The sequence below is a fragment of the Paenibacillus koleovorans NBRC 103111 genome (assembly GCF_004000845.1).
Lineage (GTDB): Bacteria > Bacillota > Bacilli > Paenibacillales > NBRC-103111 > Paenibacillus_AA > Paenibacillus_AA koleovorans.
Map to the genome: position 1 here is coordinate 1 of NZ_BIMA01000053.1, position 44,663 is coordinate 44,663.

The 44,663-nt window shown below is 57.3% G+C and carries 39 protein-coding genes and 1 pseudogene; 19 read left to right on the forward strand and 21 right to left on the reverse strand.

Going from position 1 to position 44,663, the window contains the following annotated elements; translation table 11 throughout:
- Positions 1-92: 92 nt before the first annotated feature.
- The 4 genes from PKO02S_RS17895 to PKO02S_RS17910 form a co-directional block, all read right to left on the reverse strand.
- Positions 93-863, reverse strand: coding sequence for an ATP-binding cassette domain-containing protein (locus PKO02S_RS17895; RefSeq protein ID WP_127585211.1), 771 nt, complete (start codon positions 861-863; stop codon positions 93-95).
- A gap of 18 nt (positions 864-881) precedes the next feature.
- Positions 882-1,664 carry an aliphatic sulfonate ABC transporter permease SsuC gene (ssuC, locus tag PKO02S_RS17900; protein ID WP_127585212.1) on the reverse strand — a complete coding sequence of 261 codons (783 nt, stop codon included), beginning with the start codon at positions 1,662-1,664 and terminating at the stop codon, positions 882-884.
- A complete protein-coding gene (gene ssuD / locus PKO02S_RS17905) occupies positions 1,636-2,823 on the reverse strand; it encodes an FMNH2-dependent alkanesulfonate monooxygenase (RefSeq protein ID WP_127585213.1) in 1,188 nt (395 codons plus the stop codon). The genes ssuC and ssuD overlap by 29 nt, the downstream gene beginning before the upstream one ends.
- Before the next feature lie 72 nt (positions 2,824-2,895).
- A complete protein-coding gene (locus PKO02S_RS17910) occupies positions 2,896-3,948 on the reverse strand; it encodes a sulfonate ABC transporter substrate-binding protein (RefSeq protein ID WP_246067109.1) in 1,053 nt (350 codons plus the stop codon).
- Between the two features lie 288 nt (positions 3,949-4,236).
- On the opposite strand from PKO02S_RS17910, the gene PKO02S_RS17915 reads away from it, so the two are divergent.
- Positions 4,237-5,445: a helix-turn-helix domain-containing protein gene (locus tag PKO02S_RS17915; RefSeq protein WP_127585214.1), complete on the forward strand. Its 1,209-nt coding sequence runs from the start codon at positions 4,237-4,239 to the stop codon at positions 5,443-5,445.
- A gap of 618 nt (positions 5,446-6,063) precedes the next feature.
- On the opposite strand, the gene murQ is transcribed toward PKO02S_RS17915, so the two are convergent.
- Entirely contained in the window at positions 6,064-6,978 is a 915-nt protein-coding gene (murQ, locus tag PKO02S_RS17920; RefSeq protein WP_127585215.1) for an N-acetylmuramic acid 6-phosphate etherase, read from the reverse strand.
- Between the two features lie 6 nt (positions 6,979-6,984).
- Complete coding sequence (locus PKO02S_RS17925) at positions 6,985-7,977, reverse strand: BadF/BadG/BcrA/BcrD ATPase family protein (protein ID WP_127585216.1); 993 nt, start codon at positions 7,975-7,977, stop codon at positions 6,985-6,987.
- 358 nt (positions 7,978-8,335) lie between these two features.
- On the opposite strand from PKO02S_RS17925, the gene PKO02S_RS17930 reads away from it, so the two are divergent.
- From PKO02S_RS17930 to PKO02S_RS33900, 11 genes and pseudogenes are all read left to right on the forward strand, one after another.
- Positions 8,336-9,718 (forward strand): ABC transporter substrate-binding protein, encoded by a 1,383-nt coding sequence (locus tag PKO02S_RS17930; RefSeq protein ID WP_127585217.1) that lies wholly within the window; start codon positions 8,336-8,338, stop codon positions 9,716-9,718.
- A gap of 152 nt (positions 9,719-9,870) precedes the next feature.
- The gene (locus tag PKO02S_RS17935) at positions 9,871-10,788 is read left to right on the forward strand and encodes a carbohydrate ABC transporter permease (protein ID WP_127585218.1); all 918 of its coding nucleotides are present in this window, start codon (positions 9,871-9,873) and stop codon (positions 10,786-10,788) included.
- 13 nt (positions 10,789-10,801) lie between these two features.
- On the forward strand, positions 10,802-11,635 hold the full coding sequence (locus tag PKO02S_RS17940) for a carbohydrate ABC transporter permease (protein ID WP_127585219.1): 834 nt from the start codon (positions 10,802-10,804) through the stop codon (positions 11,633-11,635).
- Between the two features lie 54 nt (positions 11,636-11,689).
- On the forward strand, positions 11,690-12,796 hold the full coding sequence (locus PKO02S_RS17945; RefSeq protein ID WP_127585220.1) for an ABC transporter ATP-binding protein: 1,107 nt from the start codon (positions 11,690-11,692) through the stop codon (positions 12,794-12,796).
- A gap of 96 nt (positions 12,797-12,892) precedes the next feature.
- A complete protein-coding gene (locus PKO02S_RS17950; protein ID WP_127585221.1) occupies positions 12,893-13,618 on the forward strand; it encodes a hypothetical protein in 726 nt (241 codons plus the stop codon).
- Between the two features lie 282 nt (positions 13,619-13,900).
- Positions 13,901-15,124 carry an exo-beta-N-acetylmuramidase NamZ family protein gene (locus PKO02S_RS17955; RefSeq protein WP_174819922.1) on the forward strand — a complete coding sequence of 408 codons (1,224 nt, stop codon included), beginning with the start codon at positions 13,901-13,903 and terminating at the stop codon, positions 15,122-15,124.
- Positions 15,124-16,833 (forward strand): beta-N-acetylhexosaminidase, encoded by a 1,710-nt coding sequence (gene nagZ / locus PKO02S_RS17960; RefSeq protein ID WP_127585222.1) that lies wholly within the window; start codon positions 15,124-15,126, stop codon positions 16,831-16,833. The genes PKO02S_RS17955 and nagZ overlap by 1 nt, the downstream gene beginning before the upstream one ends.
- Positions 16,834-16,846: 13 nt before the next feature.
- Positions 16,847-18,037 (forward strand): anhydro-N-acetylmuramic acid kinase, encoded by a 1,191-nt coding sequence (locus PKO02S_RS17965; RefSeq protein ID WP_127585249.1) that lies wholly within the window; start codon positions 16,847-16,849, stop codon positions 18,035-18,037.
- A gap of 251 nt (positions 18,038-18,288) precedes the next feature.
- Positions 18,289-19,245, forward strand: coding sequence for a GNAT family N-acetyltransferase (locus PKO02S_RS17970; RefSeq protein ID WP_127585223.1), 957 nt, complete (start codon positions 18,289-18,291; stop codon positions 19,243-19,245).
- A 13-nt stretch (positions 19,246-19,258) separates the two neighbouring features.
- Positions 19,259-19,969 (forward strand): PIG-L deacetylase family protein, encoded by a 711-nt coding sequence (locus PKO02S_RS17975; RefSeq protein ID WP_127585224.1) that lies wholly within the window; start codon positions 19,259-19,261, stop codon positions 19,967-19,969.
- Between the two features lie 143 nt (positions 19,970-20,112).
- Positions 20,113-20,274: pseudogene (locus tag PKO02S_RS33900) on the forward strand (helix-turn-helix transcriptional regulator); the annotation flags it as partial.
- A 21-nt stretch (positions 20,275-20,295) separates the two neighbouring features.
- On the opposite strand, the gene PKO02S_RS17985 reads toward PKO02S_RS33900, so the two are convergent.
- From PKO02S_RS17985 to PKO02S_RS18010, 6 genes are all read right to left on the reverse strand, one after another.
- Positions 20,296-20,850, reverse strand: coding sequence for a superoxide dismutase family protein (locus PKO02S_RS17985; RefSeq protein ID WP_127585225.1), 555 nt, complete (start codon positions 20,848-20,850; stop codon positions 20,296-20,298).
- A gap of 78 nt (positions 20,851-20,928) precedes the next feature.
- Entirely contained in the window at positions 20,929-22,389 is a 1,461-nt protein-coding gene (locus PKO02S_RS17990; RefSeq protein WP_127585226.1) for an amidase family protein, read from the reverse strand.
- Positions 22,390-22,499: 110 nt separating this feature from the next.
- On the reverse strand, positions 22,500-23,060 hold the full coding sequence (locus tag PKO02S_RS17995) for a hypothetical protein (protein ID WP_127585227.1): 561 nt from the start codon (positions 23,058-23,060) through the stop codon (positions 22,500-22,502).
- Between the two features lie 82 nt (positions 23,061-23,142).
- On the reverse strand, positions 23,143-24,324 hold the full coding sequence (gene nagA / locus PKO02S_RS18000; protein ID WP_127585228.1) for an N-acetylglucosamine-6-phosphate deacetylase: 1,182 nt from the start codon (positions 24,322-24,324) through the stop codon (positions 23,143-23,145).
- A gap of 3 nt (positions 24,325-24,327) precedes the next feature.
- Positions 24,328-25,053, reverse strand: a complete 726-nt coding sequence (gene nagB, locus PKO02S_RS18005; protein ID WP_127585229.1) for a glucosamine-6-phosphate deaminase — start codon at positions 25,051-25,053, stop codon at positions 24,328-24,330.
- 5 nt (positions 25,054-25,058) lie between these two features.
- Entirely contained in the window at positions 25,059-25,916 is an 858-nt protein-coding gene (locus tag PKO02S_RS18010) for a MurR/RpiR family transcriptional regulator (RefSeq protein ID WP_127585230.1), read from the reverse strand.
- A 249-nt stretch (positions 25,917-26,165) separates the two neighbouring features.
- Here PKO02S_RS18010 and PKO02S_RS18015 point away from each other — a divergent pair, with 249 nt between their 5' ends.
- The 4 genes from PKO02S_RS18015 to PKO02S_RS18030 all read left to right on the forward strand — a co-directional run bounded on the left by PKO02S_RS18015 (position 26,166) and on the right by PKO02S_RS18030 (position 29,738).
- Positions 26,166-26,843 carry an HAD family hydrolase gene (locus PKO02S_RS18015; protein ID WP_127585231.1) on the forward strand — a complete coding sequence of 226 codons (678 nt, stop codon included), beginning with the start codon at positions 26,166-26,168 and terminating at the stop codon, positions 26,841-26,843.
- 3 nt (positions 26,844-26,846) lie between these two features.
- Positions 26,847-27,371, forward strand: a complete 525-nt coding sequence (locus tag PKO02S_RS18020; protein ID WP_127585232.1) for an ADP-heptose synthase — start codon at positions 26,847-26,849, stop codon at positions 27,369-27,371.
- A 280-nt stretch (positions 27,372-27,651) separates the two neighbouring features.
- Positions 27,652-28,359, forward strand: a complete 708-nt coding sequence (locus tag PKO02S_RS18025; protein WP_127585233.1) for an ABC transporter ATP-binding protein — start codon at positions 27,652-27,654, stop codon at positions 28,357-28,359.
- Entirely contained in the window at positions 28,356-29,738 is a 1,383-nt protein-coding gene (locus tag PKO02S_RS18030) for an ABC transporter permease (protein WP_127585234.1), read from the forward strand. The genes PKO02S_RS18025 and PKO02S_RS18030 overlap by 4 nt, the downstream gene beginning before the upstream one ends.
- Before the next feature lie 104 nt (positions 29,739-29,842).
- On the opposite strand, the gene PKO02S_RS18035 is transcribed toward PKO02S_RS18030, so the two are convergent.
- Genes PKO02S_RS18035 through PKO02S_RS18055 form a run of 5 tightly spaced genes read right to left on the reverse strand, consistent with a single transcriptional unit; the run spans position 29,843 to position 36,193 of the window.
- A complete protein-coding gene (locus PKO02S_RS18035) occupies positions 29,843-31,120 on the reverse strand; it encodes a YheC/YheD family endospore coat-associated protein (RefSeq protein WP_127585235.1) in 1,278 nt (425 codons plus the stop codon).
- Between the two features lie 46 nt (positions 31,121-31,166).
- Positions 31,167-32,324 carry a YheC/YheD family endospore coat-associated protein gene (locus PKO02S_RS18040; protein WP_127585236.1) on the reverse strand — a complete coding sequence of 386 codons (1,158 nt, stop codon included), beginning with the start codon at positions 32,322-32,324 and terminating at the stop codon, positions 31,167-31,169.
- Entirely contained in the window at positions 32,325-33,689 is a 1,365-nt protein-coding gene (locus PKO02S_RS18045; protein WP_127585237.1) for a YheC/YheD family endospore coat-associated protein, read from the reverse strand.
- Positions 33,686-34,816: a YheC/YheD family endospore coat-associated protein gene (locus PKO02S_RS18050; RefSeq protein ID WP_164821527.1), complete on the reverse strand. Its 1,131-nt coding sequence runs from the start codon at positions 34,814-34,816 to the stop codon at positions 33,686-33,688. Before PKO02S_RS18050 ends, PKO02S_RS18045 begins: the two co-directional genes overlap by 4 nt.
- 9 nt (positions 34,817-34,825) lie before the next feature.
- Positions 34,826-36,193, reverse strand: coding sequence for a YheC/YheD family endospore coat-associated protein (locus tag PKO02S_RS18055; protein WP_127585239.1), 1,368 nt, complete (start codon positions 36,191-36,193; stop codon positions 34,826-34,828).
- Positions 36,194-36,388: 195 nt separating this feature from the next.
- Between PKO02S_RS18055 and PKO02S_RS18060 the strand changes: the two genes are divergently transcribed.
- Positions 36,389-36,667, forward strand: coding sequence for a hypothetical protein (locus PKO02S_RS18060; protein ID WP_246067110.1), 279 nt, complete (start codon positions 36,389-36,391; stop codon positions 36,665-36,667).
- A gap of 1,655 nt (positions 36,668-38,322) precedes the next feature.
- On the opposite strand, the gene PKO02S_RS18065 is transcribed toward PKO02S_RS18060, so the two are convergent.
- The 3 genes from PKO02S_RS18065 to PKO02S_RS18075 all read right to left on the reverse strand — a co-directional run bounded on the left by PKO02S_RS18065 (position 38,323) and on the right by PKO02S_RS18075 (position 39,336).
- The gene (locus PKO02S_RS18065; RefSeq protein WP_127585241.1) at positions 38,323-38,550 is read right to left on the reverse strand and encodes a hypothetical protein; all 228 of its coding nucleotides are present in this window, start codon (positions 38,548-38,550) and stop codon (positions 38,323-38,325) included.
- A complete protein-coding gene (locus tag PKO02S_RS18070) occupies positions 38,547-38,753 on the reverse strand; it encodes a hypothetical protein (RefSeq protein WP_127585242.1) in 207 nt (68 codons plus the stop codon). The genes PKO02S_RS18065 and PKO02S_RS18070 overlap by 4 nt, the downstream gene beginning before the upstream one ends.
- A gap of 220 nt (positions 38,754-38,973) precedes the next feature.
- A complete protein-coding gene (locus tag PKO02S_RS18075; RefSeq protein ID WP_127585243.1) occupies positions 38,974-39,336 on the reverse strand; it encodes a LytTR family DNA-binding domain-containing protein in 363 nt (120 codons plus the stop codon).
- 240 nt (positions 39,337-39,576) lie between these two features.
- On the opposite strand from PKO02S_RS18075, the gene PKO02S_RS18080 reads away from it, so the two are divergent.
- Positions 39,577-40,908 (forward strand): DRTGG domain-containing protein, encoded by a 1,332-nt coding sequence (locus PKO02S_RS18080; protein WP_127585244.1) that lies wholly within the window; start codon positions 39,577-39,579, stop codon positions 40,906-40,908.
- A 31-nt stretch (positions 40,909-40,939) separates the two neighbouring features.
- Here the strand turns inward: PKO02S_RS18080 and PKO02S_RS18085 are convergent, their stop codons facing one another.
- Complete coding sequence (locus PKO02S_RS18085) at positions 40,940-41,245, reverse strand: YtpI family protein (protein WP_127585245.1); 306 nt, start codon at positions 41,243-41,245, stop codon at positions 40,940-40,942.
- 92 nt (positions 41,246-41,337) lie between these two features.
- On the opposite strand from PKO02S_RS18085, the gene PKO02S_RS18090 reads away from it, so the two are divergent.
- A partial coding sequence (locus PKO02S_RS18090; RefSeq protein ID WP_127585246.1) for a DNA polymerase III subunit alpha occupies positions 41,338-44,663 on the forward strand: 3,326 nt, incomplete at its 3' end.

Genomic DNA, 44,663 nt, shown 5'->3' on the forward strand with positions numbered 1-44,663 from the left:
TCTAACGTAACCACCAAGGATCTCTGGAGTGCTCTTCTCCAGAGGATTTTTTAAAAATTTTGAATCCTTTAGCTTGCTATATTTCAGCTTCACTAAATGTGATAGACCAGCTTCTTCCCCTGTTGCGGTCCTAGGGCTTCACGCTCGAGAATACGATCCAGAATCAGCTTCTCGAAATGGATGAAGCCGCTGTCGCGTTCGCGGGGACGAGCGAGCGTAATGTCTACATCCAGCGTAATTTGCCCGTTCTCGATCAAGATGACGCGGTCCGCCAAGGCGACCGCCTCGCCCACGTCATGCGTGACCAGTACGGCGGTAAATTGCTGCTCCTCCCACAGCCGCTCAATCAACTGCTGCATCTCGATGCGAGTGAGCGCGTCGAGCGCGCCTAGCGGCTCGTCGAGCAGCAGCAAGCGCGGTTCGCCGGCCAGCGCACGGGCCAAGGCGACCCGCTGGCGCTGGCCACCGGACAGAACGCCGGGCCATTCGTCGGCGCGGTCGGCCAGGCCGACTTGCCCCAGCGCTTGCAGCGCCAGCTCGCGGCTTCTCGACTTCACGCCGACCTGCACATTGGCGACGGCCTTTCGCCACGGCAGCAGCCGGGCGTCCTGGAACAGCATGCGCGTATCCTCGCGAATGCCGCGAATCGGCTGGCCGTCGATCTCGAGCGTTCCGCCGCTCGGCGCCTCCAGCCCGGCAATCAGCCGCAGCAGGGTGCTTTTGCCGCAGCCGCTCCTCCCTACGATTGCGACGAACTGTCCGGCGGGGATATCCAGATCGACGCCGCGCAGCACCTGTTTATCGCCGAAGGCTTTGGCGGCCGTGCGTACATGGAGCCCGGCTCCCGGTCGAATGTCGCTCATATTAGTGGTCTCCTCTCGTTATGGTTTGTTGGCATAGTTCGGGTTCCACTTCAACAGACGGCGTTCCAGCAGCTTGGCTGCCGAATCGGACAGCTTCCCGAGCAGCGCATAGAGGAGGATGGCGAACACGACCACGTCCAGCCGCATGAACTCGCGAGCGTTCATCGCCATGTAGCCGATGCCGGAATTGGCCGAGATCGTCTCGGCGACGATGAGTGTCAGCCACATGAACCCCAACGCGTAGCGAAGGCCGACGAGGATAGAGGAGAGCGCCCCGGGTAAAATCACTTCCCGGTAGAAAGCGAAGCCGCTCAGTCCATATACTTTGGCCATCTCGATAACGCCGGGGTCGATGGAACGGATGCCGTGCAGCGTATTCATGTAAATGGGGAAAAACACCCCTAGCGCAACAAGGAAAATTTTCGCGCTTTCGTCGATGCCGAACCATAAAATCACCAGCGGAATGAGCGCCAGATGAGGCACGTTGCGAACCATCTGCAGCGTGCTGTCCAGCAAGCGGTTGGCGGTGGGAGACAAGCCGTTCAGCAGGCCGAGTACAAAGCCGATCCCGCCGCCGATGCCGAGCCCGATAAAAGCCCTCCGCGTACTATCGAGAATATAAATGAAAATTTCACCCGATCGAATAAGCGAAATGCCGGCCGCCGCTACTTTGAGCGGGGTCGGCAGCGTCCGGGTCGATATATAGCCGAACTGTCCAAGCACTTGCCAGACTACAAGCACGAGAATCGGGACATATGCCGGGGAAAACCGGCTATGGAGCCATTTGCCGAGCAGTTTCATGTGCGCTTCCTCCAGCGTGCGGTCCGGTGCGGTTGCCCGGACGTTTGTTATATGCGACCAATTCGCCCGATGCTTCAATCGTACTGAGAGCCGCCTGCGTCGCCTGCGTCTTCAGAGGCAGCAGCGGAAACAAGAGCTCCGCGGCCCGGTACGCCTCCTCCAGGTGAGGGTAGCCGGACAAAATAAACGTCTCGATCCCCAGCTCGCCGTACTCCTTGATTCGGGCAGCTACCGATTCGGGATCGCCGACCAGCGCGGTGCCGGCTCCGCCGCGGACCAGCCCGATGCCGGCCCACAGATTCGGGCCGATGACGAGAGAAGACTTATCGCCCTTATGCAGATCGGCCATGCGCTTTTGTCCCACCGAATCGTAGCGGGTCAGAATCGTTTGCGCCTCCTCGATCGTCGCCTCGTCCACATACCGGATCAGCTGGTCGGCAGCCGCCCAAGCTTCCTCGCTCGTCTCCCGGACGATCACGTGCAGGCGGATGCCGAATCGTACCTTCCGGCCGTTTGCCTCGGCGAGCGACCGGACCTCCGCGATTTTCTTCGCTACATCGGCCGGAGGTTCGCCCCAGGTCAAATAAAAATCGACGTGAGCTGCAGCGATCTGCTGCGCCGCCGGCGAGGAGCCGCCAAAATAAATCGGCGGATACGGCTGCTGAATCGGCGGAAACAGCAGCTCGCTTTCTTCCACCCGCAGATGTTTGCCCTGATACGACACCTTCTCGTTTTGCATCAGCTTGCGCCAAACCGTCATAAATTCGTCGGTCTGCTCGTAGCGGTCGCCGTGGGAGAGGAAGATGCCGTCCCCGGCCAGTTCATGAGGATCTCCGCCTGTCACGACATTGACGAGCAACCGGCCCCCCGACAGCCGATCGAAGGTGGAAGCCATTCGAGCGGCTGTCGAGGGGGACATCAGCCCCGGACGGACGGCGACAAGAAATTTCAGCCGGCGAGTCGCCGGGATGAGCGAGGACGCCGCAACCCAGGCATCCTCGCAAGCTTTGCCTGTAGGGACCAGTACACCGTGATAGCCGAGCCGATCGGCCGCTTGCGCGATTTGGCGAATGTAATCGTAATCGACGGCGCGCGCTCCCGCCGAGGTTCCCAAGTATTTGCCATCTCCGTGAAGGGGGATGAACCAGAACAATTCCATCGTGCATTCTCCTCCCAGTGGAGTAAGATGTAGGTTCATAGCATAAACAGAGCGAGTCGGCAATGAGAGGAGCTACTTCACGGTCGCTTCTTTTACCGAAATTTTGTTCGGAATCAGCTTCAGGTCGAAGAACACATCGGCGATTTTCTGCTGCGCGACGACGATGTTATCCGTAATCGGTTCTACGCCGAAGCCGCGGTGGGACAACGCTTGTTTGAGGGTAGGGACATCTAGACCGAGATTCGGAGCGAGCTTTTCAGCTACTTGGTCTTGGTTTGCCGCCGCCCACTTGTCGGATTCCTGCAGCTGAGCCAGCAGCACATCGAGAGCCGGCTTGCCGGTTTCATAGAACTTGCGGGAAGACAGGTAGTATTCGTAGTTGTCGACAAGACCGGTACCGTCAGCCAACACACGAGCCTTCGTCGCCAACTGGGCGGCCGAGTAGAACGGCTCCCAGATGACCCAGGCATCTACACTGCCTTTTTCGAAAGCGGCTCTCGCATCTGCAGGCGGGAGGAAGACGACCTCGATGTCGGAGTATTTCAAACCTTCCTTCTCCAAATATTTCACGAGCAAATAGTGAACGTTCGAGCCTTTGTTCAGAGCAACCTTCTTGCCTTTCAGATCGGCTCCCGTTTTTATCGTAGATTTCTCCGGCACCAGGATGGCTTCAGCCTTCGGGCTGGCGGGCGAGTGGCCGAGGTAGACGAGCGGCGTACCGGCTGCTTGCGCGAAGATCGGCGGCGCTTCGCCTACGTTGCCAAAATCGATGCTGCCCACGTTGACGGCTTCCAGCAGCTGCGGGCCACCGGGGAATTCCGTCCAGACCGCCTTGTAGCCAATTGCGGCCAGCTTCTCGTCCAGGCCTCCTTTGACTTTCAAAATATTGATCGAGGCGTACTTCTGGTAACCGATGCGAATGGTTTTGTCCACGGTTGGAGCTTTGCTGGGTTGCGCCGATGCGCTTGCGGTTGCTCCAGCAACGGGCGATGAGGTGGGGTCCGACTTGTTCGATCCTTCATTCGAATTGGATGCACAGGCGGATAACACCGACAAGACAAACACAAGTGCCAACATCAACGCTATACGAACCTTTCCATTGTTCCGATACAGCTTCTTTAACATTTCTAACAGCCCCTTTGCTCATTTTTGATTAAAACCAATAATTCCTATGAATTTACTGAGTTTTATTAACGTGAAGGTATCATCCTTGTCGAGATGTGTCAATACAATGAGGAACAATGAGGAGAATGGAGGAGCAATGAGGAAAAATGGCCTTGTTCAGCCGCGTTCGATTATGTAGCTCAGCCTGTAAGTCCTGATTGAAATATGTGCAAGTATCTATTATGATAATGATAAATCCTATATATCCCATAAAAATAGTTGGAATTAATTTGAGGGGGAACAACGACGATGGCCAACGAGCAATTAGGGCTGCTGCGCCTGCAGGAGGCGATGGATCTGTTAGGCGTCAGCCGGGCTACGATCGATCGTTGGCGCAAAGATAAACAGCTGCCTCATATTAAGATCGGCAAGGAAATCTGGATTGATAAAGATAAACTCCAAGCCTGGGTGAGGCTGCACGCACGCGAGTCGGGGGTCGGAGTATCAAACCCGATGCAGGACTCCAAGAAGCGTGTGGTCACTGTCGGTTATCAGAGCGGGGCTGCCTTGTTATGGAGCACGCTGATCATTAAGCAACGCGGGATTTTCGAAGATGAGCTGGAGCGGCTGAGTCCATCGACAGCATACCGAGTGAATTGGCTCCACGCGCCGAACGGAATGGAGCTTGTCGAGAAGCTGATCGGGGGTCATGTGCATATCGCGTCGGTCGGAGACTATCCGTTAATTGCCGGCCGGGCGTTAAGCCTGTTGTTGCCCCGCTTTCAGCCGATGTTCCTTGCGTTCGACGGAAAGGCGCGGAATGGCGGAGGCCTCTCTCTTGTCGTACCCGCCAGGAAGGCGGTACATCGTCCGGAAGAGCTTAGCGGAGCGGTCATCTCCACTGTGGGGAACTCCAGCGCTTCTTATCGGCTGCGAGAGTGGATGAACGCCTATGGGCTGGCAACCGATCCGATCGTACACCGCACGATGCGCGATTGCCTAAACGGCATCCTCGAAGCCAAAGTCGGAGCGAGCTTTATGTGGGAGCCCTACCCGAGCTTGGCGCGATCGCTGGGAGCCGGCGTCTCGCTGCCGTACGAAGGGATTGGCGGCGATTATTTGACCGGACTCATGGCGGACGGTCATTGGGCGCGCGACAATGAGGAGGTCGTCATTGCTTATCTGAAGGCTCATCTTCGCGCTCACAAGTTCATGCGCCAAGAACCGGCGAAGTCCGCCGCCATCATCTCCGAAGCGAGCGGGGTGCCGATTGCGGTTGCAGCCGGCGTCATCTCGGGCATCCGCTGGGATGCCTCCCTCTACAGCAAAGACTTGCAGACGCTCCATCGTCTGAGCGACGGCCAGGCCGACTGGCTTCCGACCGCTAAAATCACCGAGAACCGAGCCGGGTTCGAACTAGGCAATCCGTACTTGCAATACGCCGCACAGGCGCTGAGGCTTCCGAAGTTGCCGGACGCCCCGCTGCCTGGCGACTGGTCACAAGAGTCCATTTATTAGACTGGCCCGGAGCTGCAGGAGGAAAATCTCTATTTGAGAATAATCTCGATCACATTCTCCGTTTAGCCTTCGCTGGAACTGTTTATTGTCTTGCCGACATGCCGCCCCCGAAGTAACGCTGGAGATCTCCAGTGTTACTTTTTTTTGTGTCTTCGAGAGCTTGAATTGAATAAATGGGGTATGCTTCCGTCTGCTGATAATGGCAGATACCTTAGTATACCGTCCTCTAAGACGATCCATGATCGCCCCATTCCGCAGCATTTTCGCAACCAGGGGGTCCGGGCGTTGGGGAGCAACATAAGGGGATGCCAAAAGTCGGATAGTAGGAGCACCGCCCGGCGATGAGCCGGGTTTTACTTCGCCAAGTAGACCCCTAATTACCCTACATCGCATCCAATCGACCGTTTCATCCGTCAAGTAGACCATTTTTACCCTACATCGCATCCAGCCGACCGTTTCATCCGTCACAACACCTTAAGTAGCAACCCGCATCACGCTATTTCGTTCCGGCGTTGTTGCCGCCCAATAGCGGTACGTCATCACGCTTTAGTTATACTTTCTGATCTGTAAAAAAAACGTCGAGACGATTGCTTATCGTCCCGACGCCTATACAACCTATTATGAATTTGTAGCCAGCTTGACCGCCTTGCGGACGAAGCCGCCGGTCTCGACGAGCAGCCGGTCCGCCGTCACGCGGTCGACGCCGGCGAGCAGCATGACCGTCGCCGTCTTCACGTGGCCGTCGGCCGCGTCGTACGCCTCGCTCACTTGCGGCTCCACCGCGCCGGTCGCCAGCGAGATGATCCGCTTGGCGCGATGCACGAGCTTGCCGTTCGACGGATTCAGGTCGACCATCAGGTTGTCGTACACTTTGCCGAAACGGATCATCGCCGTCGTCGTCAGCATATTCAGCACGAGCTTCTGCGCCGTGCCGGCCTTCATACGCGTCGAGCCGAGCACAACCTCTGGACCGACGACGGCTTCGATGACATGATGCGCATACTGGCACATCGGGGTGTGATGGTTGTTGCACAGGCCGATGACCGTCGCGCCCAGCTCCCGCGCGCGCTTCATCGCGCCGAGCACATAAGGCGTCCGGCCGCTGGCGGCGATGCCGACAACCGTGTCGTTCGGCCCTACCTTGAGCAGGTCCTCGATGTCGGCGGCACCGGTCTCGGCACTGTCCTCCGCGCCTTCCACCGGATCCTTGATCGCCCGGTCGCCGCCGGCGATGATGCCCTGCACCATCGAAGGATCGGTACCGTAAGTCGGCGGGCATTCGCTGGCGTCGAGAATGCCGAGCCGTCCGCTTGTACCGGCGCCTACGTAGAGCAGGCGGCCGCCTTTCTGGAACGATTCCAGGATGTAATCCACGGCTTTCGCAATAACAGGCGTCAGCTCTTGAATTTTCTCCGCAATCTGGCGGTCTTCCTCATTGATCAAGCGGACGATTTCTTCGGTCGATTGACAATCGATATTGCGCGTACGAGGGTTCACTTGCTCCGTCGTAAGATCGTCTAATAAATTGGTCATCGGGCACTAACTCCTTTTCGTCTTCAAAGCCAGCAGCGCGGCTCCGTAAGCGGGCGGCTGCTCGGCGGTATGAAACTTTATTTCAGGATATGCATGAGCGACATGGGTGCGAAACACATGCGCGAAAGTAGGGCTGTGCTTGAATACCGAACCTGTCATTACTAAATCGCAGCCTGTGAACCAGCCATCCTTCCGGATCAAAGCGACAGCGGCGGCAGCCAACTCGCCTGCACACGCCTCCACCACAGCCGTCGCCCCCGGGTCGCCTGCCTCGCAGGCGCGGATGGCGATTTCGGCGAAGCCGGCGATATCGCTCTTCTTGACCGACGGCTGGTACACATAAGCCTTCAGCTCCAATAAAGAAGCGAAGCCAAGCCGCTCTAGCAGCGCCGCCGTCATCGAAGTCGGCGGCAGGATGCCGTCGTAGCTGCGCATGACCGTCTTGAGCATGCGTAAGCCTATGTCGTAGCCGCTGCCTTCGTCGCCGAGCAGATGGCCCCAGCCGCCGGTCCGGTACGCGGCGCCGGAAGGCGTCAAGCCGGAGATGATCGAGCCGGTGCCAGAGATGGCGATGATGCCCTCCTCCCGGCCAAGCGTCGCCATCAATGCGATCTGGGCGTCGTTGCGGATCGCACAGTCGAAGCGCATCCCGCGCTCCGCCTTGTATTGCTCCAGATAGCGGTACACGGCCGCTTGCTCATCGTCGGTGCTGACGCCCGACAGCCCGAGCACGACCGAGTCCCACTCGGCGCCGGCCGCAGCAGGCTCGGCGCGAAGCGCATCGAGCAGGGCGGCCAAGTTCGCCATGGCGCCGTCGAACGTGACGGCGTGCGGGTTCGTCGATAGGCCGGCCGTTCTGGCGACGATCGCCGAGGACGGCGTGCCGGAAGCCGGACCGAGAAGCCCCGAAATGGCGGCTTCTGGCATCAGCGCATCCGAACGGAGCGCAATCGCTTCCGTTTTGGTGCCGCCGCCGTCGATGCCGATAGCCAAGCGCATGCCGATCACCTTTCTTTTGAGAGAATACAAATACAACCATGAGACAAGCTCACATCATTTTAACCAAAGTATAAAGGAACGTTCATCACTTTGTAAAATAAAATTTTATGACAAATAAATTTATATTGAAATATTATTACACGCACGATATAATAACGATGTGAAAGCGGTCCCATCCTTTTTTCATTTTTTCAAAGCAAGGACGGGGCTTCCGAAGGGATTCGGTAGGCGGACGAATGACGGCCAGGATGCAGTAGGTAGTATTGCCAAACTTACGAATAACTTGCCGGATTTCCAAGCAAACTGAACTCGTATGCATGCATCACAAACTATTTCGAATCAGGGGGAACGAAGAAGGATGAAAATGAACAAATGGCTAGCCTTATTCATGGTCCTCGTGCTTGTAGCCATCACGGCGGCATGCGGCGGTAAAAAGGCAGAACCTGCACCGCAAACCGGCACCGACACGAAGGTCGACACGACTCCGGACACCGTAAAAGTATGGACCTACCCGGTCCACGCGACTTACGAGAACGATATGAAAGATCTGGTCGCCGACTTCAACAAACAATATCCTCACATTAAAGTAGAGTACGAAGTGCTCTCCTGGGCTGAGGGTCCTAAGAAATTCGACGTTGCTCTGAACGCGGGAGATCCACCGGATCTGTACTTTGGCGCACTGAACGGCGCTTATGTGGACACAGGTCTCGTCCTGCCGCTTGATTCTTACATGACGCAAGCCATCAAAGACGATTTCCAAACCGGTACGCTAGAGACGATGCAGATGAACGGCAAGCAATACGGCCTACCGATCTACCAATCGCTCTGGGGCTGGGGCGCCAACAAACGCATCCTGGACGAAGCCGGCATCGACTATAAGAAAATTCAACAAAACGGCTGGACATGGGATGAATTCCTGGCAGCAGCCAAGAAACTGACCAAGAAGCTTCCAGACGGCTCGACGCAATACGCACTCGTATCCGACGGCACTTCCACGGACCTGATCGATATGCTGAGCCGTGCGAACGGCCTTGTAGACGCAGTCGACGAGAAAGGCTCCTTTATCTGGAACGACGCCAAGATGGCCGACACGTTGAAGTTTATCGAGTCGCTGCGCAAGGACGGTGTCCTTCCTAAGGAAACGGCTGCCTTGACTCCGGCGAAACGTACCGAGATGCTGTATGCCGGCCAAGCGGCGATTATCTCGAAAGGGATTCCGTATTACGACATCATGATCGCCAACCGCAACAAAGACATCGAAGCAGGCAAAGTACAAGGCGAAAAGCTGGACTACATCCAACTGCCGGTTCCTCACGGCAACTCGATTACCGGCTATGGCAAAACTTCCGGCAACGGTGAAGGGTATGTGATGTTCCGTCAGAAGAACGATAAAGGCGCTCAGCATGCCAAAAACGCGTTTTTAGTGATGGAAGCTCTGACAGGGGCAAAAGCGGGCAACTCCGCTAACGAATTGGCGCTTCCATTCGTACGCAAATCGCAAGCGAAAGCATTCGAAGGCAAGAGCTTGGCGAAAGCCGACAACCTGGTCGCTTCCGGCAAAATGCGCGAGAACGCTTCGCCGAACGTAACGCTGAAGATTACGGCTGAGAAAGCGGCTGCTCTGAAGCAATACCGCGAGCAAGTGCTGAAGCCGACGTTCCAAGCGCTTCTGGCCGGCGAGAAGACGGCGGATGCTGCAGCGGCGGACCTCAAGTCGAAGGGCGAGCAAATGCTCAAATAACTCCCGTGCGAGCGGGGTCTTCGGAGCAAGGGGGAATCCGGGCGGTGCAAGCCGCCTGACGGACCGGTTGCTTCGGAGATGGAGGGCCCTGTAGGGAACGGATCCTATAGGGCTCTCCATTTTAACGTATGTTGGAGAATGGAGGAACATAGGTGGAGAATCGCGCAGTTCAACCCAAACCGGCCGCTTCGTCCTTCACTCGCTTTTGGAAGGATTACGGATGGGCTTACTTATTTATTTTGATTCCCGTGCTTTTGTTTGTCGTTTTTACGCTGTATCCGGTCATTTCCGCTTTTATTATGAGCTTTCAGAAATATAACGTTTTGAAATCAAGATGGATCGGCCTGGACAACTACGCCTACATGATGAAGGACGACGTGTTCTGGAAATCCATTAAAAATACAACGGTTTTTACCCTGGCTACTGTTCCGGTAAACATCATCATTACGTTCGTTCTGGCGTTCTTTATTTATCAGATGAAAAATACGTGGCAGACGTTCTTCAAAGCGGCGCTTTATTTGCCGGCCGTCGCTTCCGGGGTTACGATCTCCGTCGTGTGGCTGGCGATTTACGACCCGACCTCGGGCGGACTCTTGAACCGATTCCTAAGCATATTCGGCGTCGATCCGGTCATCTGGCTCGGCCAATCGAGCACGGCGATGTTCTCGCTCATCCTGATGAGCTACCTGGGCGCGCACGGCTCCGGCATCATTCTATATTTGGCGGCGATGGGCGGCATTCCGAAGTCGTTGTACGAAGCGGCCGACATCGACCATGCGAGCGGATGGACGAAGTTCAGCAAAATCACGTGGCCGCTGCTCAAGCCGACGACGCTCTATTTGACGGTAACGGGCGTCATCACCTCGTTCCAGGTGTTCATCAGCGTGTACCTGATGACGCAGGGCGGCCCGAACTTCGCCACGACGACGATCGCTTATTTGATCTATCAGACGGCGTTCCAGTTCTCGAACTTCGGTCTCGCATCCGCGCAATCGTTCGTGCTGGCGGCGATCATCATCATCATCTCCGTCATCCAGTTCAAATTTTTCTCCTCCGATATCGAATATTAGGGTGGTGTGCACGTTGCAATCGAGATCCAAATCAATACTGATAGCGGTGTCCGCAGCGGTGCTCGTCCTCTGGGTGCTCATCTCGATCGTTCCGCTATATTGGATGATCATAGGCTCCTTCCAGGATTCCAAGGCTTCGGCTTCGTTCCAGCCTCGGTGGGTTCCGGATGTCTGGTCGATGGCGCCTTATGAGCGGTTTTTCGGCAAAACGATGGCGGTTCGCTGGCTGTTCAACTCGCTCCTCATTTCTTCCGTCCTGACGGTGACGAACGTCTTCTTCGCCTCTCTGGCGGGTTATGCGTTTGCGAAGCTGAAATTTCCGGGACGCAATTCGATTTTCTGGATTTTGCTTAGTACGATGATGATTCCGGCGCAGGTGACGCTCATCCCGCTGTACGTGCTGATGATCAATGTGTTCGAGCTCGGCAATACGTACACGGCGATTGTGCTTCCCTCACTCGCGACCGTGGGGAATATCTTCCTGATGAAGCAATACATGTCCTCGCTGCCGACATCGCTTATTCATGCGGCACGGATCGATGCGACGAGCGAGTTCGGGATTTTCTGGAAAATTATTATGCCGATGGCGAAGCCCGGGTTGGCGGTATTGGCGATTTTCACCTTCGTGGCTCATTGGAACGACTTCTTCTGGCCTTTGCTCGTCACGAGCAGCAACAGCATGCGTACGATCCAGGTCGGTCTGGCGAGCTTCAAGTTCGCGGAGGCGACGGATTATGGCGCGATTATGGCAGGTGCTACGATCGGTGCGGTACCTATGTTCATCCTGTTCTTCTCGCTGCAGAAATATTTTCTCCAAGGCATTACGATCGGGGCAGTCAAAGGGTAACGGTGCGGTTCTTCATAGCAGGAAAAGGTTCAGTTTAGGAGGAGGTTCCATTTTATGGCTAGAGTCGAGTTTAAAAATGTGGTCAAAGAGTACGTCGATCCTAAGCGCGGCACGTTCACGGCGGTGACGGGCTCGGACTTCGTCATCAACGATAAGGAATTCGTCGTCTTCGTCGGGCCGTCCGGCTGCGGCAAATCGACTTCGCTACGCATGATGGCGGGCCTGGAGCAGCAATCGAGCGGCGATATTATCATCGGCGACCGGGTCGTCAATACGTTGCATCCGAAAGACCGAGACATCGCGATGGTGTTCCAGGATTACGCGTTGTACCCGCATATGACGGTGAAGGAAAATTTATCGTTCGGGCTGAAAAACCTGAAGCGGCCGAAGGCGGAGATTGAGAGCAAGGTGAAGGAAGCAGCCGCTATTCTCGGCTTGCAAGACATGCTCGACCGCAAGCCGCGCGAGCTGTCCGGCGGTCAACGCCAGCGTGTCGCGCTGGGACGGGCGATCGTGCGCGATCCGCAGGTGTTCCTGTTCGACGAGCCGCTGTCCAACCTGGACGCCAAGCTGCGCATACAGGTGCGCGTCGAGCTGGCCGAGCTGCATAAGCGATTGGGGGCTACGATCGTATACGTAACGCATGATCAGGTAGAAGCGATGACGCTCGGCGAGCGCATCGTCGTCATGAACAAGGGTGCGATCCAACAGATCGCTTCCCCGACGGAGCTGTACAACAAGCCGAACAACATGTTCGTCGCAGGCTTTATCGGGTCGCCGGCGATGAACTTCATCGATTCGCGCATCGAGGGCGGTCGCGTTGTGCTTGAGGGAGCGGCGTTCGAGCTCACTTCGGCGATGGCTGCCGCTTTGAAGGACTATGAGGGCCGCGAGATTGTGCTCGGCATTCGTCCGGAGCATATTTACGGCGACGATTTCGTGTTGAATGTGCCAAAGGATCATGTCTTGACGTCTCAGGTGCAGGTGCTTGAGAACTTGGGCGCCGAGAATCTGGTTTACTTCCGTGTAGGCGGACGGATGGTCACCGCTCGCGTCAATCCGGAGACGGAAGCGCGTGTCGGGCAGATGAAGACGTTCGTCTTCGACCGCAGCAAGTTCTCGTTCTTCGATCCGAAGACGGAGCTGCGGATAGCTTATTAAGAGAGTGGACTCGGTCTGGGCGGAGCGCGGAAAAAACATCTTCAATCGCCGTCCTGTGCCGGTCCGTTCGGAATGCCATGGAAGGAGCGGGATTGCATGAAAAAGTTGAGTCAAATTATCGCCCAGACCGGGGTGCAGATTTACCGGGAAATCGTGCCGGTCGCGCTGTTCAGCATTGTGAGCTCGCTCGTATTGCTGCCGCTCGTGTTTTTCTTGCCGATCGGATTGGCCGTCGTGTTGGCGGTGCTGCTGTACTTACCGGTTTGTACCGGTGTGCTGTACGCTGCACATCGGATGCTGGACGGCGAGAAGCCAAGGCTAAGCGTGATGTGGGCCGGAACCTTCAAGTTCTTCGGTGCATCCGTGGTGTACGGGGCGATGATGTCGCTGTTTGTGCTCATCCTGCTCTCCTCCTGGTGGTATTACGGTGGCAAGAGCGGCATGGTGTATTTCTCGCTGGCGGTCTTCCAGACGTACTTCGTCGCGATGGCGATCGTGTCGCAGGTATACACGCTTCCTCTGGTAGTGCAGGAGCGGATGAACGTGTTCGCCGCGATTGCACGCAGTGTCAAGCTGTTCGTCGGAAATCCGTTGTACACGATCGGGGCGTTTTTCCAGATCGTCTGTTTGACTTTGGTTTTAGGGATAACAATTGTCGGCTTCGGCTGCGTGTACGTGGGCATGATGGGCGTCTACCTGAATATGCTGACGGCGAACTTGATTCGGCGGGAGGAGCATGCGGATGAGGAGGCCGGCGGCGGGGGACGCGAGTCTCGGTCGCTGGAGCTGGACGGTCGTGCCGAGGCTCGTGCACTTTGTTAGACTGACACCTTACCTCCCGCCCATTTTGTATGATTTTTCATACAAATCGTGACTCAGATCAGTTGCTGTGTCCCATTTTGTATGATTTTTCATACATAAGATGACGTCATAACGTTGTTTTCCGCAGAGTCGTTTGGTCTTGAAGGTATCCGAGCAAAAGCAGTTGTTGATTCGCTCATTCGGCCGGTTGCGGTCTCCGAAGAAAGCAAGCATCAATAGTTGCTTTTGCTTTTTTTCATAGTAAAGGACAAAGAGAGAGTAGAAGACGGAGGAGTAGCGAGGATGAACAGCTTGAAGGGGAGCGTAGTGAGAACCGGGGCCGATCAATTACCGACATGGGCGGAGCGTCACTTAAGCGGCGCGCGGATCGGGCTGCTGACGGCGCCGACCGGGATCGACCGGAATTTCAAGTCCACAATCGACGTATGTGCGGGTTTGGAATCCGCAACATTAACGGCGCTTTATGCGTGCGAGCATGGCATCCGCGGCGAACGTCAGGCAGGCGTCTTGTTCGAGGATGAGCTTGACGAGCGGTTGGGGATCACGGTGTACAGCCTATATGGGACGAATAAAAAACCGACCGCGGCGATGCTGGAGCCTGTCGATGCGGTCTTATTCGACATTCAGGACTTGGGCGTCCGGTTCTACACATACTTGAGCACGATGATCAACATGATGGAAGCTTGCGCGGAGAACGGGAAACGGTTCATCGTACTGGATCGACCCAATCCGCTCGGCGGCAATACCGTCGAAGGCGGGTTGCTCGTTCCCGGCTTCGAATCGATGGTCGGCCGCTGGCCGGGCGTGCCTTACCGGACGGGCCTCACGATCGGGGAGTTCGCCCGTTACGTGAACGACCGCGCCGAGACGCGCTGCGAGTTGGACGTTGTGCCTATAGATGGTTGGTATCGGGATATGGAATACCCGGATACGGGTTTGCCATGGCTTATGCCGTCGCCGAACATTCCTACGATGGACACCGTTCGCGTTTATTCCGGCAACTGCCTGTTTGAGGGTACGAATTTGTCGGAGGGCCGCGGTACAACCAAACCGTTCGAACAGATCGGCGCCCCATGGCTCGACAATTACGAGGTGGCGCGGCGTATGAACGAGCGCGGTCTGCCAGGTGTTTATTTTTATCCGGTCACGTTCACGCCAATGTTCTCCAAGCATCAAGGCGCTTTGTGCAACGGCGTGTTCACCTACGTAACCGATAAGGACGCTTACCGCCCATTGGAGAGCGGGTTGACGCTGCTGCATACCGTGGCGCGGCTACATCCGGAACAGTTTGAATGGATTCCTCCTTTCAAGGAAGGGCGCAAAAATTTCATGGATTATTTGACCGGCGACGACTTGATTCGGACGACCATCGAGCAGGAAGGCTCGCTGGGGCCGATCGTTGAGAAGTTCCGTGTTGAGGCGGAAGCCTGGAAGCGGGAGCGCGAGCCGTATTTGCTGTATAGGAGCGTTGACGATCAAGAAGGGGAAAGAGGAGGGTCGGCGTAATGGTCGCGAAAGGGAATGAAGGGGAGCTGCAGCAGACAGGAGCGGGGACCGGAGTCGATTTGGCTGGCTGGTCGCTGCGCCGTAAGATCGGGCAAATGCTGCAATGTGGCTTCGACGGAACAATACCGAATGAAGATATATTGAAGCTGATCCGGGAGCATGCGATCGGCGGCGTAATTTTGTTCGCGCGCAATGTTTCCAGCGCGGTGCAGGTGGCGGAGATGAATGCGGCGTTGCAAAAGGCTGCGCTCGAGTCGGGCGGAGAGCCGCTGTGGATTTCGATCGACCAGGAAGGCGGCATGGTTGCCAGGTTGATCGAAGGCGTGGCGCTTATGCCGGGCAACATGGCTTTGTCGGCGGGCGGAACGGCCGAGCAGTCGTACCAGGCTTCGCGTGTGGCTGGGGAAGAGCTACGGGCGCTTGGTATCAATCTGAATTTCGCGCCGGTGCTGGACGTGAACAACAACGCGAACAACCCGGTGATCGGCGTGCGGTCCTATGGCGAGTCGCCGGATCGGGTCGGCGATTTCGGATTGGCTGCAATTCGCGGATTGCAGGAGGCGGGCATTGCTGCAGCGGCCAAACATTTTCCAGGGCATGGGGATACGGATGTGGACTCGCATCTGGATTTGCCGAAAATCAAACATGACCGCGAGCGGATTTACTCTGTAGAGCTGCCGCCATTCGTGCGTGCCATTCAAGGCGGGGTCGACTCCATCATGTCGTCGCATGTGTATTTCCCGGCGTTCGAGCCGGATGGGCTGCCAGCGACATTGTCGCGCCGCGTCTTGACGGGATTGCTGCGCGAGGAGCTTGGCTATGACGGCGTCATCATGACCGATTGTATGGAGATGAATGCGATCGCCGGGCATTATGGCACGGTGAATGCCGCTGTTATGGCGGTCGAGGCTGGGGCGGATATGGTGCTGCTCAGCCACCGCCACGACTTGCAGTATGGCGCGGTCGAGGCGCTAGTCGCCGCGGTCGAGAGCGGGCGCATTGCGGAGGCGCGGATCGACGCGTCCGTGCAGCGGCTGCTCGCACTGAAGGCGAAGCGCGGCGTGACCGCGGCTGCCGTCGCCGCGCGGGCGGCGGCGCCGACGGCCGGCGAGGCGTTCGCCCGTGTCGGCGGCCGCGAGCACATGGCGCTCGCCCAGTCGCTGAGCGAGGCGAGCGTCACTTGTGTGCGCGCCGCGGAGGGCGCGCTGCCCTTGCGCGCAGCGGGCGATGGCGCTGGGCGCACGCTCGCGCTTGTGATGCAGCCTGCGGTCGTGACGCAGGTGGATGAGGCGCTCGAGGCGCCGATGACGCTTGGCCGCGCGCTGCAGGCGCAAGGGCTGGCGGCGGTGGACGAGCGCGTGCTCGCACCGGCGGAGCTCGAGGGCCGGGTCGACGAGCTGGCCGCATTGGCTGCAGGCGGAGCGTACGACCAGGTCGTCATCGCGACGTACAACGCGGCGTTTTTCCCGGCGCAGGGCGAGCTCGTCCGCCGCGTCATGGCGCTCGGCAAGCAGCCTATCGTCGTCGCCCAGCGGAACCCGTATGACTTGCTGCAGTTCCCGGATGTGCCGACATTCGTCGCGATCTACGAATCGCGTTCGCTGGCGCTTCAGTCCGCCGCGAAGTTCTTGACCGGCCGCATCCCGGCGGCGGGCAAGCTGCCGGTGTCGATCGGCAGCTTGTATCGGGCTGAAGCAGGGAGGGTGTAACGCAGCTATGAGCATGCTTCGCGATTTATTGAACCAACCAAGCCGCATGGTCGTCGGCCTCATGTCCGGCACTTCGCTGGACGGCGTCGATGCGGCGATCGTCCGGATTACCGGCAGCGGACTCGATTCCAAGGTGGAGCTCGTCCACTTCTACTCGGAGCCGTACGATGATGCGCTTCGCGAGCAAATCAAGGATCTGTGCAGCGTAGAACGCTCCGACGTGGCGCATATATGCGCCATGAACTTCAGCATAGCGGATCGCTTCGCCGGAGCCGTCCGCCGCGCGGTTGAGAGTGCGGGTCTGACGATGGACGACATCGACCTAGTCAGCTCGCATGGACAGACGATCTGGCATATTCCGGAGAACGACGCCGACGATGCCACGCTCGTTCGTTCGACGTTGCAGATCGGCGACTTGTCCGTGCTCGCCAAGGCGACCGGCAAACCGGTCGTCGGCGACTACCGCACCGCCGACATGGCGGTCGGCGGGCAAGGCGCGCCGCTCGTGCCGTACGCCGACTTCATCCTGTGCCGCCGCGAGACGAAGGGCGTCATCGCCCAGAACATCGGCGGCATCGGCAACTGCTCGGCGATCCCGGCCGCCGCTCAACCGGAGCAGGTCATCGCCTTCGATACCGGTCCGGGCAACATGCTGATCGACCAAGCGGTCTACACGCTGTCCAAGGGTGCCCGGAGCTATGACGAAGGCGGCGCCTGGGCGGCGGCCGGCACCCCGAGCGCTTCGTTTGTCGAACAGCTGATGAGCCACCCGTACTTCTCCCGCAAGCCGGCGAAGACGACGGGCCGCGAGCTGTTCGGCAAGGCGTACGCGCTCGACTGGATCGGCCGCATGCAGCAAGCGGGCTTGAGCGACGCCGACATCGTCGCGACATTCACCGCCTTCACGGCGCACTCGATCGCACAGAGCTACCGGGACTTCGTCCTGCCGGCGATGGCGATCCATGACGTGTTCGTGTCCGGCGGCGGCGCCCACAACCAAACGCTGCTCGCGATGATCGGCGAGCTGCTGCCGGGCCTGCGCATCGAGACAACCGAGGCGATCGGCATCTCGAGTGACGCCAAGGAAGCCGTCGCGTTCGCGATTTTCGCCAACAACTTCGTGCAAGGCATTCCGAACAACCTGCCCTCGGCGACCGGTGCGAGCACATCAACCGTGATGGGCAAGCTGGCCTTGCCCTGGTAGCCGAATGCTTAGGGCAGGAGTTAGTGCAGAAAATTGACTAACTGGCGCTCAGAGTGGTGCGTGGAGCAGGAGTTAGTGCAGAAAATTGACTAATTGGTGCTCAGAGTGGTGCGTGGAGCAGGAGTTAGTGTAGAAAATTGACTAAACTGGTGCTCAGAGTGCTACGAGGTGCAGGAGTTAGTGCAGAATAGTCATAATTTTTGCTTGTATGGTTTCTGTCTTTCATTGAATTGCAAGGAGATGACCTAAGGATGCTGACTTACCGCATTTATCAATCCGGAGATGAAACCGAGCTCGTCCCCCTATGGAACCGCTGCTTGACGCGCGATCCGATCACGTCCACCCGCTTCCGCAACCTGGTGCTGCTGGACGCCAACTTCGACCCGCAAGGGCTGCGCATCGCTGCGGACGAAGAAGGCTGCGTCGTGGGCTGCGTTTACACAGTCAGACGACTGTTGCCCATGCACGGCACCGAGCTGGAGCCTGACAACGGCTGGATTCCGTTTTTCTTCGTCGCGCCGGAGCTGCGCCGTCAAGGCGTCGGCTCTCGGCTCATGCAGGAAGCTGTCGCTTTCCTGCGGGAGCAAGGGCGCAAGGCGATCTTCTTTTCCTCGTACGCGCCTAACTATATCGTGCCGGGCATCGATCCCGCGGCGTATCCGGCAGGGTTCGCATTTCTGCAAGCCCAGGGGTTCGCACGCCTGTACTCGCCGATCGCGATGGACTTCTCGCTCGTCGACTATGAGGCCCCGACAGATGTGGCCGCGCTGAAACGGCTGCGGCTCAGCGAAGGCTACACGTTCACCACGGCACAGGACGGCGATCTATACGAGCTGATCCAGTTCGCGACGAACGCGTTCAACCCCGACTGGGGCCGCGCGATTCGCGAGGGCGTGCTGCAAGGGCTGCCGATGTCCAGCATTCTGGTCGTTCGCGAGCAGGGCAAGCTGGCCGGGTTCTGCCTGCACGGGGGCTACGAAGGCGTCAAGGAACGGTTCGGTCCGTTCGGCGTCGATCCGGGGCAGCAGGGCAAAGGGCTCGGCAAAATTTTGCTGCACGACTGCCTGTCCTCGATGCGCGCGCAAGGGCTGCACGGGGCCTGGTTCCTCTGGACCGGCGAGACAACGCCGGCGGGGTACCTTTACAAGAAAGTCGGATTCCAAATTACGCGAAGCTTCCATGTGATGAAGCTTGTCCAAACAGAATAGGAGCGAGACAACCATGAGTACGGAACAGACGAAATCGCATATTCTTGCGATCGGAGCGCATGCGGGCGATGTTGAGCTTGTAGCCGGTGCCACGATGGCGAAGTATGTCCTAGCCGGGCATAAAGTGACGATGCTGCACTTGACGCCGGGCGAGAAGGGCCATCCGACGCTGACGCCGACCGAGTATGCCAAGCAGAAAATCGAGGAAGCGTACAAGTTTGCCGATAGCATCGGCGCGGATGTCCGCTTTTTCAACTACAAGGACGCTGAGCTGCCGCTGAATGACGAGATCAAATACCAGGTGGCGGACGTCATCCGCGAGGTGAAGCCTGACATCCTGATCACGCACTGGAAAAACAGCATGCACAAGGACCACTCGAACACGCATTACATCGTGCAGGATGCCCAGTTTTATGCGGCGCTTAAAAACATCGAGCGGGATTTGCCGAACCATTTTGCCCGCAAGCTGTATTACACCGACAATTGGGAGGATGCCGACGACTTCGAGCCGCAAGTGTTCATCGACATTCCGGACGAAGCTTACGAGCTTTGGCTGAAGGCGCTCAGCCAGTATGCCTTCGCTCGCGGCGAGACCGGCTGGCCTTACATCGATTACTACAGCGCGCTCAAGATCGTCCGCGGCGCCCCGGCGCGCATGAAGCGCGCGGAAGCGTTCGGCGTGCCTCGCGGCTCGCTAAACAAGCGTCTGCAAATGTTCGAATAGTCCGGCTAAGGCCGTCAAGCCAAGCAGGAAATCCATCTCAACGGCACCAACCGCCAGAGGCTGCTCCCTACTCGCGTCTGATCGACGCGGGAAGGGGCAGCCTCTGTTCATGCAGCTCGAATCAATTCAGCAGCAAATCTCAGCTGAAGAAGGCGTTCCGGTCGGCGCAAGGAGCAGGAGTAATCGAGACGTTTAACCAAATGAAGATCGAGGAGGCGAAGACGCTGATTCGTGAATCATCCCTCAATTTTACGGAAATCGGAGAGCGGCTCGGCTACAACAGCATCCATTACTTATCCAAAAACTTCAAAAAATCGGTTCGAGGGTTACTTAATCGGTCCGCATGCGAGACGGTCGCCGGAGTTGCCGCTCGGGTCGGTCTTCAGATCATCCGGCTTGTCGTGGATGACGAGCGCGGTGCCGCCTTCCTTGAGGAGCGAGCTCGGCTTGCCTTTCTCCAGCGTGACGTTTGCCTGGAACAATTGCGCTTTCGCCTTGCCGTCCGCACCGACGGTCAAGTTCGGGAAGTCGCCCGCATGGAAGCCCTGCGGATTGGCGTAGCCATGCTGCTTACCGCCCGGATTGAAGTGGGCGCCAGCACTCTTGAAATCCGGCGTCTCGCATTTGCCGGTATCGTGAATGTGGATCCCGTGCTCGCCCGGGGTCAGTCCCGACACTTCGACATCGAACACGATACCGTGTACGACCGGTGTCAGCTTGGCGGCTCCGATAGCGGTGCCGCTCCCGTTGATAATGCTAATCGACATCGCTGCACCTGTCGGTTTTGGCGGCTCCGTCTCCAAGCTGGCGGACGTCGGCGCCGCTTTGCTGCACGCCGTCAGCGCCAGCAGCATGGTTCCGTATAATAGTACTCGTTTCATAGTCATATCCCTACCTTTCGGTGCTAACGTAGCTTGCGTTCTGCTACATTATTCACCTTTCGGCGCCACTCTAGTCATTCACTCACTTATCATTCGCATCAAAAGCGGAGCTCGACGAGCCTTCGTCTTCTGCTCAAATGCATATGCGAGGCGTAGCAGCATGGGTTCGCTGTACGCCGGTCCGGCGAAAGAGACGCCGAACGGCATCCCGTCCTTGCGGAAACCGGCCGGAACCATGACGGCCGGGTAGCCGGAGACGGCAGGCGAGTCGGTCACACCCGGGCAGAACAGTGCATCGAGTCGATGCTCCGCGAACAGTCGATCGATGCCTTCCTCGCGTGAGGCTTTCCAGTCTCGCAACCGGTCGCGAATATAAGCAGGCTCGGTCATCGTCCCCGTTGTCTCGTATTCCGCTTGCAGCAGTGTCTTCTGACCAAATTTCAATGTTGCCTGAGGATGTTCGTTATTGAAAGCTATTATGTCCCGCAATGACTTCACAGGTGCCGAAGGACCAAGAGAAAATAAGTAACGGTTCAGCGCCGACTTGAACTCTTGGAGAAGAACGGATGATTTCTCGGCGATATGAGGTAAATCAGTGCCCTCCACAATGACAGCGCCGGCTTCCTTCATTTGCCGGATCGCTGACTCTATCAACCCTTGCTCCTCCCCTGAGAAGTCGCCTATATACCCACGATTGATCCCGATACGCGCTCCATTAAGACCTTCGGCATCCAAGAAGCGCGTGTAATCCTGGATTTGCCGGATCCTCTCAGGCTGCAGCAGTGTCGTCTCATCGTCCTCATCGATCCCCGCCATCGCTCCGAGTAGTATCGCCGCGTCTTCCACGGTTCGTGCCAGTGGCCCCGCCGTATCTTGCGTATAGCTGATCGGCACGATGCCGGATCGGCTGATCAGACCGAGCGTCGGCTTGATGCCGACCAGGGCGTTGCGATGCGCCGGGTTCAGGATCGAGCCGGAAGTCTCCGTTCCGACTGCTACAGCGCATAGGCTTGCCGCAACGGCAACGGCCGAGCCGGAGCTCGAGCCGCCCGGCGGAAACCGACCCGGGCCATAAGGATTCAGCACTTGGCCACCCCTGGAGCTATATCCGTTCGGCATCCCGCTCGTCATGAAATTGGCGAACTCCGTCATGTTCGCCTTGCCCAGGATGACCGCACCCGCTTCGCGCAGAAGGTTTGCCAAGTGCGCATCCGAAGGTGCATAACTATTAGCGAGGGCTAGCGACCCTGCGCTAGTATGCAGCTTGTCAGCCGTGCTGATGTTGTCCTTAAGCAAAATCGGGATGCCGTGCAATGGTCCCCGAACACGGCCGATGGCACGCTCCTGATCCATCCGCTCGGCAATGTAAAGCGCATCCGGGTTGAGCTCGAGCACCGCGTTCAACGGAGTGGCTCCCGAGCGATCTACTTCCGCGATACGCTCCATATATGCGATCGTTAACCGACGGGACGTCCATGTTCCATCGGCCAAAGCGCGCTGCAATTGCGCGATCGTCATTTCATCAACGGAATGCTGCATAAAAAATCCCTTCCTTCGCTTCCGTCCGTCATGACCTTAAGGTAGCAGACGACGGCAAACGAGGAAAGGGATTGTTTCGTTCAAGTCATTGTTTCCGTATAAAGGAATAACTAATTCCGATCCGGTTCCGCCAACAGCGACCAGCGATGCGAGAACTCGTTGAGCTTCGGATGCGGCGTGAAAGGAAGCGGCGAATCGACTACGAGACGGAGCTTGCGAATCCAGGGCTCGAAGCTGGAGTAGGAGGCGAACCGGTTCGCCATGTCGCCGCTCATAGCGACGAAATGCGGCCCCTTGTGCTTCTCGCACAAAAAATCAAGCGCCGTGTCGACCGGCGTGTACTTCTTCCGCTTACGCTCCCATTCGTCGATCTCGAAAGGAACTTCCGCCTGCGGGAACGCCTCGCCGAGCTCTTCCAGCCGCCGCAGCCTGGCGTGGTAGGGCTCGATCATCGCCGCCGCCGAACGGCTGATCATACGCCGCAGCGTCTCCTCATGGAGCGGATACAGCACGATGCGGGCGATTTGCCGCCGTTCGGCCCAGTCCAGCCAAGCCTCGAACCGCCGTTCGTCGAACGATTCGTCAAAGGCGTCATACACGATCAACGTACCGCGAATCGTCTCGACTTCCGGCTCGTAACCGTAGGGAACATGTGTAACCGTGCGAGCCATTGGGCTAACCTCCCTTGCCATTCACAATCGAAAAGGTGATACGCCTAGTTTAAACCGCAATTGGGAAAATTAATATAGCCAATTAAGCCCGGAACACTTCTTGTTCTTTACCGATTGCCCAGGCGCGCTCCAATTGCAGCTCCTCGGCCGACACGATCAGGATATCGGCTTGTTTGCCCACAGCCAGACTGCCCGTCCGGTCGAAAATGCCGAGCAGACGAGCCGGATTGCCGCTTGCGAGCTCGCTTGCTTCCGGTACGGATAAACCGACTCGTTGTACGAGGTTGCGCAGCCCTTGAATCGTCGTAAGCGTGCTGCCGGCCAGGCTGTTGCCTTCCTTCAGCATGGCGACGCCGCCTTTCACGTTGACGCCCAGTCCGCCAAGATCGTATTCGCCGTCCTCAAGGCCGGCGGCGGACATGGCGTCGGTGATCATGACCAGGTTATGGCCCGTCTTCACCTTGGTTAAGATACGCATACAAGCCGGGTGCACGTGGATGCAATCGGCAATTATCTCGGCGGTGATCCGATCGTCCGACAGCACCGCGCCAACCGTCCCCGGTGCTCGGTGATGCAGCCCCGTCATCGCGTTGAACGTATGCACGGCTTGATTCAGACCGGCATCGACAGCAGCCAGCGCTTGATCATAAGTGGCATCCGTATGAGCGGCAGCTGCGTTGATCCCGTTCGCGCGAAGCCAAGCAATCAGCTCAATTGCGCCTTCCGTCTCGGGAGCAAGCGACAGCTGTTTGATCATGCCAGGGTAGGCGGCATTCCACTCCTCAATCCAGTCTTTGCGAGGCGGGATAATGTAGGCCGGGTTTTGCGCGCCTTTCCACTTCAGGTTAATAAAAGGACCTTCCAGGTGAACACCTACGACTTGAGCATAAGGCATCTCTTTCGAACGGTAGGCGCTCACGACAGCCAACACCGCATCGAGCTGTTCCTTGGGCCCTGTCAATGTTGTCGCGAGCATGGAAGTGGTGCCATGACCGGCGTGGAAACGAGTAATCGTATCGATCGACTCGGCGCTGGCGTCCATGAAGTCGCCTCCGAAGCCGCCGTGCACATGCACGTCGACGAAACCCGGCAGCACCCAGCCGCCGGCAGCATCTACAGTCTCGCCATCGAAGACAGCACTCGCATCCGATTGCCCGGCCTCTGAGATCGAGACGATACGCCCTTCCGCGAATACGATCGTGCCGCTGCTCAGGACGCTTTCTTCCGTAACGATGTTGGCATTAACAATACGAGTCGATTTCATGAGTTATACAAGCCTCCCCGATTCGGAATCAAGCAAAACAACCACATGCGGATGGGTTTGCAGCAGCGAAGCCGGACATTCGGTCGTGATCGGACCGGTCAGCGCCTGATGGACGATCTCCGCCTTGTCCGCTCCGCGAACGACGAGGAGAATCATTTTGGCCTTCAGAATCGTACCGACGCCCATTGTCAGAGCGTGAGTCGGCACCTCGTCAATATGGTTGAAAAACCGCGCGTTGGCGGAACGCGTCTCTTCCTTGAGCTTCACGACATGAGTGCCGCTCATCAGCGCATGATCAGGCTCGTTGAAGCCGATATGGCCGTTGTGGCCAAGTCCCAGCAGCTGCAGGTCGATCTGTTTGGCGTCGTCGAGCAGCGCGTTGTACCGCTCGCATTCCTGCTTCAGATCGGCGGCGTTGCCGTCCGGAATATGAATACGGGCCGGATTCGCGTCAATATGCGAGAACAAGTGATGATTCATGTAAGCATGATAGCTTTCCGGATGGTCGGTAGAAATGCCTACGTACTCGTCCAAATTAAACGTTGTGATCGACTTGAAGCTGACCATTCCTTTGCGATGGGTGTCGACCAGCTCCTCGTAAATGCCGACCGGTGTGCCGCCCGTTGCCAAACCGAGTACCACTCGAGGGTTCGTCTGCACCAGTCCCGCGAGGATGCCTGCACCGGCCTCGTTCAGCTTTTGCTGCGATTCGAATTTCAAAATATTCATAGCGATTATCTGCCTCTTTCTTTCCTATATTTGCGGACCATTTGATACGATTGTTCAAGCTTGGGAACGTACTCGTCGAACGATTCGCTCACGAGCCCCATGAACAGAATGTCGATCATATGCAGCTGGGCCATCCGGGACGCCATATCGCCTCGACGCATGCCTTCCTCTAATGAAGAGATGTGAAGCTGGATATCGGCGAGACCCGATAAGGCGTTAGGCCCGAACTTCGTGAGCGAGACGGTGAGGGCGCCATTTTCTTTCGCGCAGCGCAGGGCATCGATCGTCTCTGGCGTTTCGCCGGAATACGAGATGCCGATCGCCACATCGCCGTCGGACAAATTCGAAGCGGACGTCACCTGCATATGCGGATCGGAGAACGTGAAGGCCGGTCTGCCGATTCGAATGAGCTTCTGGTAAAAGTCTTGCGCTACTAGCCCGGAGGTAGCCACGCCGTACAGATCGATACGCCGTGCCTGCCTGAGCGCATCCAAAGTGCGGCGCAGCTGCTTCAGGTCCAGCATGCGGGTCGTATCCGAGATGGAACGGAGATGGTTCGCTTCCATGGCGGCTACGATGCTCTCAAGCGAATTGCCGGCGACGATGTCCTGATAGGAGGTCGCAGGCGGCTGCTGGGCGAGCTCGGTCGCGAGCTGCATCTTGAGGCCGGTGAACCCTCCGGCATGAAGCCCTTTGCAGAAGCGGGAGATCGTCGCCGCGCTCGTCCCGGATTGCTCCGCCAGCTCGGTGATGCTCATGCGTACGACGAGCTGCGGATGTTCGGCGATGAACGCGGCGAGGCTCATTTCCTTGGGATTCATCGTGTCCATATGGGCTTGAAGCGCGCGCACGATGTCTGACATCGATAGGCCTCCCCTCTTTAGTTCAATTGCATCGCATTCACGAACTGTTAAAATTATTTTACTGATAACTCTATTTTACACGAAAATAATTTTCGTAGCCACATTCATTTTGACGGATGGAGGAATGTTCAGGCGGTCGATCCCCTTTGAATGTTTACCGAAATGAAGCTTCATTAATCATTGACTTCTATGAAATTTCATGGTTGACTTAAGTTTATTCAGAAGATTTTCGATGGGGAAATGGAGTGTATGCAAGCTGTGAAGAAACATCAATGTCCGGAAGCGATGCTGTTCGATTTGGACGGTACGCTGTTCCAGACGGAAACGCTGCTGCTGCCCGCTTATGATGCCGCTTTCGACGAAATGCGCGCAGAAGGTTCTTATACCGGGGATACGCCGCCGGCGGAACGCATTCTTGGTTCGCTCGGCATGCTGCTGGAGCATATTTGGGCGCGGGTGCTGCCTGAAGCCTCTTCGGAAGTTAGACAACGGGCGGATGAACTGCTGCTGAAGCATCAGACGCTCCTGCTGGAGCAAGGGCTCGGGACGCTGTATCCGGGTGTTCGGGAGACGCTGGAGGAGCTGCATCGCCGAGGCGTGAAACTGTTCGTTGCGAGCAACGGATTGGAAATGTACGTAAGGGAAGTCATTGGCAAGCTGGGTTTAGGCCCGCTGTTTACGGATCTATATAGCGCCGGCGAATACGCCACGCGATCGAAGGTTGATCTCGTCCGGCTGCTGCTGGACAAACATGGAGTGGCTGCGGCGTGGATGGTCGGGGACCGTTCCTCCGATGTGGAGGCCGGCGTTAAGAACGGATTGCCTGTCGTAGGCTGCAAGTATGCAGAATTCGGCAAACCTGGGGAACTGGACGGCTCCACGATGATCATCACCTCGTTCCCGGAGATACTGGACTGGGTGGAGTAAGCGATGAAAAAGCGATTTGTAATTGAAGCCGTCATGTTGGCGACGTACGGAGAGCTGATGGTCCCGGACGTTCCAGTCGAATTTGTCATTCCCCACTCGACGATTCTCGAGCTGTACGAGATGCGGGACAGCGCCGAGCCGGTTATGCCCGAGCCGGAAGACGACGCTCATGTGAAGCGGAAGATCGGCGAGCTGATCGCCTTTTTCGAGACGCCGTTCAACAAGATCAAGATCGAACGCGCGCTGCTGGCGCCTTGGCGGAGCAGTCCGAGCCTGCTGATGAACGACCAGGTGAGCGTCGTCGTGCTGTATGCGGTCGATAGCGCGCAGTACGGCGAGCTGTTCGATCCGATCGAGACGGAGCTTTTGCTCAGCTGCATGCGGGAGAAAGCCCCAATTCTGACCGATCAGCTGGAATTTCTCGACAAGGTGATCGAATCCGATGTGCCGGTGCAAGTGTTCGACGTGGACGATTTCGAGTTCGCGCTCGAGGATGATCTGCATCCGGATGATTGGAGCAAGCTGTAGAAGCAGGAAGCCTCAAGCTTAGGAGCCGAGCCCGCTCGGATGGACCTGAGTTTGGGGTTTTTTTGTTGCGAGGCTGCGAATAGGCTGCCGACACGACCAAGCATTGCCATGCAAGTCCGAGGAACAATCCGGCTCAGCCTGTCATCTCGATTCAAGCTTAAGACTTTCTTAAGGAACTCTTTCATCGATCTTAAGATTCGGTCTGTATAGTGAGTAACGTCGGTCGGGTGGATCATCTGCGCATCGACCAGACCAAATCAAAGCTTCGATGGAGGTTGCCGTGATTACAGTTTCGGATTTATGCCATGAATTTCGGATTGGGAAAAAAGGAAAAGAACGGGTCGTTCCCGTCTTGCATCATATTAATTTGCATGTGGAGCGCGGCGAAATTGTGACTGTCGTAGGGCGAAGCGGCTCGGGGAAGTCGACTTTGCTGAATCTCGTGAGCGGCTATATTCGGCCTACGGCAGGTCAACTGGTCATCGACGGGCGCAATGTGACGAAGCTGAGCGAAGGGGAATGGGCCGATTTTCGGCTGGAGAAGTTCGGCTTTATCTTTCAGAGCTTCCAGCTTATCCCGAGCATGACCGCCTTTGAGAACGTCGAGCTGCCGCTTGTGCTGAAAGGGATGGAGGTTGGCGAGCGTCGCCGCCGGACGGAAGCGATGCTGAAGCGGGTCGGACTGGATCCGTATGCCGGCCATTATCCCGGCGAGCTGTCCGGCGGTCAGCAGCAGCGGGTGAGCATTGCCCGGGCGCTTATCGTGAACCCGCCGATCATCCTGGCGGACGAGCCTACCGGCAGCTTGGACACGGAGAACGAGCAGTCGTTGCTGGATTTCATTCGCGAGCTGAACCGGGAGCAAGGCATTACGTTCCTTATTATTACGCATGACGAGCAAGTCGCTTCGATCGGGCATCGGAAAGTCGTTATCCAGGACGGCCGGCTCGTGGACTCCCTGAGCTTGGTTAAGGGGGGCTTGCGATGAAGTGGGGCGATCGGTTCCGGTTTGTGCGGCAAAATATGAAGAAAAACAAGTCGCGGGTGTTCATGACGGTGCTCGCGACGGCGATGGGCTGTTCGTTCCTGATCGTGCTGGCCTCGGTCGGCTTCGGGTTGCAGAAGAGCGTCGTGAATGAAATTACGGGCGACAGCTTGTTGACGGAGATTAGCGTCTATGGCAAGGAAGAGAGAAAGAATCTGTACTCTCAACTGAAGGATGCGGATATTGCAGAGCTGGAGCAAATCCCGAATGTGAAAAGTGTGACGCGCCGGATCACCGTCGGCCAGCAATTGAATCTTCGAGTCGGTGATCAGGTGACCTCGCAGCAGGGCGTTATTATGCATATCCCGTCCGAAGTGAAAGCGGGCTTTAAGTTAGAGGCGGGCCGGATGCCGCAATCGGATCGCGAGGTGATCGTGGGCTATCAATTCGCCGAATCGCTTCGGAAAGCGGGCGAAGCAATAGAGGAAGATAGCACTGCCGCTGAACCAGAGAAACAGGAGCAGTCCATAGAGGAGATGGACAAGGTAGCTGCTTCGGTGCTGAACAAGACGATGGACATGGAAGTGAAGCGAATGGTCGGCAAGGCGGAGGAGAAGACGGTCATGCCGGTTACGATTGTTGGCGTAGCGAGCAAGCCGACGCGTGAGTGGATGAACGACCGCAAAATCTACTTGTCGGACGCGATGCTTCGCGAGATCGAGAGCTATACGAACACGCGTCGTGGCGATATTATTCCTCCGGAGCTAATGGAGAAGGGAGGCGCAGCGAGTGCCGCGCCTATCGACGGTGAGCGGGAATATGCGGAAGTTCATATCTACGCAGACAACGTCAAAGACGTGAAGGGCATCGCCGATGTGCTGGAGGAGCGCAGCTATGCCAACCATTCGATCGTGAACGAGCTGGAGCAAGTAAACGTCATGTTTACGATCATGAAGATAGGGCTGCTGCTCGTCGGGACGATCGCCGTGCTCATCGCCTCGATCGGCATCTACAACACGATGACGATGGCGGTCACCGAACGGGCGCAGGACATCGGCATCATGAAGGCGATCGGCGCGCACCCGTCCACAGTGAAGAGCGTGTTCCTGATCGAGAGCACGTACATCGGGGTGCTTGGCGCCTTGATCGGTACCGTTGTGTCCTACGTCATCAGCTTCGCCGTGAACTTGTCGCTGCCGGCGGTCATCTCCGGCTTCATGGGGGAGAATCCGCCGGAGGGGCTGATCTTCTCGGACATTCCGCCGTCGCTCACGCTGATCTGCGTCGCGATCAGCCTGGTCGTAGCGATGCTGTCCGGCTTGCGTCCGGCCAAGCGGGCTACGCAGGTGGACGTGCTCAAGGCGCTGCGGCGCGATGTGTAGCCTGCGGATCCACATCCAGCCGATCTGGAATGGCAACGGACACAAAGAACCTCCGGCGATTTCGCCAGAGGTTTTTGCGCACATATGAAAACACCATATTTGATCTAACTGCCGCTGCCGCCCGCGCTGCCATAGCCGTTCGCGACTCCGCTGCCATTGCTGCCGCCGCTACCCGCCACCGCTTCCTCCGCGCGTTCTCGCTCGGAAGTCGACGCAGGTTTGCCGCTCCGCTCCGCTCCGCCGAGCGGCTTGCTCTTGTCGCCGCTGCCGCTACCCGCCTTCCGGCTTCGGTTGCCGCCGGCATGCACCCAGAGCGCGTACTCGAGCGGCCGGCTGATCGCCTTCGCATACGTGTCGCGTTCGCCGATGCGTATGAACACCTCGCGCGCCGGCTTCGGGTTCAGCTCCAGCAGCCACGGATGCCCGCTCGGATCGATCGCGATGTCGAGCCCCAGCTCGCACAGCTTGCCGTACGTGCGTTCGAGCTGCTCCGCTACGGAATGGCTCAGCCGGTGGATCTCCTTGACGATCTGATCCGTCTTGTCGTTCGAGAAATTCAGCCGCAGCAGCGTCAGCATCGGCACCGCTTCCCCGCCTCCGTGCAGGTTGGAGGTGATGCTGCGTTTCGGCCCGACGCGTCCCGCACAGCCCGTCACCTCCCATTGCCCGCTGCCGTTCTTCTGGATGAGTAGCCGGAAGTCGTGCACTCGGCCGTCGCTTAGCTTGCTCTGGATGCCCTGCTGGATCAAGTAGCGGTCTCTAATATTAAACCCCGTCAGCTTTTGCGGGATTTGACGTTCGCTGGCGGTTCGCGGGGTGATGATCCGGCGATGGCTGTCTCGGCCTTGGATCAAATACGTGCCGCTGCTTACTTTCTCGATGCGGACGATGCCTCGCCCTCCGGTCCCGTTGATCGGCTTCATATAGACGAGGTTGCGTCCTCGGATGAATTGGACCAGGTCTTGCGCCGAATGATAGACGCTGGTAGCCGGCATGTATGGACGAACTGCCGTATTCCGGCTGAGCAGCTGATGGATCGACCATTTGTTGCCGATCGGCCGGTTCAGGAAGACGAGCCGGTCGGCATATCGCGCACGGAATTTCTGGAACTGCCGAAACCGCTCGTTCGGTTGGTAGCGGCAACGGTCGTAGATCACTTGCGGCAGCGGCATCCATCGCCGGACCCACACTTTATTATCCGGATCATAGAGCTGCGCTTGCACGCGGTCATAGCTGTAATCGACATCTTGGGGCGTGAAGACGACGACGGTGATCCCGAGTCGCTTGCCCTGGGCGATCAGCTTGCGGAAGTAAGCCCGTTCTTCCAATTGCTTGTTGGCATTCAAATATAACGTCATGACGCCGAGTGTCAGTTTGGACATGAGCAAGTTCACCTTCTTCGGTTGTCGGGATGCTCCGGCGATCGGATCAGAATGGGGTGGTCACGGTCCCGGGTGCCTTCGCTTGTTTGGATCGGATCAAATGGAGCGAATATTGCACGATGCGCTGAAGCGACTTTTTGCGGATCGGAGGCTCGTCGAACTTCATCGGCTTGGAATTCGCTTCGAAAAACCAGATGCTTCCCGACGTATCGACGCCCATGTCCATCGACATCTCGCCGAGCAAGTGACCCGACTTCTTCTCGATCTGGCGGGCGATCGTCAGCGCCGCCCTCTTCGCCCGGAGCAAGATGCGCCGCGCGCCTTCCCAACCGAAGGTGGATGCCAGCAGCTTCTCCGGATCGTCGATCGACCCGCCCCGCGGTACATGGGTGGTGATGCTCATCTTGCCCGCCAGGCGTGCGCCGATGCCGGTCAGCTTCCATTCGCCCTTGCCGTTCTTCTGCACAAGCAAGCGGAGGTCGAACTTCCGCCGTTTGTGCCGGGCGAGCGTAATGCCTTGCTGGACGATATATTCGCCGTTCTCCATCTCTTCTTGGACTCTCGTCCACAGCTGGGAGACGGTCGCTGTCTTATACAATTGGCTCGCTCGATTTCCTTGTACGCTCAATCGGAATTCCGTCTTGCGAAGCGGCCGGGTGACGGCGCGGCGCACCCGCATGATGCCTTGGCCCGCCTTGCCCCTCACCGGCTTCAAATAGAGGACGGGAAACGTTCGGAGCAGTGTCTCCAGCTCCTCCGCATTCGTCATTTTGCGTGTCAATGGGATGTACTTGGCGGTATGTTTGCCTTTGTTCAGCCACTCGAACAGTGTCCATTTGTCAAAGTACGAAGGATTGAACAGGCGGATTTGCGGATTGCGCATACAAGCCTGGAGCGTCTGCTGCACGTCCGGCGATTCTTCATCGGACCGGCTCGGGATGCGGTTGTACAGCACATGGGGGACGGCGATCCATTGCTGGGACCACGAATCGGACGGGACGTTGTAAACATGCGCGATAATCCGTTTATTTCTCGGTTTCAAATCCTTCATCGTGATGACACAGATGGAGACGCCCATCTCGTAGCCGGTGCGAATCAGGTCGATGAAATTCGCCCGGTTGCCCCGGAATTGCTCTTCGCTGTCATGCATGGTCAAGATGCCTACGAGCGGGCGCTGCAGGTAGGTTTCGGAAACGTCGACCATCTAGGATTCCCTCCTCGACCGGAACTTGCCGAGATAGGCGAGATGCTCCGCGATGTACTTCAGCGAGGAGTTGCCCTGAGCCTTCAGCGCCGGGTGTTTGAAGATTGAACGACCGGGTTTGGAATTCGCCTCGAACATCCATACCCTCTCGTTCTGGTCGATGCCGATGTCGAGTCCTAGCTCGCCCAGGTTGCGGCGTCCGTGCTTCTCGATCGACTCGGCCAGCTTGATCGCGGACTGCTTCGCATCCTCCAGGATGCCTTCCGCCTTCGCTCCGAACACCCGGTCGAGCACATACTCCGGCGTCATCACCTGACCGCCGTTTTTCACATGCGTCGTGACGCTGCCTTTGCCTGCTTTTTTGGCGCCGATCCCGGCAACGACCCACTGGTTGTTCCCGTTCTTGTTGAGGTGGAAGCGGAAGTCGATCGGACAAGCGTCGATTTCGATCAGGCGAATGCCTTGCTGCACGACATAGTTGCGCATCCGGCCGTTACCATTGAGCAGCTTGAACAGCCCGCTCGTGTTGTTGAAGCGGAACAGCACGTTTTTGCCGCCTCGGCGGAAGCGGACAAAGTAGCCGCGTTTCGGATGGTAGGTGAGTCGATAAATGCCGATCCCGAGACTGCCTGCGGTCGGCTTCAGATAGACGAATCGATGTTTCTCCAGCATCTCCCGGATCCGGTCCGGGGACGGATTGTTATGCGATTCCGGAACGTGCTTATTCGCCTCTTTGTCCTCCTCCAGCAGCTTGTAGACGTCGGATTTGTCAAAGAAGCTCCAGTTGAAAATGCCGATTCCTCTGCGTACGAACCGATCTTTCAGCTGATCCATCGAGATGGAGCGGTCGACGCGGCGATTGGAGAGCCGGTTGTATACCGCGTCCGGCAGCGGCACCGTCTTGCGGATCCAGCCCGTGCCGTTCGGGAAGTAGGCGACGACCGTCTCGGCTTGCCAGTCGATGTCGCTCGGCAGAAACGCAAAGTAGTAGGACGTTTTGCTGCCGGCGGAAATATAGGATTTGAGCATCGACGACCGCACGCCGAACGGTTGAGTGACGCTGCCTGTTCCGTTGGCCAGAATGCCGATCAGGGGGCCAAGCTGCACTTCCTTCGTACCGCTCGCCTGTACCGTTATTTGACCGCTTCTCGGCACCATCAGCTGGCTTTTGACCGAGAGGGGGAGAATGATATGCTTGCCGGGCTTCTTCGTCATTCTCAAGCTGACGGAAGCGGTGCGGCTGCCCATCTTCATCGTGAGCATGTTCGTGCTGGTCAGCTGAAGGGCCTTCGCGAGGGCCGTGGACATGTGGACGACCCGATCTGTTCGAGGCGCAAATTGAATCGAGCATAACGTCAAACTCATGAAATGACCCTCCTAGTGGTGTCAAGAAGATAGCGAGCGTAGTAGATCGGATTCCGGATGGAGGCTAGGCGCACCTGCGGATCGCTCAATCGGGCGAAGGCCGAGCGGCCGGGCTTCGAATTGGCTTCCAGAATCCATACATGACCGGAGGCGTCAATTCCGAGATCGATGCCGAGCTCTGCTAATCTTCCGTGGTGCTGCTCCAGTATGACTGGGACGCGGGAGGCGATATTTAGCAGGGTGCTGCGGATCTGCCTGGCTTTCTCCTCTCCGAATTCGTTCTGGAGAAAGGGCTCCAGGTCCATCGCAACCCCTCCGCCGTGCAAGTTGGAGGTGACGTTGCCGGAGGCTCCGCGCCGGACGGCGAGACCGGTGACGCTCCAGACGCCGCGGCGGTTTTTCTGCACGAGACAGCGGATGTCGAACGGCTCGCCGGAGCGGGTGTTCAGCCGCAAGTACGGCTGCACGAGGTAAGAGCGTCCGGCGGTGAACGCTTCGAGCCAGCTGCGCAGGAGCGGCTCCGACGCGAACGTCCGCGCGAACGGCTCATTGCGGCCGCTTCGGCCGACGGCGGTGTAGCTTCCGTCTGCGGCGGCGCCCAGCCGCAGCACGCCTTTGCCTTGCGAGCCGGCGTCCGGCTTCAGGAACAGCGTGCCGTCCCGCTGCAAAGCGGCCGTCAGCGACGCCCAGCCGGTCAGCCTGCGCGTCGCCGGCAAGTACGAGCGCAGCGCCTCGTCGCGCTGCAGGATGCGGTGCACCTGCAGCTTGCCGCGCAGCCCGTAGCCCAAGAAGCGGACATCCGGACGTTCCTTCAGCCGGATCAGGCATTCGCGGTATCGCCCGTAATCGTGGCGGTTGCGGAAGAAGCTGCGATCATAGACGATCGCGGGCAAGGGGAAACGTCCGGCTTTCCACCCTCCGTGCTCGGGGGCGTATGTGTAGCCGTCGATTGTTTCGTCCTCCCAGTGCAGGCCGTTCGGCGAGAACACGAACACCTGCAAGCCTTGCTCCCGGCCGATTCGGATCAGCCGGCGGTAAAACATTTGATCGCCGAACGGTGGCTGCCCCTGCTTCTCGCAGACCAGAATCCCGATAAACGAATGGGTTTGTTTTCGAGTGTCGTTCATAACCATACCTCAGAAGCCCGATAAGTAGCGGGCGTATTGAATCGTCATCTTGACGGAGGGCCGAATCGAGCCGTCCGCCAGCGGCGTGCCGTCGTTCTTCGACGGTTTGGAGTTCACTTCCAGCAGCCACACTTTCCCGTTCGAGTCGACGGCCAAGTCCACCCCCAGCTCGCCGAAGTGCCCCTTGACCTGCTTCTCGATGCCGCCGGCAATATCAAGCGCCGCTTTGCGCAGGTTGGCGGAGACAGACTTCTGCATGGCGGCGCTCAGATTCGTTTTGGCCAATGCTTCCCTTACTTTGCTGAGCGTGCCGCCCCGTGCAAGATTGGAGACGAAATGATTGCTGCCCGCAATCCGCGCCACCGTCGAGGTGACGACCCATTCTCCTGCTTGCCCCCGCTGTACCAGCGCGCGAAAGTCCACCGGCCTGCCGCTGATCTCGATCAGCTGCAGCCCTTGCTGGATCTGGTAGCTGCGTTGCTTCAGCTTGCTGGCCATTGCGCTGAAGGCGGCGGCTAGACTGGGGTACGATTGGCGCGTCGTGCCGGTCAGGTTCGTGAAGTGGCAGGTGATGGACTGCCCGTTCAACCGGGTAATGCGGATGATGCCTTTGCCCAGGCTGCCGGTGATCGGCTTCAGGAATACGATCGGGTATTTGGCGGACATCGTTTTCAGCATGGCGAAATTTTTGAACAGATGCGATTCCGGCAAATACTTCCCGAGCGACGGATCGCCCCGGAGGGCATCGAACACTTCGGTTTTGTTCAAATATTTTTCGTTGAAAACCTCGGTTCCGTAGCGCTGCTTCACTTCCCGCATAAAATGCTGGACGCTCGGCTTGTTCTCCAGCTTGCGGGTTGTCAGCCGGTTGTACACCACATCCGGAATCGGGAACGTCGTTTTGTGCCATCGCCCGGAGTAGCTCCAGCCTTCCAAGTGCTGATTGTTCGCCGGAATGCCGCCGGTCGTGAAGAAGAAGACGAAGCCGCCCAATGCTTTGCAGCTGTCGACAAGCTCCTTGCAGAACGTGGTGTTGGTGCCGAAGGGTTTGTCGGAAGCCGAGTATACTTGGGTCATCATGACGCCGATCAAGGGTCCGAGCGCCAATGTACGGCCGCCCGCTTTATACGAGAAGCCCACATGCGAGTTGTGGTGCAGACCGAGCTTTTGCGCCAACGATTCGCTCATGCGCATGCCTTCCAGGTGCTGAACCGGAATGACGGTCACATAAGATCGGTAGGAGCCGAAGCGAAGCAGGATTGACGAATGGGCCTGAATTTTGTGCTGCTTGAGGAACCGTTCGCCAAGCCATATCGAATGATCGCCGATCAGGGTGCCCGAGCTCTGCACTTGAATCATTATTTTCGTACCTGCCATGATTGGTCTCCTTCAGAAGCGCCCTCTAGTTGTTCGCTTGCTCGTTGACAAATAACTACTTCATCATATGAGGACATATATCTTGTGGTGCTTCGGTTTTTCACCTTAGGCTCGGTCCGAATGCGGCTTTCGGGGCATATCGGCTTGCGGATTCGCATAAGATGAACCAACATGTACAAGTTGGAGGGGACAAGAGTGAAGCGGTGGAGAAACGTCATTTACATGAGCCTCGCGCTCATCATGTTGATTTATGCGGTGCCTCGGTTGGAAATGGGGAGCGGCTGGACATTGCCGACGGTAGCCGGAGTTGTGTGGATCGCGCTCGCGCTGACGGTCGTGGCGGCGCATTTGCATCGCATTCTCGGCGTGGATGAGACGCAGGAGGACGAGGCGCGGCAAGTCCGTCAAGTCGCGCGGATGAGGCGTCAGCAGTGGCTGCAGCGGCAGGTTGACCGGCAGGCGGGGAGGAAGTAGAGGAAAGGCGGGAAGAGCAGGAAGAGCAGGAAGAGTAGGAAGAGTACGAAGAGCAGGAAGAGTAGGAAGAGCAGGAAGAGCAGGAAGAGCAGGTGAGGCAAGGAGGGCGGGGCTGAGGAGGCCTTGCCTTTTTTGACATATCAGAAATTGTAAATCCTTTACAGGACTAAAGCGTAAGGGGTACGCCTGCTAAGCACGGATGGGGTGAGGCAGAACGATAACGCTACGCCGGAGACCGTCGATTAATTGTGGACTGTTTTCAAAGTCGGCTGTGAAATGGCGTCAGATCGACGTTTATTTTTCCTTTAGAATTATCATCCGCAGAAAATCGCTCTAAAGGGCTGAAAACGATGCATTTTTAGTTTCGCTCAAGTTTAATCACAATGAATCGACAGTCGCTGGTGTAACGCTATTTGGCCGGAACAAAGCCGGAACAGCGAAATAGCGTTTATGCGGGAGCGTTATTTGTCTGACGAGAGGTGCAGGTGCCCTCCGCCCTCTCCGCAATGTTGTCAGGTTAAGGACAATAAGCATGCTATTTGAAGGAAAGTGGGTGGGTGTTGCGTCAGGCCGAGCTCGGGGCGGTCACAGAAGCCCTTATTTCATCCTAAAGTAGCTTGAGGGTTGGATTGGCGGACACAGATGCGCTTATTTGCCCTTTCGCCCCCTCAAAACCTCACTTTTGGCCCCAATAACGCATCGTATGTCCGCTTACCCCGTAAAATAGCCATTTTGTTCACAAATAAGGGCCGTATGGTCCGCTTACTCGCCGCTGTGGAGTCCCTAACCTGACAGCATTGGCCCTCTCCGTCCCCCTTCCCGTGTGCCAACTAAACACAACCGCAATAAATGGAGCGGTGATTGTTCCGATGAAAAGGCAACATACGCTCTAGTCCGACTTTTCCGGACTGCGTGGCGGGAGCGAAGGGGGAAGCGGTCTCTAGTCCGAATTTTCCCATTTGCAGAGCCGGTTGTGCACGCTCCCTCTGAAAAACGCCGCTCTAATTCGGCCGATTCGGACTACAGAGCTGTTCCGGTCGGAGAGGCGCGCGCTAGTCCGATTTTTTCGGACTAGGGAGCGAGGGTACAGGCGCCACGCTGCTCGATAATGCAGCGGGTATAGCTGGCGGGAATGCGGCGGAATGGGGCGATCATGGATCGTCCTAGAGGATGGTTTTTCGGAACAAACGTAACGCGATGAATGAAAGAAGGACAGGAGAGGGCAGGAGGAGGGAGTGGAGAAGCGAAGCGTCCGCCTCCCTCAGCCCCCTTTCCATCAAGGGCCATGCTACAACAGCCGGTCGGCACCTCTCTTCCTGCCCTCTCCACGCGCTAACGGAATGCCACGACCAAGGACCATCAGGGGATCTTCCCTCATGATTTTTCTTATTTGCTGCTAAGGAGAGACCTACTGGCTCAGAAGTAGGCGTGAAGTGCGTGGTTACTTGGCTGAGGTCGGAGGGGTGTGCAGGAATGCGGAGGAGGGCGCCGGGAGAGCTGATACTTATGCTGACCTTTAGTGTTAACGGACAATGTGCTGCTAAACTTTTGGCTGGACAACGTTCATAACGTTATCGCGCCAACCAGTTGAAAAATAAGAACATTTGTTCTATAATAAAGAAACAAAAAAGACGCTCGCGAGAAGCGCCTTCCATTTATACATTCAAACTATCGGCGAGGGAAGCGACGGGCTGGCGCCATGGAATGTCGTCCGAAGCTCCTTTGACCGAGAAATGATTGCAAGTGCCGATGCCGATCGCCGCTTTGCCGGCGTGTTTGTCGTAGTAGTAGCACAGGCCGTTTAGCATGTCGGTGCTGACTCGATAGAACTTGCAATTGTAGCAGCTGGACTTCAATTGGGGGGAGATGCATTTGTAGCTCATAGGCCATCAACCTCCAACTGATGGACCGCATGCTCGGACAACGCTTGGAACATGCGCGCCTTGTGGCTGATTTCGAAGGCCAGCTTTTTGATCAGCGCGGTTTGTTGAGGCTCGCGGAGCAGCTCCAGCTCGGATTGATATTGGTGCAGCACCGTTTGAATAGCAATTTCCAGGTTTTGTCGGTCGACCGTCACTATCGGCATGTTCTCACCTCGTTGGCTGTTCAACGTTCTGGAAGCGGTGGTGCAGGGCAATCTAGGAAAAAGGACCCTTTTCGGCCGCAGGTCGCAAGTCTTAGCTGTTAAAAAAGGAACCCTTTTATCCTAGAATTATTTCCAGAATAATGGATTCCTGTGCTGGGTGTACACAACTTTTCGGACGCACTAATTATTGTTTACAAATCAATATGGATATGCTACTATTCTAATTTTTGAAATTGGAATTGGATTTTTGTACCAAGTCTATCATCATATTTTTGTTCGTGAAGGAAACGGTCGTGTTTTTCGTCCCCTCCGCAGCGGGCTCGTCGAAAAAGACCTTGCACTGTTTGTCGTCGAATTGCTTGATCTTGTTCATGTTCACCAGATTGATGCGATCGAGCTTCTGGAAGCCGAGCGCGCCCATTCGTTTCGCCAGCTCCGAGAGCGTGTCCACCAAGTAGAACTTGTCATCGGCCGTATGGAACACGACGGTGCGTTCTTCCACTTCCATATAAAGCACATCATCGGCATCGAGGACGAGCAGCTCGGGATCATGCAATGGGTGACGGGTGACGGCAAATTTCATCAAACTCACTCCAGAATGGACTTGCAAGCCTAGGACTTGCTATAGCCTGTCGATGGATTGGAAAATTATGATAGCTGTTCCAGACGATATTATATTCATCCTACTATAATGTAATGAAATTGAAAAGTGAAAATGGTCATTTCGTCGGCTAGATTCGTAGATTATTTGTGATTCCGGGACGAAATTACTATAATGAGAGTAGTACAGGCAGGTACAGTTTCGACGATCGGGGTGGAATAGATGGAGGAAATGCTTCACGAAGCGGTGACGAAGCATGAGCAGCTCATTCAATATATAGCAGGGCTTAAGCTGGGGACGAAAATTTCGGTTCGGAAAATCGCCAAGGAGATGGACGTCAGCGAGGGTACGGCGTATCGGGCGATCAAGGAGGCGGAGAATCAAGGCTACGTCAGCACGCGCGAGCGGATCGGAACGATACGCGTGGAGCGCAAGCTGCGCAACAATATCGACAAGCTCACCTACGCGGAGGTCGTCAATATTGTCGACGGTCAAGTGCTCGGCGGGACGCTCGGGCTGGACAAGTCGCTGAACAAGTTCGTCATCGGCGCGATGGAAGTAGAGGCGATGGCACGCTATATCGAACCCGGCAATCTGCTTATCGTAGGCAACCGCGTGCCGGTGCACCGTTTCGGACTGGAGCACGGAGCGGCTGTGCTTATTACGGGGGGCTTCGACACGAATGAGGAAATCAAACGGCTGGCGGACGAGCTGGCGCTGCCGATCATTTCATCGAGCTACGATACGTTCACAGTGGCGTCCCTCATTAACCGGGCGATTTACGACCGTCTGATCAAGAAAAAGATTACGCTTGTGGAAGATATCATTGAAGCGGATGCGCCTCCGCGCTCGCTCAAGAGCAGCAGCACGGTAGCGGACTGGGAGAAGCTGCTGGAAGTGACCGGCCACAGCCGGTTCGCCGTCGTCGACGAGTGGAACCGGGTGATCGGGATGGTAGCGTCCAAAGATTTTATCGGCGTACCCAAGGAGCAGACACTGGACAAAATTATGACGCGCAACCCGCTCACCGTCAATCCGCACACGTCGGTCACGTCGGCCGCCCACATGATGGTGTGGGAAGGGATCGAGCTGCTGCCGGTGGTGGACAACAAAGGCAAGCTGCTCGCCGTCATCAACCGCCAGGACGTGCTGAAGGCGCTCCAATACATCCAGAAGCAGCCTCAGATCGGCGAGACGTTCGAGGATTTGATTCTGATGGGCTTCGAGGAGCATAAGGAAGAGTCGGGACAGCTCACATACCGGGGTGTCATCACGCCGCAAATGACGAGCCATCTCGGCACCGTGTCCGAAGGCGTGCTCACGACGCTCATGACTCAGTGCGCCTACCGCGCGCTCAAAGCTCAGAAGAAAAGCGATTACGTGCTGGAGCATTTCTCGGCGTATTTCTTGCGCCCGCTTCAACTGGAGAGCCGCATCGAGGTTCGGCCGCGCCTGATCGAGCTGAGCCGGAAGTTCGGCAAGGCGGATGTGGAGATCCATCACAACGGCTCGCTCGTCTGCAAGGCGATGCTGGCGGCGCAAGTCATCGATTGACATCGGCTGCTGAACCCGACATGCCTACGGTCTAGGAGTCGGTCTTCATCCGATCGAAATAGCCATGGTTGCGGATGCCGGCGAACAGGTTGAACAGCCCGATCAACATCATGACGGCGCCGATGATGACGCGTACGGTCGATCCGCTGAACATGAGCATCTGGACAAGGGCGATGGCGATCAGCATGATGCCCATGCAGATGTTCATTTTGGCGGCTTGCAGCCCTCGCAGCTTCGCATTCGTCTGCTGCCGGTGCTTGAAGCTGAAGTAGACGGAGCCGCCCAGCGTGACGAGAATGACGGCGGCGAGCAGCGTTTGTAGCACTTGTTCGAACATAGCGAATAACTCCTTCTATTAATATATACGCGTATTACTTTATCGATTTTGGCGGCGAAAATCAATGCAGCGAGGGACAGGGGGATGACGGAATGAGCGGATTCGTACATTTGCATGTGCATAGCGAGTACAGCTTGCTGGACGGAGCGGCACGAATCGAGGAGCTGGCGGCCCAGGCCGCGCGGCTTGGCATGAAGGCGCTGGCGCTCACCGACCACGGCGTCATGTACGGCGCGATCCCTTTCTATAAAGCGTGCAAAGCGAACGGCATCAAGCCGATCATCGGCTGCGAGGTTTACATTACGTCCGGGTCTCGGCACAACAAGGTTTCCCGGCAAGACAATCCGACCTACCATTTAATTTTGCTCGCGAAGAACGAGACGGGCTATCGCAATTTGATGAAGATATGCTCGAACGCCCATTTGGAAGGTTTCTATTACAAGCCCCGCACCGATATGGAGCAGCTCGCTCTGTACTCGGAGGGGCTCGTTTGTCTTAGCTCCTGTCTCGGCGGCGAAGTGTCGCAGCATCTTCTCCATGACCGGAAGGAAGAGGCGAAGGCGGCGGCGGAGCGGCATCGGGCGATTTTCGGCGACGACTATTACTTAGAGCTGCAGGACCACGGGCTGATCGAGCAGAAGAAAGTGCTGCAGAGCATGCAGGAGCTGAGCCGGGAGACGGGCATTCCGATGATCGTCACGAACGATGCGCATTATGTGATGCCGCAGGATCACGACATGCAGGATGTGCTCATCTGTATCGGAACCGGCAAGACGCTGGAGGACGAAGCCCGGTTGAAGTTCCATACGGAACAAATGTATTTGAAAAGCCCGGAGGAAATGGCCCGGCTGTTCCCCTTTGCGCCGGATGCGTTAGCCAACACCGTGCGGGTGGCGGACAAATGCGGGCTCGAGCTAGAGCTCGGTCGCTCGATTCTGCCGCAGTATCAGCCGATCCCGGCGTCCTATGGCGGCAATGCCGTGCGGTATTTGGAGGTGCTGTGCGAGGAAGGTTTGAAATCGCGATATGCCGGGCTTCCTGCTTGGACCGGGGAAGGAGGCGCCGAATACCGGGCGCTGCTCGAGAAGCGGCTTCGATATGAGCTCGGCGTCATCGCGAGCATGGGCTTCTCGGACTATTTTCTCATTGTGTGGGATTTCATTCGCTACGCGCACGAGAAAAGCATCGCGGTCGGACCGGGCCGGGGTTCGTCGGCGGGCAGTCTGGTCGCCTATGTGCTGCGGATTACCGATGTCGATCCGATCCGCTATGGATTGCTGTTCGAACGGTTCCTGAACCCGGAACGAATCTCGATGCCGGATATCGACATCGACTTCAGCGATGAACGGCGCGACGAAGTGATTGAGTATGTCGTGGACAAGTACGGCAGCGAGCATGTCGCACAGATCATCACGTTCGGGACGATGGCGGCCAAGGCGGCCGTGCGCGACGTCGGACGCGTCTTGGATTTGCCCTACGGCGAAGTGGATCGTGCGGCCAAGCTTATCCCGAGCATGCTCGGAGTGACGATCGAGGAGGCGCTGAAGGCGAGTCCGGAGCTGAAGGAGCTGTGCGAGAAGCAGAAGAGCACGGCTGATCTACTCGCAATGGCGATGCGGGTCGAGGGCTTTCCGCGCCATGCCTCCACGCATGCTGCCGGCGTCGTTATTTCGCGCGAGCCGCTGACCGACTATGTGCCGCTGCAGGAAGGCACGGAGAAGGTCGCGCTGACGCAATATTCGATGGAAAACCTGGAAGCGGTCGGGTTGCTCAAAATGGACTTTCTCGGTTTGCGGTATTTGTCGATTATTGAGCGGACATTGCGTTGGATAGAGGAGCGTCGCGGCATCCGCATCGATTTCACGCGTATTGCGGACAGCGATCCGGCTACTTACAATATGCTCAGCCATGGCGATACGACGGGCATTTTCCAGCTCGAGTCGGCTGGGATGCGTCGGGTGCTGAAGGAGCTCAAACCGAGCCAATTCGAGGATATCATCTCGGTGCTCGCGCTGTATCGGCCGGGGCCGATGGAATTCATTCCGAAATATATTCAGAGCAAACACGGCCACATGGAGCCGGAGTACCCGCATGAATCGCTGAAGCCGATTCTGGGCGATACGTACGGCATTATCGTGTACCAGGAGCAGATCATGCAGATCGCCTCGCAGATGGCCGGCTTCAGCCTGGGAGAGGCGGATTTGCTGCGACGCGCCGTCAGCAAGAAGAAACGCGAGGTGCTCGATGAGCAGCGGGCAAAGTTCGTCGCCGGCAGCTTGGCGCAAGGGTTTCAGGATGAGGATGCGAACAAGGTATACGATATGATCGTACGTTTCGCCGATTACGGCTTCCCTCGGGCGCATGCGACGGCTTATGGCGTCTTGGCGTTCCAGACGGCCTATTTGAAGGTGCATTATCCCGTCGAATTTATGGCTTCGATGCTTGCATCGGTCATGGGCAATCATCGCAAAATCGCGGAATACGCCGACGAATGCCGTCGGATGGGCATTCCGGTGCTGCCGCCGGACGTCAACGAGAGCGGCATCCAGTTTACGCCGGTGCGCTCGCCGGAGGAAGGCGGTTCAGGCGCGATACGCTTCGGGCTGGCAGCGATCAAGAACGTCGGCGTGCAGGCGATGGAGTCGATCATCAAGGAGCGTCGCGAGAAGCCTTATGAGCATCTAACCGACTTCTGCCGCCGCGTCGATCTGCGCGCCTGCAACAAACGCGTCATCGAGTCGCTCATCCAGGGCGGAGCGATGGATTCGATGCCGGGCCACCGTTCCCAGCTGATCGCCGTGCTGGACGAGACGATCGAAGCGACGCAGAAGTGGAAGAAGGAGCGGGAGGATTTGCAGCTTCACTTGTTCGGCTTCACCGAAGAGACGAACGTCTCGATCGAGTATCCGGACGTGAGGCCTTACACTCCGATGCAGATGCTGGAGCTCGAGCGGGAGCTTGTCGGCCTCTATTTATCGGGTCATCCGCTCGATGCCTATGGGGAGGTTGTTGCCGGCTTGCAGGCGGATCAGTTGCATGAGCTGTCCGATTATCCGGACAACCAGGAGGTCTGGGTGCCGGCGATGGTCGTCTCGAGCAAGTCGATCATGACCAAGAAGGGCAAGCCGATGGGCTTCGTCGAGCTGGAGAACCGGATCGCCCGCGTCGAGGCGGTGCTCTTCCCCGAGGTGTGGGGAAGAAGCGGGTCCCTCGTGCAGAAGGGCGCGGCGCTCTACGTGAAGGCGAAGCTGCAGCATCAGGACGAGGACGTGAAGCTCCTCGTCGACCAGCTGTACCCGCTCGGCGCGGAGAACCTCGCGCAGCGCGTCGCGGCGTCGCAGCGGCGCCAGGCGCCGGCTGCGGGGCAAGGGCCGGGGCCAGCGCAGGCGCGCGAGCGCGCCGGGCCAGCCACGGCCCC

What these genes read in the sequence shown, in the direction of transcription:
- PKO02S_RS17895 (WP_127585211.1), bottom strand. Translation starts at nt 863, where the DNA reads ATGAGCGACATTCGACCGGGAGCCGGGCTCCATGTACGCACGGCCGCC.
- ssuC (WP_127585212.1), bottom strand. Translation starts at nt 1,664, where the DNA reads ATGAAACTGCTCGGCAAATGGCTCCATAGCCGGTTTTCCCCGGCATAT.
- ssuD (WP_127585213.1), bottom strand. Translation starts at nt 2,823, where the DNA reads ATGGAATTGTTCTGGTTCATCCCCCTTCACGGAGATGGCAAATACTTG.
- PKO02S_RS17910 (WP_246067109.1), bottom strand. Translation starts at nt 3,948, where the DNA reads ATGTTAAAGAAGCTGTATCGGAACAATGGAAAGGTTCGTATAGCGTTG.
- PKO02S_RS17915 (WP_127585214.1), top strand. Translation starts at nt 4,237, where the DNA reads ATGGCCAACGAGCAATTAGGGCTGCTGCGCCTGCAGGAGGCGATGGAT.
- murQ (WP_127585215.1), bottom strand. Translation starts at nt 6,978, where the DNA reads ATGACCAATTTATTAGACGATCTTACGACGGAGCAAGTGAACCCTCGT.
- PKO02S_RS17925 (WP_127585216.1), bottom strand. Translation starts at nt 7,977, where the DNA reads ATGCGCTTGGCTATCGGCATCGACGGCGGCGGCACCAAAACGGAAGCG.
- PKO02S_RS17930 (WP_127585217.1), top strand. Translation starts at nt 8,336, where the DNA reads ATGAAAATGAACAAATGGCTAGCCTTATTCATGGTCCTCGTGCTTGTA.
- PKO02S_RS17945 (WP_127585220.1), top strand. Translation starts at nt 11,690, where the DNA reads ATGGCTAGAGTCGAGTTTAAAAATGTGGTCAAAGAGTACGTCGATCCT.
- PKO02S_RS17950 (WP_127585221.1), top strand. Translation starts at nt 12,893, where the DNA reads ATGAAAAAGTTGAGTCAAATTATCGCCCAGACCGGGGTGCAGATTTAC.
- PKO02S_RS17955 (WP_174819922.1), top strand. Translation starts at nt 13,901, where the DNA reads ATGAACAGCTTGAAGGGGAGCGTAGTGAGAACCGGGGCCGATCAATTA.
- nagZ (WP_127585222.1), top strand. Translation starts at nt 15,124, where the DNA reads ATGGTCGCGAAAGGGAATGAAGGGGAGCTGCAGCAGACAGGAGCGGGG.
- PKO02S_RS17965 (WP_127585249.1), top strand. Translation starts at nt 16,847, where the DNA reads ATGCTTCGCGATTTATTGAACCAACCAAGCCGCATGGTCGTCGGCCTC.
- PKO02S_RS17970 (WP_127585223.1), top strand. Translation starts at nt 18,289, where the DNA reads ATGCTGACTTACCGCATTTATCAATCCGGAGATGAAACCGAGCTCGTC.
- PKO02S_RS17975 (WP_127585224.1), top strand. Translation starts at nt 19,259, where the DNA reads ATGAGTACGGAACAGACGAAATCGCATATTCTTGCGATCGGAGCGCAT.
- PKO02S_RS17985 (WP_127585225.1), bottom strand. Translation starts at nt 20,850, where the DNA reads ATGAAACGAGTACTATTATACGGAACCATGCTGCTGGCGCTGACGGCG.
- PKO02S_RS17990 (WP_127585226.1), bottom strand. Translation starts at nt 22,389, where the DNA reads ATGCAGCATTCCGTTGATGAAATGACGATCGCGCAATTGCAGCGCGCT.
- PKO02S_RS17995 (WP_127585227.1), bottom strand. Translation starts at nt 23,060, where the DNA reads ATGGCTCGCACGGTTACACATGTTCCCTACGGTTACGAGCCGGAAGTC.
- nagA (WP_127585228.1), bottom strand. Translation starts at nt 24,324, where the DNA reads ATGAAATCGACTCGTATTGTTAATGCCAACATCGTTACGGAAGAAAGC.
- nagB (WP_127585229.1), bottom strand. Translation starts at nt 25,053, where the DNA reads ATGAATATTTTGAAATTCGAATCGCAGCAAAAGCTGAACGAGGCCGGT.
- PKO02S_RS18010 (WP_127585230.1), bottom strand. Translation starts at nt 25,916, where the DNA reads ATGTCAGACATCGTGCGCGCGCTTCAAGCCCATATGGACACGATGAAT.
- PKO02S_RS18015 (WP_127585231.1), top strand. Translation starts at nt 26,166, where the DNA reads ATGCAAGCTGTGAAGAAACATCAATGTCCGGAAGCGATGCTGTTCGAT.
- PKO02S_RS18020 (WP_127585232.1), top strand. Translation starts at nt 26,847, where the DNA reads ATGAAAAAGCGATTTGTAATTGAAGCCGTCATGTTGGCGACGTACGGA.
- PKO02S_RS18030 (WP_127585234.1), top strand. Translation starts at nt 28,356, where the DNA reads ATGAAGTGGGGCGATCGGTTCCGGTTTGTGCGGCAAAATATGAAGAAA.
- PKO02S_RS18035 (WP_127585235.1), bottom strand. Translation starts at nt 31,120, where the DNA reads ATGTCCAAACTGACACTCGGCGTCATGACGTTATATTTGAATGCCAAC.
- PKO02S_RS18040 (WP_127585236.1), bottom strand. Translation starts at nt 32,324, where the DNA reads ATGGTCGACGTTTCCGAAACCTACCTGCAGCGCCCGCTCGTAGGCATC.
- PKO02S_RS18045 (WP_127585237.1), bottom strand. Translation starts at nt 33,689, where the DNA reads ATGAGTTTGACGTTATGCTCGATTCAATTTGCGCCTCGAACAGATCGG.
- PKO02S_RS18050 (WP_164821527.1), bottom strand. Translation starts at nt 34,816, where the DNA reads ATGAACGACACTCGAAAACAAACCCATTCGTTTATCGGGATTCTGGTC.
- PKO02S_RS18055 (WP_127585239.1), bottom strand. Translation starts at nt 36,193, where the DNA reads ATGGCAGGTACGAAAATAATGATTCAAGTGCAGAGCTCGGGCACCCTG.
- PKO02S_RS18065 (WP_127585241.1), bottom strand. Translation starts at nt 38,550, where the DNA reads ATGAGCTACAAATGCATCTCCCCCCAATTGAAGTCCAGCTGCTACAAT.
- PKO02S_RS18070 (WP_127585242.1), bottom strand. Translation starts at nt 38,753, where the DNA reads ATGCCGATAGTGACGGTCGACCGACAAAACCTGGAAATTGCTATTCAA.
- PKO02S_RS18075 (WP_127585243.1), bottom strand. Translation starts at nt 39,336, where the DNA reads ATGAAATTTGCCGTCACCCGTCACCCATTGCATGATCCCGAGCTGCTC.
- PKO02S_RS18080 (WP_127585244.1), top strand. Translation starts at nt 39,577, where the DNA reads ATGGAGGAAATGCTTCACGAAGCGGTGACGAAGCATGAGCAGCTCATT.
- PKO02S_RS18085 (WP_127585245.1), bottom strand. Translation starts at nt 41,245, where the DNA reads ATGTTCGAACAAGTGCTACAAACGCTGCTCGCCGCCGTCATTCTCGTC.